General features: G+C 60.2%; 39 protein-coding genes. 25 read left to right on the top strand and 14 right to left on the bottom strand.

The window, feature by feature from the left end:
- Positions 1–250: 250 nt before the first annotated feature.
- Both AC07OV_RS24210 and AC07OV_RS24205 read right to left on the bottom strand, forming a co-directional pair.
- Positions 251–1474, bottom strand: a complete 1224-nt coding sequence (locus AC07OV_RS24210) for a CaiB/BaiF CoA transferase family protein (RefSeq protein WP_495093125.1) — start codon at positions 1472–1474, stop codon at positions 251–253.
- A gap of 10 nt (positions 1475–1484) precedes the next feature.
- Positions 1485–2666 carry an acyl-CoA dehydrogenase gene (locus AC07OV_RS24205; RefSeq protein ID WP_003187423.1) on the bottom strand — a complete coding sequence of 394 codons (1182 nt, stop codon included), beginning with the start codon at positions 2664–2666 and terminating at the stop codon, positions 1485–1487.
- A gap of 157 nt (positions 2667–2823) precedes the next feature.
- Between AC07OV_RS24205 and AC07OV_RS24200 the strand changes: the two genes are divergently transcribed.
- The 20 genes from AC07OV_RS24200 to AC07OV_RS24105 all read left to right on the top strand — a co-directional run bounded on the left by AC07OV_RS24200 (position 2824) and on the right by AC07OV_RS24105 (position 23422).
- Positions 2824–3723 carry a LysR family transcriptional regulator gene (locus tag AC07OV_RS24200; protein ID WP_495093124.1) on the top strand — a complete coding sequence of 300 codons (900 nt, stop codon included), beginning with the start codon at positions 2824–2826 and terminating at the stop codon, positions 3721–3723.
- A 452-nt stretch (positions 3724–4175) separates the two neighbouring features.
- Positions 4176–5297, top strand: a complete 1122-nt coding sequence (locus AC07OV_RS24195; protein WP_495093123.1) for a Re/Si-specific NAD(P)(+) transhydrogenase subunit alpha — start codon at positions 4176–4178, stop codon at positions 5295–5297.
- A 15-nt stretch (positions 5298–5312) separates the two neighbouring features.
- Positions 5313–5633 carry an NAD(P) transhydrogenase subunit alpha part 2 gene (locus AC07OV_RS24190; RefSeq protein ID WP_003187417.1) on the top strand — a complete coding sequence of 107 codons (321 nt, stop codon included), beginning with the start codon at positions 5313–5315 and terminating at the stop codon, positions 5631–5633.
- A complete protein-coding gene (locus AC07OV_RS24185; protein ID WP_123716752.1) occupies positions 5633–7069 on the top strand; it encodes an NAD(P)(+) transhydrogenase (Re/Si-specific) subunit beta in 1437 nt (478 codons plus the stop codon). Before AC07OV_RS24190 ends, AC07OV_RS24185 begins: the two co-directional genes overlap by 1 nt.
- A 179-nt stretch (positions 7070–7248) precedes the next feature.
- Positions 7249–8742 (top strand): succinyl-CoA:acetate CoA-transferase ScpC, encoded by a 1494-nt coding sequence (gene scpC, locus AC07OV_RS24180; RefSeq protein WP_178923875.1) that lies wholly within the window; start codon positions 7249–7251, stop codon positions 8740–8742.
- 318 nt (positions 8743–9060) lie between these two features.
- Complete coding sequence (locus AC07OV_RS24175; RefSeq protein WP_010168694.1) at positions 9061–9276, top strand: DUF1127 domain-containing protein; 216 nt, start codon at positions 9061–9063, stop codon at positions 9274–9276.
- Positions 9277–9541: 265 nt separating this feature from the next.
- Positions 9542–9727 carry a DUF1127 domain-containing protein gene (locus AC07OV_RS24170; protein ID WP_495093122.1) on the top strand — a complete coding sequence of 62 codons (186 nt, stop codon included), beginning with the start codon at positions 9542–9544 and terminating at the stop codon, positions 9725–9727.
- Between the two features lie 159 nt (positions 9728–9886).
- Positions 9887–10207 carry a DUF2388 domain-containing protein gene (locus AC07OV_RS24165; RefSeq protein WP_176994663.1) on the top strand — a complete coding sequence of 107 codons (321 nt, stop codon included), beginning with the start codon at positions 9887–9889 and terminating at the stop codon, positions 10205–10207.
- Positions 10208–10313: 106 nt separating this feature from the next.
- Positions 10314–10622: a DUF2388 domain-containing protein gene (locus tag AC07OV_RS24160; protein WP_495093121.1), complete on the top strand. Its 309-nt coding sequence runs from the start codon at positions 10314–10316 to the stop codon at positions 10620–10622.
- Between the two features lie 39 nt (positions 10623–10661).
- The gene (locus AC07OV_RS24155) at positions 10662–10982 is read left to right on the top strand and encodes a DUF2388 domain-containing protein (RefSeq protein WP_495093120.1); all 321 of its coding nucleotides are present in this window, start codon (positions 10662–10664) and stop codon (positions 10980–10982) included.
- Entirely contained in the window at positions 10979–12940 is a 1962-nt protein-coding gene (locus AC07OV_RS24150) for a DUF7844 domain-containing protein (RefSeq protein ID WP_495093119.1), read from the top strand. The genes AC07OV_RS24155 and AC07OV_RS24150 overlap by 4 nt, the downstream gene beginning before the upstream one ends.
- A gap of 378 nt (positions 12941–13318) precedes the next feature.
- Complete coding sequence (locus tag AC07OV_RS24145) at positions 13319–14626, top strand: CitMHS family transporter (RefSeq protein WP_176994659.1); 1308 nt, start codon at positions 13319–13321, stop codon at positions 14624–14626.
- A gap of 65 nt (positions 14627–14691) precedes the next feature.
- Entirely contained in the window at positions 14692–15459 is a 768-nt protein-coding gene (locus tag AC07OV_RS24140; protein WP_176994658.1) for a TerC family protein, read from the top strand.
- A gap of 211 nt (positions 15460–15670) precedes the next feature.
- On the top strand, positions 15671–17329 hold the full coding sequence (locus AC07OV_RS24135) for a Na/Pi cotransporter family protein (RefSeq protein ID WP_495093118.1): 1659 nt from the start codon (positions 15671–15673) through the stop codon (positions 17327–17329).
- 58 nt (positions 17330–17387) lie between these two features.
- Positions 17388–18770, top strand: coding sequence for a M16 family metallopeptidase (locus tag AC07OV_RS24130; protein ID WP_494998505.1), 1383 nt, complete (start codon positions 17388–17390; stop codon positions 18768–18770).
- Positions 18771–18839: 69 nt separating this feature from the next.
- Positions 18840–19871: a DUF5924 family protein gene (locus AC07OV_RS24125; protein WP_176994678.1), complete on the top strand. Its 1032-nt coding sequence runs from the start codon at positions 18840–18842 to the stop codon at positions 19869–19871.
- Positions 19872–19925: 54 nt separating this feature from the next.
- Positions 19926–21074 (top strand): ABC transporter permease, encoded by a 1149-nt coding sequence (locus AC07OV_RS24120; RefSeq protein WP_494998504.1) that lies wholly within the window; start codon positions 19926–19928, stop codon positions 21072–21074.
- The gene (locus AC07OV_RS24115) at positions 21071–21874 is read left to right on the top strand and encodes an ABC transporter ATP-binding protein (protein WP_176994654.1); all 804 of its coding nucleotides are present in this window, start codon (positions 21071–21073) and stop codon (positions 21872–21874) included. The genes AC07OV_RS24120 and AC07OV_RS24115 overlap by 4 nt, the downstream gene beginning before the upstream one ends.
- A 1-nt stretch (position 21875) precedes the next feature.
- Positions 21876–22814: an MlaD family protein gene (locus AC07OV_RS24110; protein WP_176994653.1), complete on the top strand. Its 939-nt coding sequence runs from the start codon at positions 21876–21878 to the stop codon at positions 22812–22814.
- Positions 22811–23422, top strand: a complete 612-nt coding sequence (locus tag AC07OV_RS24105) for an ABC-type transport auxiliary lipoprotein family protein (RefSeq protein WP_495093117.1) — start codon at positions 22811–22813, stop codon at positions 23420–23422. The genes AC07OV_RS24110 and AC07OV_RS24105 overlap by 4 nt, the downstream gene beginning before the upstream one ends.
- Before the next feature lie 103 nt (positions 23423–23525).
- Here the strand turns inward: AC07OV_RS24105 and AC07OV_RS24100 are convergent, their stop codons facing one another.
- From AC07OV_RS24100 to AC07OV_RS24080, 5 genes are all read right to left on the bottom strand, one after another.
- A complete protein-coding gene (locus tag AC07OV_RS24100; protein WP_176994651.1) occupies positions 23526–24755 on the bottom strand; it encodes a nucleoside recognition domain-containing protein in 1230 nt (409 codons plus the stop codon).
- A gap of 98 nt (positions 24756–24853) precedes the next feature.
- Positions 24854–26185 carry a glutamate/aspartate:proton symporter GltP gene (gene gltP / locus AC07OV_RS24095; RefSeq protein ID WP_176994650.1) on the bottom strand — a complete coding sequence of 444 codons (1332 nt, stop codon included), beginning with the start codon at positions 26183–26185 and terminating at the stop codon, positions 24854–24856.
- A 717-nt stretch (positions 26186–26902) separates the two neighbouring features.
- Positions 26903–27370 carry an inhibitor of vertebrate lysozyme family protein gene (locus AC07OV_RS24090; protein ID WP_176994649.1) on the bottom strand — a complete coding sequence of 156 codons (468 nt, stop codon included), beginning with the start codon at positions 27368–27370 and terminating at the stop codon, positions 26903–26905.
- A gap of 2 nt (positions 27371–27372) precedes the next feature.
- Positions 27373–27537 carry a DUF1328 domain-containing protein gene (locus tag AC07OV_RS24085; protein ID WP_003170804.1) on the bottom strand — a complete coding sequence of 55 codons (165 nt, stop codon included), beginning with the start codon at positions 27535–27537 and terminating at the stop codon, positions 27373–27375.
- Positions 27538–27612: 75 nt separating this feature from the next.
- Entirely contained in the window at positions 27613–27897 is a 285-nt protein-coding gene (locus AC07OV_RS24080; protein ID WP_495093116.1) for a hypothetical protein, read from the bottom strand.
- A 391-nt stretch (positions 27898–28288) separates the two neighbouring features.
- Here AC07OV_RS24080 and algB point away from each other — a divergent pair, with 391 nt between their 5' ends.
- Complete coding sequence (gene algB / locus AC07OV_RS24075) at positions 28289–29635, top strand: sigma-54-dependent response regulator transcription factor AlgB (RefSeq protein ID WP_078740007.1); 1347 nt, start codon at positions 28289–28291, stop codon at positions 29633–29635.
- A gap of 10 nt (positions 29636–29645) precedes the next feature.
- Positions 29646–31433 (top strand): KinB sensor domain-containing domain, encoded by a 1788-nt coding sequence (locus AC07OV_RS24070; RefSeq protein WP_494998501.1) that lies wholly within the window; start codon positions 29646–29648, stop codon positions 31431–31433.
- A 63-nt stretch (positions 31434–31496) separates the two neighbouring features.
- Here AC07OV_RS24070 and AC07OV_RS24065 read toward each other — a convergent pair whose 3' ends face one another.
- From AC07OV_RS24065 to AC07OV_RS24040, 6 genes are all read right to left on the bottom strand, one after another.
- Positions 31497–32273, bottom strand: coding sequence for an N-acetylmuramoyl-L-alanine amidase (locus AC07OV_RS24065; RefSeq protein WP_495093115.1), 777 nt, complete (start codon positions 32271–32273; stop codon positions 31497–31499).
- 88 nt (positions 32274–32361) lie between these two features.
- A complete protein-coding gene (locus AC07OV_RS24060; RefSeq protein WP_495093114.1) occupies positions 32362–34440 on the bottom strand; it encodes a GGDEF domain-containing protein in 2079 nt (692 codons plus the stop codon).
- Positions 34437–35318: an endonuclease/exonuclease/phosphatase family protein gene (locus tag AC07OV_RS24055; protein WP_176994677.1), complete on the bottom strand. Its 882-nt coding sequence runs from the start codon at positions 35316–35318 to the stop codon at positions 34437–34439. The genes AC07OV_RS24060 and AC07OV_RS24055 overlap by 4 nt, the downstream gene beginning before the upstream one ends.
- 7 nt (positions 35319–35325) lie before the next feature.
- Positions 35326–35961 carry a thiol:disulfide interchange protein DsbA gene (gene dsbA, locus AC07OV_RS24050; RefSeq protein ID WP_176994644.1) on the bottom strand — a complete coding sequence of 212 codons (636 nt, stop codon included), beginning with the start codon at positions 35959–35961 and terminating at the stop codon, positions 35326–35328.
- A gap of 168 nt (positions 35962–36129) precedes the next feature.
- Positions 36130–36735 (bottom strand): c-type cytochrome, encoded by a 606-nt coding sequence (locus tag AC07OV_RS24045; protein WP_176994643.1) that lies wholly within the window; start codon positions 36733–36735, stop codon positions 36130–36132.
- Between the two features lie 35 nt (positions 36736–36770).
- Positions 36771–37073 carry a c-type cytochrome gene (locus AC07OV_RS24040; RefSeq protein WP_176994642.1) on the bottom strand — a complete coding sequence of 101 codons (303 nt, stop codon included), beginning with the start codon at positions 37071–37073 and terminating at the stop codon, positions 36771–36773.
- Positions 37074–37265: 192 nt separating this feature from the next.
- On the opposite strand from AC07OV_RS24040, the gene yihA reads away from it, so the two are divergent.
- Complete coding sequence (gene yihA / locus AC07OV_RS24035; RefSeq protein WP_495093113.1) at positions 37266–37907, top strand: ribosome biogenesis GTP-binding protein YihA/YsxC; 642 nt, start codon at positions 37266–37268, stop codon at positions 37905–37907.
- Positions 37908–38176: 269 nt separating this feature from the next.
- Here yihA and polA read toward each other — a convergent pair whose 3' ends face one another.
- Positions 38177–40960: a DNA polymerase I gene (polA, locus tag AC07OV_RS24030; RefSeq protein ID WP_494998498.1), complete on the bottom strand. Its 2784-nt coding sequence runs from the start codon at positions 40958–40960 to the stop codon at positions 38177–38179.
- Between the two features lie 74 nt (positions 40961–41034).
- On the opposite strand from polA, the gene AC07OV_RS24025 reads away from it, so the two are divergent.
- On the top strand, positions 41035–41325 hold the full coding sequence (locus AC07OV_RS24025) for a DUF2782 domain-containing protein (protein WP_016969541.1): 291 nt from the start codon (positions 41035–41037) through the stop codon (positions 41323–41325).
- A gap of 56 nt (positions 41326–41381) precedes the next feature.
- Positions 41382–42335, top strand: coding sequence for a homoserine kinase (locus AC07OV_RS24020; protein ID WP_494998497.1), 954 nt, complete (start codon positions 41382–41384; stop codon positions 42333–42335).
- The last annotated feature ends 112 nt before the right edge of the window (positions 42336–42447 follow it).

Here is a 42447-nt window from a genome sequence, read left to right as displayed (position 1 = left end):
CTGCTGTCAACACCTCTTTTTCAACTTCCTTTTGGCTTCGATGAACTGAAGCAACTTACCGTCAAAACCTACATAACCCATTGTTTATCAAGGAGTTTTCCGTTTCGACTGCGCCGGAAGTGGAGCGAATTATAGACTTCCAGAATCTGCCGTCAACTCTTAATTTGCCTTCTCTATCAATTAGTTAGGATTGATTAAAAAACAACCAAGAAACAACCCAGAAACCTCTCTACCTATATAGAAAGAAAACTCAGATCACACCCAGCGCTCTCAAATCGGCCACGTTGGCAGCCCCCAACCCCAACACGTCCTGCAGCACCTGAGCCGTATGCTCACCCAATAGAGGAGGAGCGCTGCGATACTCAACAGGCGTCTTGGACAAACGAATTGGGCTCGCAACCTGCGGCACCATTCCAGCCAACGCATGTGGCAGTTCCAACGCCAGCCCGCGCGCCTTTACCTGCGGATCAGCAAACACCTGCGCCAGATCATTGATAGGCCCACAAGGCACACCCACTCGCTCAAGCTGCGCCACCCACTCCGCCGTCGTCTTGAACACGGTAGCCTGGCGAATCAGCGGAATCAGTTCCGCCCGATTAGCCACCCGCAGCTTATTAGTAGAGAAGCGCGGATCATCCGCCCACTGCGGCTGCCCGGCCACCTCAGCGAATTTGCGGAACTGACCGTCGTTACCAACCGTAAGAATGAAATCACCATCAGCCGTAGGAAAATCCTGATAAGGCACGATATTCGGGTGAGCATTGCCCAGGCGCTTCGGGGACACGCCAGTTGTCAGGTAATTCATCGCTTGATTAGCCAGACACGCGACCTGCACATCCAGCAATGCCATATCGATGTGCTGCCCGCCACCATCATGATCCCGATGAGCCAATGCCGCCAAAATCGCCACTGTCGAGTAGAGCCCCGTGAGGATGTCGGTCAACGCCACGCCGACCTTCACCGGCCCAGCCCCCTCATCACCCTCCGGACGACCGGTCAGACTCATAAGACCGCCCAAGCCCTGAATCATAAAGTCATAACCCGCACGCGCCGCATAAGGCCCGGTTTGACCAAACCCCGTGATCGAGCAATAAATCAGCTCCGGGTTGATCTCCTTCAGCGACTCATAGTCCAGCCCGTACGCCGCAAGACCACCCACCTTGAAGTTCTCGATCAGGATGTCGGACTTGGCAGCCAGGTCTCGTACCAGCTTCTGCCCCTCCGGACGCATGAAGTCGATGGTGACCGACTCCTTATTGCGGTTCGCCGACAGGTAATACGCCGCCTCGCTGGTGTTCTCACCATAGGCATCCTTGAGGAAAGGCGGCCCCCACGCCCGCGTATCATCCCCATTACCCGGTCGCTCGACCTTGATCACCTCAGCCCCAAGGTCCGCGAGGATCTGCCCGGCCCAGGGGCCCGCCAGCACTCGCGACAAATCCAGCACCCGCAGGTGCGAAAGCGCGCCCATGATTGTGCTCCTATTAATAGAACGCCTGAAGACCGGTTTGCGCGCGCCCAAGGATCAAGGCGTGCACGTCATGGGTACCTTCGTAGGTGTTGACCACTTCAAGGTTGACCAGGTGACGCGCCACACCGAATTCGTCCGAAATACCGTTGCCGCCCAACATGTCCCGCGCCATGCGCGCAATGTCCAGGGACTTGCCGCACGAGTTGCGCTTCATGATCGACGTGATCTCGACTGCCGCCGTCCCTTCATCCTTCATCCGGCCCAGACGCAGGCAACCTTGCAGCGCCAGGGTGATCTCGGTCTGCATATCAGCCAGCTTCTTCTGAATCAGCTGTGTCGCTGCCAACGGGCGACCGAACTGCTGACGATCAAGGGTGTACTGACGGGCGGTATGCCAGCAGAACTCAGCGGCCCCCAATGCGCCCCAGGAAATGCCATAACGCGCGGAGTTAAGGCAGGTAAACGGACCTTTCAAACCACGCACATCCGGGAAGATGTTCTCTTCAGGCACAAAAACGTTGTCCATCACGATCTCGCCGGTAATCGAGGCACGCAGACCGACCTTACCGTGGATCGCCGGGGCGCTCAGCCCCTTCCAACCTTTCTCCAGGACAAACCCACGGATATCACCCGCATCATCCTTGCCCCACACCACAAACACATCGGCAATCGGGCTATTGGTGATCCACATCTTGGCGCCCGTCAGGCTGTAGCCGCCATCCACCTTGCGCGCCCGGGTAATCATCGCGCCCGGATCGGAGCCGTGATTAGGCTCGGTCAGGCCGAAACAACCGATCCACTCGCCGGAAGCCAGCTTCGGCAGGTACTTCTGCTTCTGCGCCTCGGTGCCAAATTCGTTGATCGGCACCATCACCAGTGACGACTGCACACTCATCATCGAACGATAACCAGAGTCGACACGCTCGACCTCACGGGCAATCAACCCATAGCTGACGTAGTTCAAACCACTGCCGCCGTATTGCTCGGGAATCATCGCCCCCAGCAAGCCGGTCTCGCCCATCTCGCGGAAGATCGCGGGATCTGTCTTTTCATGGCGGAAGGCTTCGAGCACACGGGGCGCCAGCTTGTCCTGAGCGAACTGCTCAGCACTGTCGCGCACCATGCGCTCTTCTTCGGTGAGCTGTTGATCCAGCAACAGTGGATCGATCCAGTTGAAGCTTGCCTTGCCAGCCATGAATAAGTCCTCGCGGAAAAAATCAAAAGTCGTGGATGCAGACTAGGCCGGGCAAACGCAGAGGGCAAACGAGGTTTCCGCATAGGGTTGTGCTAATTTCTCACTTCGAAACCGCCATAAACGACGTATATGCGTTTTATAAGTGAGGACAAGTTACATGCGCAGAAAGATCCCCAGCACCACCGCCCTGGTCAGTTTTGAAGCGGCAGCCCGCCACGAGAGCTTTACCAAGGCCGCGCATGAGCTCTCCATCACTCAAGGCGCTATCTGCCGACAAATCGCCAGTCTTGAAGAGTTTTTGAGTGTCGAGCTGTTTCGGCGATCGCGACGCGGGGTAAAACTGACGGAGGCGGGGCTGTCTTATAGTCGCCGGGTGGCCATGCAGCTGGACGCGGTAGAACGCGACACCCTGTCGGTCATGGGGCAGCAGGGCGCCAATGTCATCGAGCTCGCGGTGGTGCCAACCTTCGGCACTCAATGGCTGATCCCGCGCCTGAAGGACTTTCAGCACAAACACCCGGAAGTCACGGTCAACCTCACCAACCGTACCCGCCCATTCCTGTTTGCAGACACCGAGTTCGACGCTGCGATCTACTTCGGTGATGCCGATTGGTCAGGTACCGAATCCCACCGACTGATGGGCGAGAACCCCGTTCCCGTCTGCAGCCCGCGCTTATTGGGCACACGTACCCACTTCAGCGCCCAGGAAATTGCCGAACTGCCGCTGCTGCAGCAGACCACGCGGCCTTACGCCTGGCGCCAATGGTTCAACGCACAACATCTGAACATCCCTCGCGACATGACAGGCCCTCGTTACGAGCTATTCTCGATGTTGTCCCAGGCAGCCATGCATGACATGGGCATTGCGCTGATTCCACCGTTCCTGATTCAGCGCGAGCTGGACGAGCACCAATTAGTGATCGCCAACCCCGAAACGCTGAGCAGCGCGAAGGCGTACTACCTGATGATTCCCGAGAGAAAAGTCGAATCGGCGTCATTACACGCCTTCAGGGACTGGCTGCTCGATCAGTCGCAACGCTACAGCCCCAGTATTTAAAGGACAAACCACGATTATTGACCCTGTAGTCAAATAAAATAAAGACCTACAGATATACGTATATGTCGCCTTTCAGCAGACTGTACTTATCCCCCTGAATTAAGGCTAAGAGCCATGATTTTCAAGGCGTACAGCGACTACGACAAGCCAATACACGACCATTCACACCAACGATGAAGAAACACCCAATATTCGGCTACAACCCTTTAAACACCTGTATTTAAAGAGGTTATTTCATCGCATTGCGACAATCAGTCACAGGGTGACTTGTAGTTAATTTTTCGTCACCCGTCATAATCCCTTGAAGGCCGTAAAGTTCGCCTGCAAAATGCCGCGCCCCGCTGTCATTTCAGCGGGATCGTGCTGATCGGCCGCCCCAGATGCGCCACTCACGGTGCACTGGCCTTTTTACAAAAAGATCAAAAGCAAAAAGATCATGCAGGAGATTTGACGTGCACATTGGTGTTCCTCTCGAAACCCAGACCGGTGAAACGCGGGTGGCTGCCACCCCGGAAACCATCAAGAAGCTGATCGGCCAGGGCCATAAGATCACTGTTCAAAGCGGAGCCGGCGTCAAAGCCAGCGTCGTCGACAGTGCCTATGAAACGGCAGGCGCAACCATTGGCAGTGCCAGCGATGCGTTTGGCGCCGAGCTGATTCTCAAGGTGGTAGCCCCCAGCGACAGCGAACTGGCGCTGATCAAAAGCGGCACCGTATTGGTGGGCATGCTCAACCCGTTCAGCAACGAAACCATCGCCAAGCTGGCCGAACGCGGCATTACCGCTTTTGCCCTCGAAGCCGCGCCACGCACCTCGCGCGCCCAGAGCCTCGACGTGCTGTCCTCCCAGGCCAACATCGCTGGCTACAAGGCCGTACTACTCGCCGCTCATCACTATCCGCGCTTCATGCCCATGCTGATGACAGCTGCCGGCACGGTTAAGGCCGCACGCGTGCTGATCCTCGGCGCCGGCGTCGCGGGCCTGCAGGCGATTGCGACGGCGAAGCGCCTGGGTGCTGTGATCGAAGCGTCTGACGTCCGCCCGGCCGTGAAGGAGCAGATCGAATCCCTCGGTGCCAAGTTTGTCGACGTGCCCTACGAGACCGATGAAGAGCGTGAATGCGCCGTCGGCGTTGGCGGTTATGCCCGTCCGATGCCCACCAGCTGGATGCAGCGCCAGGCCCTGGCCGTGCACGAGCGCGCCAAGCAGGCCGATATCGTCATCACCACTGCACTGATCCCGGGCCGCAAGGCACCGACCCTGCTGAGTGCCGAAACGGTCGCGCAGATGAAACCCGGCTCCGTGGTCATCGACCTCGCCGCCGCCCAAGGTGGCAACTGCCCACTGACCGTCGCCGACCAAGTCGTTGTCGAAAACGGCGTGATCATCTGCGGCCCGACCAACCTGGCCGGCGCTGTTGCCGCCGACGCCTCAGCCTTGTACGCGCGCAATCTGCTGGACTTCCTGAAGCTGGTCTTCACCAAGGAAGGGCAGTTTGAAATCAACCTCGAAGACGACATCGTCGCCGCGTGCCTGATGTGCCGCGACGGCCAAGTCATCCGCAAAAACGCCTAAGCAGGGATTCAGACGATGGAAGAGCTTATCTCCCCCGGTATCTACAACCTGATCATCTTTGTGCTGGCGATTTATGTCGGTTACCACGTGGTCTGGAACGTAACGCCCGCGCTGCACACGCCCTTGATGGCCGTGACCAACGCCATTTCCGCAATCGTGATCGTCGGCGCCATGCTGGCTGCCGCTCTCACCGTGACCCCACTGGGCAAGACCATGGGCACCCTGGCCGTGGCCCTGGCGGCGGTCAACGTGTTCGGCGGCTTCCTGGTCACCCGCAGGATGCTTGAGATGTTCAAGAAGAAAGCCCCGAAAGTAAAAGAAGAGGCGCCTAAGTAATGAGCATGAATCTGGTCACGACGCTCTACTTGATCGCGTCGATCTGCTTTATCCAGGCCCTCAAAGGCCTGTCGCACCCAACAACTTCGCGGCGCGGCAACCTGTTCGGCATGCTCGGCATGGCGCTGGCGGTGCTCACCACCGTAGGCCTCATCTATAAGCTGGGCGCTGAGCTGGCAACTGCCGGCATCGGCTATGTGATTGTCGGCCTGCTGATCGGCGGCACCGCCGGTTCGATCATGGCCAAGCGCGTAGAAATGACCAAGATGCCGGAGCTGGTGGCGTTCATGCACAGCATGATCGGCCTGGCTGCGGTATTCATCGCGATTGCCGCAGTGGTCGAGCCGCAATCCCTGGGCATCGTCAAACACTTGGGTGACTCGATTCCTGCCGGTAATCGCCTGGAACTGTTCCTCGGTGCAGCCATCGGCGCCATCACCTTCTCCGGTTCGGTGATCGCCTTCGGCAAGCTGTCGGGCAAGTACAAGTTCCGCCTGTTCCAGGGCGCACCGGTACAGTTCGGCGGCCAGCACAAGCTGAACCTGGTGCTCGGCCTGGCTACCCTGGGCCTGGGCTTGGCGTTCATGTTCACCGGCAACCTCACCGCCTTCGCCCTGATGCTGGCCCTGGCCTTCGTGCTGGGTGTGCTGATCATCATCCCGATCGGCGGCGCCGACATGCCCGTGGTGGTGTCGATGCTCAACAGCTACTCGGGCTGGGCAGCGGCAGGTATCGGTTTTTCGCTGAACAACTCGATGCTGATCATTGCCGGCTCCCTGGTGGGCTCCAGCGGCGCGATCCTCTCGTACATCATGTGCAAGGCGATGAACCGTTCCTTCTTTAATGTACTGCTCGGCGGTTTCGGCAATACCTCGGATGCCGCTGCGGCAACCGGCTCTAAAGAAGCGCGACCAGTGAAGTCCGGCTCGGCTGACGACGCCACGTTCCTGCTGACCAACGCCGACACCGTGATCATCGTTCCAGGCTACGGCCTCGCGGTCGCCCGGGCGCAGCATGCGCTCAAGGAGTTGACCGAGAAGCTGACCCATCACGGCGTCACCGTGAAGTACGCGATCCACCCAGTGGCCGGCCGTATGCCCGGGCACATGAACGTACTGCTCGCCGAGGCCGAAGTGCCTTACGACCAGGTGTTCGAGATGGAAGACATCAACTCCGAGTTCGGCCAGGCCGACGTGGTACTGGTGCTCGGCGCGAACGACGTGGTCAACCCGGCCGCCAAGAACGATCCAAATTCACCGATCGCCGGCATGCCGATTCTCGAAGCCTTCAAGGCCAAGACCATCATCGTCAACAAGCGCTCGATGGCCAGCGGCTATGCCGGTTTGGATAACGAACTGTTCTACCTGGACAAGACCATGATGGTCTTCGGCGACGCCAAGAAAGTCATCGAAGACATGGTCAAGGCCGTCGAGTAACACTGCTTCAGCGCAATACTCGAAACCCCGGCCTCTTGTAGGCTGGGGTTTTTTATTGCCGCATGAAACCCGACCAAAGGCTCTAAATCGCTGCCCGGCATTCGACCATGGTAGCGGGCCGAATTTTTTTGAAATCACTAAACTGCGCACCTTGCTTCCGTAGCCTGAGATAACAATCCATGTACCGTGATCGTATCCGCTTGCCTTCGTTGTTGAACAAGGTCATGAGCGCGGCAGACGCCGCCGCACTGATCGAGGACGGCATGACCGTCGGCATGAGCGGCTTCACCCGCGCCGGTGAAGCCAAGGCCGTCCCCCACGCCCTGGCCGAACGCGCCAAGACTTCCCCGCTGAAAATCACCTTGATGACCGGCGCCAGCCTGGGCAATGACCTGGACAAGCAACTGACCGAGGCCGGCGTGCTGTCCCGGCGCATGCCGTTCCAGGTCGACAGCACCCTGCGCCGCGCCATCAATGCCGGCGAGGTGATGTTTATTGACCAGCACTTGTCGGAAACCGTCGAGCAACTGCGCAACAACCAGCTCAAGCTGCCGGACATTGCCGTCATCGAAGCGGTGGCGATCACCGAACAGGGGCACATCGTGCCGACGACATCGGTGGGTAACTCGGCCAGCTTCGCAATTTTCGCCAAGCAGGTGATCGTCGAGATCAACCTCGCGCACAACCCGAACCTGGAAGGGCTGCACGACATCTATATCCCCACCTACCGGCCAACCCGCACACCGATTCCGTTGGTGAAGGTCGATGACCGCATCGGCAGCACGGCCATTCCCATTCCACCGGAAAAGATCGTCGCCATCGTGGTCACTAACCAGGCGGACTCCGCCTCCACCGTGACACCGCCCGACAGCGACACCCAAGGCATCGCCAACCACCTGATCAACTTCCTCAAGCAGGAAGTGGACGCCGGGCGCATGACCAACAAGCTCGGCCCGCTGCAGGCCGGCATCGGCAATATCGCCAACGCCGTGATGTGCGGCCTGATCGAGTCGCCGTTCGAAGACCTGACGATGTATTCGGAAGTGTTGCAGGATTCCACGTTCGACCTGATCGATGCCGGCAAACTGAGCTTCGCCTCGGGCAGTTCGATCACCCTGTCAGAACGACGCAATGCCGACGTGTTCGGCAACCTGGAGCGCTACAAAGACAAACTGGTGCTGCGCCCGCAGGAAATCTCCAACCACCCGGAAGTGGTGCGTCGCCTAGGCATCATCGGGATCAATACCGCGCTGGAGTTCGATATCTACGGCAACGTCAACTCCACCCATGTCTGCGGCACGCGGATGATGAACGGCATTGGCGGCTCCGGGGACTTCGCGCGCAACGCGCACCTGGCAATCTTCGTCACCAAGTCGATCGCCAAGGGTGGCGCGATTTCCAGCGTGGTGCCGATGGTCAGCCATGTGGACCACACCGAGCATGATGTGGACATCCTCGTGACCGAAGTCGGCCTGGCCGACCTGCGTGGCCTGGCGCCCCGCGAACGCGCCCGGGTGATCATCGACAACTGTGTGCATCCGGCTTATCGCGATGCGCTGAACACTTACTTCGACGCAGCCTGTGCCATCGGCGGGCATACGCCACACATCCTGCGCGAAGCACTGAGTTGGCACATCAACCTGGAAGAAACCGGGCATATGCTCAAGGCTTGATTGATACAGATCCGGGCTGATGCAACGACAGTTTCATCAGCTCGGCTGTACTTCTTAACAAACTGAAAAAAACTGTACTGCTGTACCGGTCATTTCCTACCGAAATATCCCACATACTCCGTCGAAAACTCCTATTTCGCACTGTTTCAGTGCGGACAGGTACAGTTGCCCCATTTACGAACAGTACAGCCCCTATAAACAGTTAACTGGCCCCTCACAATACAGGCGAACTGTATCTAGAGAGTCTTGCGCCGGAAGAGGATCATTGGCATCAGTTAAACCACTACCTAATCCCGCCACAAGCGGAAGGATGTCATCATGGAACGTACACTCAGTTCCGATCTGTTCTTCGAAGAAAAAGCTGTAAACACCCAGGCCTCCCTGCCTTTGCGCGTTATCGCCAACCTGATGTTGTGGCAGCGCCGCATCTCCAGCCGCCACCAACTGGCTCGTCTGGATTCGCGTCTGCTGGCTGACGCCGGTATCAGCGAAGCTCAACGCTACGAAGAGCTGAGCAAGCCGTTCTGGCGCTAATGTAGCGCCCGCTGGCCCTGACCCACCGGGTCCACCGCCAGCACCCTGATTTGTCAAAGCAAAGCCCGCCCCGGGAAACCGGAGGCGGGCTTTGTTGTTTCCGGGGTTCGGGTTTTGAGGGTAAAAAAACAGAAGGCCAACTTCACGATAGGTACAGTTTAAAAAACATAACAATTAAGCAGTACAATTTAGATCGAGTGTATCTGTACCGGTAAACCCGCGCCGCCCAACATGGTGTTCCAAGACCTCATGGAAGGCCCCACTCATGACCACCCAAACCCCACGCTATAAACAGTTCATCGCAGGTATAGCCCGAGCACTGGCCAGATGGGCGCGCCAGGCCCACGAACGCCGCCAGCTTGCGCAACTTGATCCACGCGAACTGTCTGACGCCGGTATCAGCGCCGGCGACCGAATGGCCGAACTGTCCAAACCCTTTTGGCGTGACTAACGGGTCGAGAGGCTTTTCGAACAGATAAACGGCGGCTTAAGATCCCGTTACCACGTGGCGAACCTTGTAGAACGGACGTCTGATGCTCAATAGCAACAACACCCGTTTCACAGTGGCTGCTTTGCGCCGCCTTATTTGTTCATCTACAGGAGTTTTTCCATGTCCCGTCTTCGCCTGCTGAGTGCTGCTGCCTTGTTGGCCGTGGCTGCCAATGCCAACGCCACCAGCCTCATCGTGACCACCGACGCAATCGTCGGCGCACTCAAAGCCACGTCCGACGCCAGTTCCGATGCCACGTCTTCCTTGCGTGACAACAAGGTTGTGCGAGCTGCCCGTGACGACGCAGCCAGCTTTGTCGCCAGCGACGGTGCCATTCGTGGCGTCAAGTTGGAAAGCGCCCTGGCGCAGATCCGCCAACAAGCCCCGCAACTGAATGCAGCAACAGACGCTCAACTGGCCCAGGCCATCCTGGCGATCTGACTTCAGCTCGGCGTAAGGGAGCGCCAGCCGCTCCCGGATGCCTCAACGCTGGCTCTCGCCCGGGCATTGCGCTAGCCTTGGCGCTCGCTTCCAGTTGTCGAGTCCCATGGCTTTTTCATACCGCCTGTTGATCGTTCCTGTTCTGTTTTCAGTCGTCTGGTCGCCCTTGGCTTCGGCCTTCGACGTGACCACCCAGAGCACCGTCATAAGTGTGTACGCCACCAGCAAGGTGACTTCCGCACCCTTTGACAAGAAATTGATATCGGCCGCCCAGGATGACGCTGCCGCGTTTATCGCCACTGACGGCCAATGGCGGGGCGCTCGCCTGGAATCCGCACTGGATTACCTGCGCCGCACCCAGCCAAAACTTAACGCCAGCGACCTTGAACTGGCGCAAGCAATTCTCGTCCAATAATCATCTTTGTATTTCCATCTTTGTAATTGGAGTTATTCCATGCGTAGCCCGCTGATCGCCGCCACTCTCGGCCTGCTGTTGTTGGCCGATGTTGCCCAGGCACATACTCTGGTGGCCACCAGTAACATCATTGTTCGCGCCTCTGGCCGCACCATTGATTTCACCTCGGACACCACCACTTCCATCCGCGATTCCAAAGTCGTGCGCGAAGCCCACGATGATGCCGCCAGTTTCGTCGCCACCAATGGCGAGATCCGTGGCGCACAATTGGAAGCGGCCTTCGATACCATCCGTACGCGCATGCCGGAAACGCGCGACGTCAGCGACCAGAGCCTCGCCGAAGCTATCCTCGCACTGTGAGGTGCCTCAACGCCTGGCTACTGGCCACGGCTGTGCTGCTCAGTGCAAGCGCAGCCCAGGCCAGCCTGCAACTGCGGCTCAAGTCAGACGGCTTGAGCCCGGCCGAACAGCAGGCCAGCCAGGCGTTGCTCGATGAAGCGATGCGCTCCCTGCCGCCGCGCTTCATCGAACAGCTGGACCGCACCATCGATGTCGGCTGGACCGACAAGATGCCCGAGAACGCCTACGGCCAGGCCTCCCTGATCTCCGAACTGGATCTGAACCAGAACCTGCTCGCCAGCCTGACCGACGGCAGTGCCGCAACCCAGAAGACCAATCGCCCCCACGGCACCGTGCGCCGCGAAATGCTCGCCACTGTGTTGCATGAGCTGACCCACATTTATGACCGTGCGCGCCTGTGGTCCAAGGAAGACCGCGCGCTGATCAATCGTTGCAGTCGCCAAAACAACATCACCGGCCTGATCGGCTTGCCCGACCAATGCCGTGGCCAGAATGACCGCCGCTTTACCCTCAGCGATGACCCACGACTGCTGGACCTCGCCGGCTGGCCGCAATACGTCGGCCGTCGCGGCGAGCGCGAACAGCACAACCACCAAGTGGCGCGCAGCCCGGACATCTACGAAACCACCAGCCCGCTGGAGTTCGTCGCGGTCAACATGGAGTACTTCCTCCTCGACCCGAGCTACGCCTGTCGCCGCCCGGCGCTGTTCCGCTATTACAAGGAACATTTCGGCTGGGCGCCGCCCGAGCAAGACACCTGCGCCAAGACCTATGCCTTTCTGAACGCAGGCAATGATTTTGCCAAGACGCCGCTGGGCCAGATCGACCCGGAGCGCGTCTACGAGATTGACTACCTGCTGGCCGAAGCCAACCAGAACCTGGTCAGCCGCTGGGGCCACAGCATGTTGCGCCTGGTGATCTGCGCACCCGGCCGGCCACGTGGCCCGGACTGCCGGCTGGACCTTGACCAGCATCTGGTCCTGTCCTACCGCGCCTTCGTCGGCGACGTACAGCTGTCGAGCTGGGACGGCCTGGTGGGCAAGTACCCGTCACGGTTGTTCGTGCTGCCCCTGGCCCAGGTGATCGATGAATACACCAAGACCGAACTGCGCGGCCTGGCCTCGGTGCCGCTCAAACTCACGCGCCAGGAAATCAACGACACCGTCGAGCACGCCGCCGAGATGCACTGGAGCTACGACGGCAACTACTTCTTCATTTCCAATAACTGTGCGGTAGAGAGCCTGAAGCTGTTGCGCAGCGGCAGCGCCAACCCACAGCTCACCGGGCTGGACAACATCACCCCCAACGGTTTGCTGGAAGTCCTCAGCGCCCGCGGCCTGGCCGATACCAGCGTCCTCAAGGACAAGCGCGAAGCGCTGCGCCTGGGTTATCACTTCGATTCATTCCGCGAACGCTACCAGGCGATGTTCGACGTCCTGCGCAAACACCTGCCCATAAAGCAGACTCAGGTCGAAGATTGGCTGTCACTCAGCGCAGCGGAACGCCGCGAGTGGTTCGGCCAAGCCGATCTGCGCACCAGCGCCGCGCTGTTGCTGCTGGAACAGGCCAGCTACCGCAAACAACTGATGCTGGCCCAGGATGAAGTCAAGCAACGCTACCTCGGCGCCCGTGAGCTGAAAAACGGCGGCATGGAAAAAGCCAACAACACCCTGCAACAAATCCTCGCCAACAGCGGCTTCCTCAGTCGCCCGGCCGAGCTGCTGGGCAGCGGCGGCTATGGCCTGCCGCAACCCTCTGAAGCCAAGCGCCTCGAATCGGAAAGCGCACAACGCCAGAAACAGCTGCAAACGCTGACCGGCGACCTGGATAAAGAGGTGAGGGTGCTGCTGGAACCTGCCCGCGCCGCCGAGATTGCCGCCTGCGAAGCCAACCTCAAGCAGGTGGGCGAGCACTTGCGCGCCTTGCACAAGGCAGCTGGCGGCCTCGAACTGCCCTGATAATTCCCTGCAAACACAATCCGAATGTGGGAGCTGGCTTGCCTGCGATAGCGGTGTACCAGGCAACAAAGATGTTGAATGTGCCGGCGCCATCGCAGGCAAGCCGGCTCCCACATTGAATCTCCACATACCTGAAGAATGTGCCTTTCCCCTTCGTCACCTGTTTTTCCAGCGAAAGCTGGCTGAAAGCTTACCCGTCTAGGATCGCCCCCACTGTCGGCAACAGACCGGCTGTTAACAACAACAATGGTGATTCCCGATGTCCGCTCGTACCCGCCTGTTCGCCCCCACTCCACCCGTACGCCTCGTGCCTTTCGATCTGCGCTGACCCCCACTCGGTTCGCCATTCCCTAGCCGCGCTACGCCTGGAGTATTCCTATGCTGACTTTCCTTGGCTTTGCCATGGTCATCACGTTCATGTTCCTGATCATGACCAAGCGCCTGTCCGCGCTGATCGCCTTGATCATCGTGCCGATCCTGTTCGCGCTGTTCGGCGGCTTCGCGCCGGAGATCGGCCCGATGATGCTGGCCGGTATCACCAAGCTCGCGCCAACCGGCGTGATGCTGATGTTCGCCATTCTCTACTTTGCCCTGATGATCGACTCCGGCCTGTTCGACCCGGCCGTGCGCAAGATCCTCAAGATGGTCAAGGGCGACCCGCTGAAAGTCTCGGTCGGCACCGCCGTGCTGGCCCTGGTCGTGTCCCTGGACGGTGACGGCGCCACCACCTACATGATCTGCGTGGCCGCCATGTTGCCGCTGTACCAGCGCATCGGCATGAGCCCGCGGATCATGGCCGGCCTGATCATCCTCGCCGGTGGCGTAATGAACATGACGCCCTGGGGTGGCCCGACCGCCCGTGCCGCCAGTGCGCTGCATGTGGACCCGTCGGACATCTTCGTGCCGATGATCCCGGCGATGGCCGTCGGTGTGGTCGCGATCCTGGTGATCGCCTATATGTATGGCCTGCGCGAGCGTGCACGCCTGGGTGAATTGCACCTGGCGGGCGATGAAATCGACCACAGTGAAATCAGCGTCTCGCAATACCCCGATGCCCGTCGCCCCAAGCTGATCTGGTTCAACGGCGCGCTGACCTTCGCCCTGATGTGCACGCTGATCGCCGGCCTTCTGCCGCTGCCGGTGCTATTCATGGTGGCGTTCAGTATCGCGATGATCGTCAACTACCCGTGCCTGCAAATGCAGAAAGACCGCATTGCCGCCCACTCCGGCAGCGTGTTGGCGGTGACTGGCCTGATCTTCGCGGCCGGTATCTTCACCGGCATCCTGTCGGGCACCGGCATGGTTGATGCCATGTCCAAGAGCCTGCTGGCGGTCATCCCTGATGCACTGGGCCCGTACCTGGCGGTGATCACAGCCCTGGTGAGCATGCCGTTCACCTTCTTCATGTCCAACGACGCGTTCTACTATGGCGTACTGCCGGTACTCGCCGAAGCCGCCAGCCACTACGGCATCACCGCCGTCGAAATGGCGCGGGCGTCCATCGTGGGTCAACCGGTGCACTTGCTCAGCCCACTGGTACCATCGACTTACCTGTTGGTGGCCCTGGCCGGTATCGAATTTGGCGATCACCAACGCTTCACCCTGAAGTGGGCAGTGCTGGTATGCCTGTGCATAATGTTCGCCGCTTTGCTGATGGGGATTTTCCCGCTGTTCAGCACTCTATAATCGTATCAACCCAACCGCGCGGCGCTGCAGCTTGCGCGGTTTAACACTTGCTCAAAGGAATACACATGGAATGGCTGACCAATCCGGAAATCTGGATTGCCTTCTTCACCCTGACGGCCCTCGAGATCGTCCTGGGTATCGATAACATCATCATGATTTCGATCCTGGTCAGCCGCATGCCCAAGCATATGCAGGCGCGCACCCGGATCTTCGGCCTGGCCCTGGCCATGGTCACGCGCATCCTGTTGCTGCTGTCGATCACCTGGGTGATGCAACTGACCGCCGACCTGTTCGTGGTGTTCGGTCAGGGCATTTCCGGTCGCGACCTGATCCTGTTCTTCGGTGGCTTGTTCCTGCTGTGGAAAAGCTCCCAGGAGATGTACCACGCCCTGGAAGGTGAAGACGAAACCCACGACGAGCCCAAGGGCGCCGGTGGCAAGTTCATCTACACCATCATCCAGATTGCCATCATCGACATCGTGTTCTCTCTGGACTCGGTCATCACCGCCGTCGGCATGGTCTCCCATGTGCCGGTCATGGTCGCGGCGATTGTCGTGGCGGTATTGGTGATGATGCTGGCGGCCGGCACAATCAGCGCATTCATCGACAAGCACCCGTCGCTGAAGATGCTCGCGCTGTCGTTCCTGCTGGTGGTGGGTACGGTGCTGATCGCCGAATCCTTCGACGTGCATGTGCCAAAAGGCTACGTCTACTTCGCCATGGCGTTCTCGCTGGCGGTAGAAGCGGTGAACATCAAGATGCGCACCGCCATCGCGAAAAAGAAGAAACAGCAGGATCCTGTGAAACTGCGCAAGGACATTCCGGGTCAATAAACCCAAGCCAGACAAAAAAGGGGCCTATTCAGGCCCCTTTTTCATTTCGCACAAAGTTGATTTCATGACAGTTTTGTTTCAATCCCCACTTTAGCTATGCGATGCTGGCGCAGAGCCCATTCGCCAACTACAGCTTAACTACAAGACGTAGAACGGCACGCGGCAAACTTCCTTCGCTCTTTTTGGAGCGTACCCACACGGGGGGCCGAGCATGCTGACCTTGCTCAATCTGCTTTCCGCCGTGACCCTGCTGATCTGGGGCACGCACATCGTCCGTACCGGCATCTTGCGGGTCTACGGTTCCAACTTGCGCCAAGTCATCGGGCAGAACATGTCCAAGCGCTGGCTGGCGTTTGTCGCCGGTATCCTGGTAACGGCCATGGTGCAGAGCAGCAACGCCACGGCCATGCTGGTGACTTCATTTGTCGGCCAGGGCTTGATGAGCCTCACGCCTGCGCTGGCAACCATGCTCGGCGCCGACGTCGGTACGGCCTTGATGGCACGGGTACTGACCTTCGACTTGTCGTGGCTGTCACCGCTGCTGATTTTCCTCGGGGTGATTTTCTTCCTGTCCCGCAAGCAGACGCGGGCCGGGCAGATGGGCCGGGTCGGGATCGGCCTGGGCCTGATCATTCTGGCGCTGCAACTGATCGTCGAGGCGGCCGGGCCGATTACCCACGCCCAAGGGGTCAAAGTCATCTTTGCCTCGCTGACCGGCGATATCTTGCTCGATGCTCTGGTCGGCGCGCTGTTCGCGATGATTTCCTACTCCAGCCTGGCCGCCGTCCTGCTCACCGCCACCTTGGCCGGCGCCGGCGTGATCGGCTTGCATGTGGCCATCGGTCTGGTGATCGGCGCCAATATCGGCAGCGGTGTGCTGGCGTTCCTCAGCACTAATATGCAAAACGCCGCCGGTCGCCAGGTCGCCCTCGGCAGCCTGTTGTACAAACTGATTGGCCTGCTGCTGATCATCCCGGTACTCGACCCTCTCGTACGCTGGATGGACGGTTTGGACTACAGTGCCCAAGGCATGGTCATTACCTTCCACCTGCTCTACAACGTCAGCCGCTGCCTGATCCTGTTGCCCAGTATCGGCCCGATGTCACGCCTGTGTGCCTGGCTGCTGCCGGAACAACAGGAGGCCAACGGCAAGGCCAAGCCGCGCCACCTGGACTCAACCGCACTCGACACGCCCAGCCTGGCCCTGGCCAACGCCGCCCGCGAAACTCTGCGCCTGGGCGACTTGATCGACAACATGCTCACCGCGATGCAGGAAGTGTTGCGCGGCAAACAAACCGCCATCACTCAGGAAATACGCAGCCTCAGCGATGACGTCGAAGCCCTGTACAGTGCGATCAAGCTATACCTCGCGCAAATGCCCCGCGAAGACCTCAGCGAACAGGACAGCCGCCGCTGGGCTGAGATCATCGAGCTGTCGATCAACCTGAAACTGGCCGGCGACCTGATCGAACGCATGCTGCGCAAAGTGCAACAGCAGAAGACCTCCCAGCGCCGCCAGTTCTCCGAAGTCGGCCTGGAAGAGCTCACTGGCCTGCACAGTCAGTTGATCGCCAACCTGCGCCTGGGGTTGTCGGTATTTCTCAGCGCCGACCCCGAAAGCGCCCGCCAACTGCTGCGCGAGAAGCGCCGCTTCCGCGCCCAGGAGCGGCGCCTGGCCCATGCCCACGTCAGCCGCCTGCAACGCAAGATCGTGCAGAGCCTGGAAACCAGCTCGCTGCACCTGGAGCTGATTGCCGACATGAAGCGCCTCAATTCACTGTTTTGCAGCAGCGCTTATGTAGTCTTGGAAACGTCCGACACCGGCGCACTCTCCGCCGAAGATATTGCCGACATCACCCATTCACCCTGAACGTAAGACGGCGAGTGAAGTCAGTTAACAATGGACCTCACTCGCCAGGAAGCTTGTTATGCGTCGCCTGCTATTCGCCTGCCTGCTCATGGGCTCTGCACATGTCTTTGCCTTTGACCGCCTGCAAGTCGAAGGCTACACCTTGCCCAACGGCCTGCAATTGCTGCTCAAACCCGGCACCGAGCGGGGCCATGTGGCCATCCGCATGGTGGTAGGGGTCGGCCTGGATGATTTCAGCTGCGACGAAAAAGAGTTGCCGCACCTGCTCGAACACTTGCTGTTCAGCGGCATCGACGGCGGCGGCGAAGGCGACCTTGAGGACCGCATGCAAGCCTTGGGCGGCGAATGGAACGCCTACACCAGCAATGCCGACACCACCTTCGTCATCGAAGCACCCGCGCACAACCAGCGCAAGGTGCTCGACCTGTTGCTGGCCATCCTCACCCGCACCCAACTGTCCGATGCCAATATCAATGCCGCCAAGCAGGTGGTCGAACGCGAAGACGGTGGCCATTACTCACATCTGCAGCGCCTGCTCGACCGCCAGGACCTGGGCCACACCGCCAGCAACCAATTGGCCGTCGAACTGGGGCTCAAATGTGCCGAACGCGCCGAGGTCGATCACCTCACCCGTGATCAGCTAGAGAAGCTGCGCAAAAATTGGTACGCGCCGAACAACATGACACTGATCATCGTCGGCGACCTCGACAAACTATTGCCGGCTTATCTGGAACGCACCTATGGCCAGCTCGAACCGGTCGAGCCGAGCGAACATCGGCCCCTGCCAGAGATCCAGCACGCCGCTGCCAGTTACCGGGACCTGGTGCACGGCTGGATCGGTGACAGCGCCAAGCTGCACTGGCTGTTCCCCGAACCGGTGCTGGATGACCAGCATGATGAAACCTACGACCTGCTCAAGGACTACCTCGACTGGGCGCTCTACCGTCAACTGCGCCTCAAGCACGGTTTGTCCTACGGCCCATGGAGCGAGCGCGAAGTGCTCGGCGGTGTCGGCTTCCTGAGCCTGAACGCCGACCTCGAACGCGACAACCTGCCCGAAGCCGAACAGGTATTGCAGGACCTCAAGGCCCAACTGCTCAAGGACGGTCTCGACCCGGCAACCTTCACCCGTCTGCAGCAAGCCGCCATTGCACGCCAGTCGTGGGCGGTACAGGGCAACAGCGCGTTGGCCGACTATTACTGGAGTGCTTCCGGTGACTACGCCAACGGCCATTTCAGCGACCCGGTAAAGCGCATCAAGGCCGTGAGCCTGAAGCAAACCAACGACGCCATGCGCCAGGTGTTCAACCAGCCGGGCTATTGGCGCATCGAGAAACCCCTGTTCAGCTACGACGTGCTCAGTTGGATCGGTGCCGGCGTGCTGGGGCTGATTGCCCTTGCGTTGATCGGTGTGCGGGTTTATCGCAAACGGATTGCTTAATGAGGCACCGTACTCCGGGCTAAGACGTTATTCTGTCTGGGTTTTTTCCTACACGAACTGTGAATGCCCATGCCAAGCCTGCCGCCCCTCATCCAGCGCGTCCTCGAACTGATCAAGCGCTACCCAGGGGTAATCGCACTCGGCGGCTTTATCTCGGGGGTGTGCAGCTTCATCCTGGTGGACCGCCAGCAAGGCATGGCCAGCTGGATCGCGGTCATCATGCTGGTGAGCTGGTTGTGGCTGATGCTGGAGAACAGCTTTACCCAACTGTTCACCCGGGTCTTCAAGCGGGAAATCCCCGAACCCCTGCTGCGCTACGCCACCCAGATGATCCACCAGGAAAGTCTGTTTTTTGTGTTGCCGTTCTTTTTCGTCACCACCACCTGGAACAGCGGCCAATCGATTTTCACCGGCCTGCTGGGCGCCGCGGCACTGGTCTCGATCACCGACCCGCTGTACTACAAATGGCTGGCGCCCAAGCGTTCGCTGTTCCTGGCGCTGCACACCCTGACTCTGTTCGCCGCGCTGCTCACCGCGCTGCCGATCATCCTGCACCTGACCACCGCCGAGAGTTACAAGCTCGCCCTCGGCGTTGCCATGCTGCTGTCGATCCCCAGCCTGGCCGTGAGCCTGCCGCTGCGCAGCGTCAAAGGTTGGGCAATGTTGCTGGGCGTCACCGCCGCGATTGGCTGCGCCGGCTGGTTCCTGCGCAGTTGGGTGCCACCGGCCACGCTGTGGATGACCGAAGTGGCCATCAGCACCCAGCTGCAAGACCGCACCCCGGGCGATGACCTCAAGGAAGTCACTGCCGCCCAGCTACGCAGCGGCGGGCTGTACGCCTATACCGCGATCAACGCCCCGCGCGGGCTGGAAGAGCGGATCTACCATGTGTGGAAATTCAACGGCAAAGAAGTCGACCGCATCGCGCTGGATATCCATGGCGGGCGCAAGGAAGGCTATCGCGCCTGGACCCACAAGCAGAACTTCCCGGCCGACTCGGCAGGCCGCTGGCAAGTACGGGTGTTGACCGAGGACGGCCAGGTGATTGGTGTGCTGCGTTTCAAAGTCACTGACGCAGCACAAACGGACAACCCAAAGTAGGCCGTATCGTGCTATTACGTAGGAATTGTGGATAGCCAAACAAGCTCGGAGCTTATGACCACTCGTACGACGGCCGGTGCCGCCCACCTCGATACGTCCACGACTCCCCCGTTACTCAGGATTACGGGGGACTGGACGCTTGCCCACTACTCAAACCTGAAAAAGCTGTCGGACAAGCTCGACGGCCAATACGACGCCGGGGCCCGCATCGACCTCAATGGCCTGGGCGCCCTGGACACCGCCGGCGCATCACTGCTGGTGGAATTGCTTGGCCCCGCCCGCATCGAGCACTCGGCCGAGCAGACCGACTGCAGCCTCTCTGCCGCCGACCGTGCACTGCTCAAGACCGTCTACCGCTCGCTGAATGATTTCTGTGTCCCGGAAAAAGCCCCGGAAGAGGCGGCCGGCATCCAGGTGTTAGCGCGGATCGGCCGGGCGGTCGACACCGTGTGGCAAGACAGCATGAAGCTGCTCGGTTTTATTGGCCTGATCCTCGAAACCTTCGCGCGCGGTATCTTTCGTCCCAAGCGCTGGCGCATCACGCCGATGGTCGCCCATATCGAACAGACCGGGCTCGACGCCGCGCCCATCGTCGCGCTGCTGACCTTTTTGGTCGGCGCCGTGGTGGCCTTCCTGGGTGCCACGGTGCTCAAAAGCTTTGGCGCGACGGTGTTCACCGTGGACTTGGTGGCGTTCTCTTTCCTACGGGAATTTGGCGTATTGCTGACGGCCATTTTGATTGCCGGGCGCACGGCCAGTGCGTTCACAGCACAAATCGGCTCGATGAAGGCCAACGAAGAAATCGATGCGATTCGCACCCTGGGCCTCGACCCCATGGAGCTGCTGGTATTGCCTCGCGTGCTGGCGCTGCTGGTGTCGCTGCCGATGCTGACGTTCCTGGCGATGCTCTCGGGGATTGTCGGAGGCGGGGTGGTGTGCGCCGTGGCGTTGGACATCTCGCCCGCAATGTTTCTGTCGCTGCTGCAATCGGACATTGGCGTACAGCATTTCCTGGTGGGCATGGTGAAGGCGCCGATCTTCGCTTTTCTCATTGCCGCCATTGGTTGTCTGGAAGGTTTCAAGGTCAGCGGCAGCGCCGAGTCGGTTGGCGCTCACACCACCTCCAGCGTGGTGCAATCGATCTTTGTGGTGATCGTGCTGGATGCGGTGGCCGCGATGTTCTTCATGGAGATGGGCTGGTGAGTCGGCTACACCGTGCGCCCACTGAGGCGGTGATTGAAGTGCGCGGCCTGTGCAACCGCTTTGGCCGGCAAAGCGTGCACGAAAACCTCGACCTGGATTTGTACAAAGGCGAGATCCTGGCGGTGGTCGGCGGCTCGGGCAGCGGCAAGTCGGTGCTGTTGCGCAGCATCGTCGGCCTGCGCCGCCCCAGCGAAGGCGAGGTGCGGGTGTTCGGTAAGAACCTGCCGAGCCTGTCGGAACATGAACGCTCACTGGTGGAACGGCGCTTCGGCGTGCTGTTTCAGAAGGGGGCGCTGTTTTCCTCACTGACCGTCACCGAAAACGTCGCCCTTCCGTTGATCGAACATGCCGGCCTCAGCCGCCGTGACGCCGAGCACCTGGCCGCGGTGAAACTGGCCTTGGCCGGGCTGCCGCTCTCGGCCGCCGACAAATACCCGTCTTCGTTGTCCGGTGGCATGATCAAGCGCGCAGCCCTGGCACGCGCCTTGGCCCTGGACCCGGACATCCTGTTTCTCGACGAGCCCACCGCCGGCCTTGACCCGATTGGCGCGGCGCAATTCGATCAGTTGATCCTGACACTGCGCGACGCGCTGGGCCTGAGTGTGTTCCTGGTGACCCACGACCTCGACACGCTGTACACCATCACCGACCGCGTGGCGGTGCTGGCGCAGAAGAAAGTGCTGGTGGCCGATGCCATCGATGTCGTCTCGGAAACGGACGACGCGTGGATTCACGAATATTTCCACGGCCCCCGCGGCCGCGCGGCATTGGATGCCGCTCAATCGCTAGACGAGGTATGACATGGAAACCCGAGCCCATCATGTGATGATCGGTCTGTTCAGCGTGATTGTGGTGGTCGGCGCCCTGCTGTTCGGCCTGTGGCTGGCAAAATCCAGCGTCGACAGTGCCTTCCAGGATTATGAAGTGGTGTTCAACGAGGCGGTCAGCGGCCTGTCCCAGGGCAGCCCGGTGCAATACAGCGGGATTAAGGTGGGCGATGTCACCAGCCTGCGCCTGGACCCCAACGACCCGCGGCGCGTGCTGGCACGCATCCGCCTGGCCGGGCAGACGCCAATCAAGGAAGACACCCAGGCCAAGCTGGCCCTGACCGGCATCACCGGCACCTCGATCATCCAGCTCAGCGGCGGCACACCACAAAGCCCGGAGCTCAAGGGTAAGGACGGCAACCTGCCGGAAATCATCGCCTCGCCATCGCCCATTGCGCGCCTACTCAATAACAGCAACGACCTGATGACCAGCATCAACCTGCTGCTGCACAACGCCAACCACATGTTCTCCCGTGAGAACGTCGAGCGCTTGAGCAACACCCTGGACAACCTGCAACAAACCACCGGCGCCATCGCCGACCAGCGCGGCGATATCAAGGTGGTGATGCAGCAACTGATGCAAGTGAGCAAGCAGGCCAGCGCCGCCCTGGAGCAGACCACCACCCTGATGCGCAACGCCAATGGCTTGCTCAACGATCAAGGCAAGCAGGCCTTCGGCAGTGCCGAGCAGGCCATGAAATCCCTGGAGCAAAGCACCGCCACCATCAACACCTTGCTGACCAATAACAAGGACTCGGTGAACAGCGGCATGCAGGGCCTCAATGAACTGGCGCCGGCGGTGCGCGAACTGCGTGAAACCCTCGGGTCACTGCGCGCCATCTCCCGCCGCCTGGAAGCCAACCCCAGTGGCTATCTGCTGGGCAGCGACAAGAACAAGGAGTTCACGCCATGAAGCGTGCTTACCAGATGATCGCCCCCGTGGCATTGGCGCTCGTGAGCGCGTGCTCGATCCTGCCCAAGGCCGACCCTTCGGACGTGTACCGCCTGGTGTCAGCCCAAACCGCAAGCCAGGGTGCGCCGGTGAGCTGGTCGCTGCGCGTGTCCAAGCCGCAGACTAGCGAGTTTCTCGACAGCCCGCGCATTGCCGTGGTGCCGGACGGCAACCTGATCAGCAGCTATGCGAACTCGCGCTGGAGCGACCCGTCGCCGGTGCTGCTGCGCAACCGCTTTATGGACGGCTTCCAGCGTGATGGCCGCGTAACGTTGTTGAGCACCGATGAGACCAACCTGCAGGCCGATTACGAGCTGGGTGGGCAGTTGCAGGCGTTCCAGAGTGAATACCGAGGAGGCGCGGTGGAAGTGGTGATCCGCCTCGACACGCGATTGGTGCGTGGGAGCGATCAGCGGATTATTGCCAGCCGGCGGTTTGAAATTCACCAGCCGGTGACGGATACCAAGGTGCCGGCGGTGGTGGCCGGGTTTGGGCTGGCGGGGGATCAGTTGAACAGGCAGGTGGTGGATTGGGTGGTGCAGCAAGGCAATAGTGCTGCGAAACGCTGAGGGCCCTATCGCCGGCAAGCCGGCTCCTACAGTTGATCGCATTTCGGCAGGATAAACGCGGTCACCTGTAGGAGCTGGCTTGCCGGCGATAGCCATTTAAGCCTTAACCAAAGAACCAGTAGCACACCGCAATAGCCGCAACGACACCCGCCAACTCCGCCAGCAGCGCACACCCCACCGCATGCCGGGCCCGCTGGATGCCCACCGACCCGAAGTACACCGCCAACACATAGAAGGTGGTCTCAGTACTGCCCTGGATCGTCGCCGCCACCAGCGCCGGGAAGCTGTCCACACCCTGGGTCTGCATGGTTTCGATCAACAGCGCCCGGGCCGCACTGCCGGAGAACGGCTTGACCATGGCCGTGGGCAACGCATCGACAAAGCGCGTGTCCATGCCGGTCCAGGCGACCACATGGCGAATCCCTTCAAGACCAAAATCCAATGCACCCGAAGCACGCAATACACCCACTGCGCACAACATCGCCACCAGGTACGGCAGCAGGTTCTTGGCAACGTCAAAACCTTCTTTGGCGCCTTCGACAAACGCCTCGTAGACCTTCACCTTGCGCAGCGCACCAATCACCAAAAACAGCATGATCAAGCCGAACAGCGTCAGGTTGCCGAGTATCGAGGACAAACCCGCCAGCGCCGTGGCCGACAGTGTCGCCAGGAAGGCCATGAACCCACCGAGCACCAGCGCGCCGGGAATCAGGTAAGCCAGCACCACCGGGTCCCACAGGCGCAGGCGCTGCATGATCGCCACCGACAACAGGCCCACCAGGGTGGACGCGCTGGTCGCCAACAGGATCGGCAGGAACACCAGGGTAGGGTCCGCAGCGCCTTGCTGGGCGCGATACATGAAGATCGTCACCGGCAACAGCGTCAGCGAGGACGCGTTGAGCACCAGGAACAGGATCTGCGCGTTGCTCGCGGTGTTGGGGATAGGGTTGAGTTCCTGCAGCGCCTTCATGGCCTTCAGGCCTATGGGCGTGGCCGCGTTGTCCAGCCCCAGGCCATTGGCGGCGAAGTTGAGGGTGATCAGGCCGATCGCCGGGTGCCCGGCAGGCACTTCCGGCATAAGGCGGCGGAACAGCGGGCCGAGGGCCTTGGCCAGCCAGTCGACGATGCCGGCTTTTTCAGCGATGCGCAGGAAACCCAGCCACAAGGTGAGGGTGCCGAACAGCAGCACCATCACTTCCACCGACAGTTTGGCCATGGCGAAAATGCTTTCGACCATCGCCGCGAAAATACCGGCGTTGCCACCCACCAGCCATTGCACCAGTGCTGACACCATTGCCACGACAAAGAAGCCAAGCCACAGGCCATTGAGCATCAGTTGAATCCCCCGAAAGATGGGGCGAATGATAGCGGGGCTGGCAGAAACGACAAACCCCGGAATTGTCCGGGGTTTGTCTTCAAGCCGTCAGCCTATCAGCTGCGGGTCGCTTGAGCGGTCGGCGCGGCGGCCTTGCTGCGCCAGTGCGGCAGGGAGTTCCAGTAGCGCTCGCCCTTGGCGTCGTCGTACATGCCTTCCCAACGTGCGATGACCAATACGGCCAGGGCGTTGCCAATCACGTTCAGGGCGGTACGCGCCATGTCCATGATGCGGTCGACACCGGCAATGAAGGCCAGGCCTTCCAGCGGGATGCCCACGCTGCCCAGGGTGGCCAGCAGTACCACGAAGGACACACCCGGCACGCCGGCGATGCCTTTGGAGGTGACCATCAGGGTCAATACCAGCATCAGTTGTTGGCCGATCGACAGGTCGATGCCGTACAGCTGGGCGATAAAGATCGCCGCGATGCTCTGGTACAGGGTCGAACCGTCGAGGTTGAAGGAGTAGCCGGTGGGTACCACGAAGCTGCAGATCGCCTTGGGTGCGCCATAGGCTTCCATCTTCTCGATCACACGCGGCAACACAGTTTCGGAGCTGGCGGTGGAGTAGGCCAGGACCAGCTCATCCTTGAAGATGCGCATCAGCTTGATCACCGAGAAGCCGAACAGGCGGGCAATCAGGCCCAGTACCACAAAGGCGAAGAACAGGATGGCCACGTAAACCAGGATCACCAGCTTGGCCAGCGGCAGCAAGGAGGCGAAGCCGAAGTTGGCGACCGTCACGGCGATCAGGGCAAATACGCCGATCGGGGCGTACTTCATGATCATGTGGGTGACTTTGAACATGCTCTCGGACACGCCCTGGAACATGGTCACCAGCGGCTCGCGCAGTTCCGGCTTGAGGCTCGACAAGCCCAGGCCGAACAGCACCGAGAAGAAGATGATCGGCAGCATTTCGCCACGGGCCACGGCGGCGAAGATGTTCGACGGGATCAGGTTGAGGATGGTCTCGATGAACGCATGCTCGTGCTGCACTTCAGCGGCGGTGGCGGTGTATTTGGAAATATCGACAGTACCCAGGGTACTCATGTCGATGCCAGCGCCCGGGTGGAACAGGTTGGCCAACAGCAGGCCGACCACGATGGCGATGGTGGTGACCACTTCAAAGTAAACGATGGTTTTGACGCCGATGCGACCGAGCTTTTTCGCGTCACCGACACCGGCAATGCCGACGATCAGCGAGGAAATCACAATCGGGATCACGATCATCTTGATCAGGCGGATAAAGATATCGCCCGCTGGCTGCAACACATTGCTGATCCACCAGGCCTTTTCAGCACTGAAATGGTTGAGCACTGCACCGATTGCGATCCCCAACACCAAACCGATGAGGATCTGCCAGGCGAGGCTTAGCTTTGCCTTCTTCATGTCATTACCCTTACTTCAAGTGGACTTAAGGCAAATGCGCCAGCTGGAACGCTCGAGAGCGAAAAAGTGTGAGCATCTGCCTCCATGGAAGGTCACCGCCGCATGGCCGAAATGGCTTACTGGCAGGCGAAAAAAGGCGCAACTATTCCCATGCAAGGGAGCGACGTCTAATGCCGTAAACGCCTACCCTATGCCGAATCGGCATGGCTTTTTTTAATAATAACTGTCCGAACGGTCAGTTCAAATGTGACATTTTGTCCGACAAACATGCCGTGAACCGGCCAAACCCGGCTCGCTCAGAGATTCAGGACGTCTATGGAGCACTGGCAGAAATGCCTGAGAATTCCGCCGTTTAGTGTCGGAAATGTCCTATGAGCGCAGCCAAATTTTATCGATAGATGGTCAGCCCGACACACCAAGTAATGGTTAGGAACGAGCAAAAACAGAATTAGCGACTATGGCTGACATAAGAGAGAGGTATAAGCCCGCCGCAAGTTCAGCAAGCCGTCGGCTTGTGAACCTGCGTCGCAGCTTTTCACCTGACCCGGCCCTTTCGCAGGCACTCCCTGTACCCGTAGGTCACGCCGATCCCGATTGATCAGAGCAACCCGGCCCCCTGGTCATGCACCGCCCGTGGCGGGCGATGCAAACAGAAAGAAGCAGCTGAGCTTCTTTCTATGGACGCGGGTTCCACAAGCGCGTTGCGCCAAGGGGAACCTAGTACCAATTGGGGTCTTTCTTGAGCTGCTCCATCAGCAGCTTCTGCATGCCTTCGTCCGGCTTACCGAGGAACCGATAATCGGCGTGACGCGTCGGGGATTTGTCCGCCGGCAGGCCGGCCGGGACTTCCACCAACATGGCATAGGCATCTTTCTTGTCGTAGCTGAAGGCAACGATCAGGCGCTTGTTCAGGCACGTGTCTGCAGTTTCGCAAAGCGGCCCCACCAAGTACTTGTCACCGTCTTCTTCCACGGCATTCATTTGTTCGGCCGTACCGGACAGGTTCATCACCCATTCCGGCAGGCGCTCTTCTTTCTTCACCACGCCTTGCCAGGTCTCACGGAACTGTGGGTCCGAGGTCAGCAATTCGTTAGCTCGGCTTTGGCCGTCGTTGGCGGCCATCACCAGGCCGCTGCCGCCCAGGAGCAGGGCGGCAGCCATGGCTTTAAAGGGCAGAGTGGTCATATTCAGCCTCGGCCGCGACGACCAAAGAAGAACGAAGCGATGAACATCACCAGGAAGACGACAAACAGGATCTTGGCGATACCCGTGGCGGTGCCCGCGATACCACCGAAGCCCAGGACGGCGGCCACAATGGCAATGATCAGAAATGTGATAGCCCAGCTCAACATGGTGATTCTCCTTACGCTTTTATAGGGGTAACAGCGGTGTTGCCGTGCAGCCGCTCAACAGCGACTTTGTCTTGCCTAGAACACCCAGCGCTCTTGGGTTGGCAGATCGCCAGGGGTGGAATCCTGGTCTGCCACTCTCAGCTGCGGGGCAGTTACATCGGCAGTAACGCTGCCAACGGAACGGAAATGGGTTTGTGTCATCACCGGGCGTTCAAATTGCGGGGCGTGTGGCTGACTCTGCTGCCCGTGCTGCATCTGTTGCCCAATGACCAGGGTGACCATCAGGGCCAGGCTGGCGAACAGGCCTTGCTGCAAGCGCAGCGGCGATACAGACAATTGGCTGAGGCTTTGGCGAGTCATGCTGTGTTTCTCCCGCATTCTGATTATTCGTTCATGACACTGTTGGGAGAGGTATTGCAGAGCGCATGCCAGGTTTTTTACAAAATAAAACTCAATAAAATCAATGCCTTATAAATACAGGCAAAAGATGAAGGCCAGCATCCTGCACGATGGCCCTGTGCGGGCCGTGCGAAATGCACGATGGTCAGTGGTCGGGTCGAGGGATCGAAAGCGCTCGGCGAGTTGCCGAAGTGGCAAGAAGGCATGAAAACGCCATCAATCGGCGTGTTTGTAGGAGACGGAGCAGATAGCTGCGCGAAGATGCCGTTTATCAATCAGAATAAACCATGCAACTTGCCCGATTATTCCGGGACTAAACACCATCATTCATAGTTTAAGGAGCGCGGGACAGATGGAATCAGCCAAGGAACTTCAAGGCCGCATTCTTTTAGTGGATGACGAATCCGCGATCCTTCGCACCTTCCGTTACTGCCTGGAAGATGAAGGCTACACCGTAGCCACTGCCAACAGTGCCGCCCAGGCGGACGCACTGATGCAACGCCAAGTGTTCGACCTGTGCTTCCTCGACCTGCGCCTGGGCGAAGACAATGGCCTGGATGTATTGGCCCAGATGCGCATCCAGGCACCGTGGATGCGCGTGGTGATCGTCACCGCTCACTCGGCGGTCGATACGGCAGTGGACGCCATCCAGGCGGGCGCCGCCGACTACCTGGTAAAACCCTGCAGCCCTGACCAACTGCGCCTGGCCACCGCCAAGCAGCTGGAAGTGCGCCAACTGTCTGCACGCCTTGAAGCGCTTGAAGGCGAAGTGCGCCAGCCCAAGGACGGCCTCGACTCCCACAGCCCGGCCATGATGGTGGTGCTGGAGACCGCACGCCAAGTGGCGGGCACTGACGCCAACATCTTGATCCTCGGCGAGTCCGGCACAGGTAAAGGTGAGCTGGCCCGAGCGATTCACGGCTGGAGCAAGCGCTCGAAAAAGTCCTGCGTGACCATCAACTGCCCGTCGCTGACGGCGGAATTGATGGAAAGCGAGCTATTCGGCCATAGCCGCGGCGCCTTTACCGGGGCCAGCGAGAGCACCTTGGGCCGGGTCAACCAGGCGGACGGCGGCACGCTGTTTCTCGACGAAATCGGCGACTTTCCGCTCACTTTGCAGCCAAAACTGCTGCGTTTCATTCAGGACAAGGAATATGAGCGTGTGGGCGACCCGGTCACCCGTCGCGCCGACGTGCGCATTCTCGCCGCCACCAACCTGAACCTGGAAGACATGGTCCGCGATGGCCGCTTCCGTGAGGATTTGCTCTACCGCCTCAACGTCATCACCTTGCACCTGCCCCCGCTGCGCGAACGCAGTGAAGACATCCTGACCCTCGCCGACCGCTTCCTGGCACGCTTCGTCAAGGAATATGCACGGCCGGCGCGTGGCTTCAGCGATGAAGCACGCGAGGCGCTGCTCAACTATCGCTGGCCGGGCAATATCCGCGAACTGCGTAACGTGGTGGAGCGCGCCAGCATCATCTGCCCACAGGAAAAGGTGGAAATCAGCCACCTCGGCATGGCCGAGCAACCTACCAACAATGCGCCCAGGATTGGCGCCGCGTTGAGCCTGGATGAGTTGGAGAAGGCCCATATCGGTGCCGTGCTCGCCACCAGCGACACCCTGGACCAGGCAGCTCGCACCCTGGGCATCGACGCGTCGACCCTGTACCGCAAACGCAAACAGTACAACCTGTGAGCAACACCCTATGAAGCTTGCGATGAAACTGCGCACTCGGCTGTTCCTGAGTATCTCCGCGCTGATCACCGTCGCCCTGCTGGGATTGATTCTGGGCCTGGTCAGCGTGATGCAGATGGCCAAGACCCAGGAATCGTTGATACGCAGCAACTTCGTGACCCTGGACCTGGGGCTAAAACTGCGCCAAAGCCTGGGCGACCAGCTGATCATGATGCTGGAAAAGCGCCCCGACCCCGAGGCGCTGCAAGGCTCCAAGCAACGTTACTTCGAGCTGCTGGACCAAGGCATCGCCCACGAGCAGCGAGATGCCAGTGGCAGCGGCTTCAGCCAGGCCCGCACCGACTACCAGAATTTGCTGGAGGCGTTTGACGAGTCCCAGCAAGCCTCACCGCCCCCCGGCAGCAAGGAAAAACTGACCGAGACCTTCAATGTGCTGCGTAACGGCCTGATCGCCGAACACAAGCGCGCACTGGAAAACATCAGTACCAGCGAGCACAAGTCTCGCGAACGCGCCTTGCTGATCGCCGGATTGCTGGGGCTGGTCGGGCTTGCGGTGCTGATCATCGGGTTTGTGACCGCACACGGCATCGCCCGGCGTTTTGGCGGGCCGATCGAAGCCCTGGCCAAGGCGGCCGACAAAATCGGGCAGGGGGATTTTGAAGTCACGCTGCCTATCTCTTCGGCAGCCGAGATGAACCAGCTGACCCGACGCTTCGGCATCATGGCCGAAGCGCTGCGCCAACATCAGGCAACTAATGTCGATGAACTGCTGGCCGGCCAGCAACGCTTGCAGGCGGTGCTCGACAGCATCGACGATGGCCTGCTGATGATCGACCGCCAAGGCCGCCTGGAGCACCTCAACCCGGTCGCGCAGCGCCAATTAGGCTGGGACGAGGACCGTCTTGGCCAAGGGCTGGGCGAAGCCCTGGTGCGACCGGAACTGGACGAACAACTTCAACTGGTGCTGCGCGGCGGCAACCTGGAACGGGCACCGGAGGATCTGGAAGTGGAGGTCGAGGGCGAACTGCGCCTGCTGACCTACAGCCTCACCCCCGTCAGCCACACCCAAGGGCACATTCTCGGGGCCGTGATGGTGCTGCATGACGTTACCGAACAGCGTGCCTTTGAACGGGTACGCAGCGAGTTCGTGCTACGCGCCTCCCATGAACTGCGCACGCCCGTGACCGGCATGCACATGGCGTTCGGGTTGTTTCGTGAGCGGGCGAAGTTTCCTGCGGAGTCGCGCGAAGCGGACTTGCTGGATACGGTCAATGAAGAAATGCAGCGCCTGATGCAGCTGATCAACGACCTGCTCAACTTCTCGCGCTACCAGAACGGCCTGCAAAAACTCACCCTGGGGCCGTGCGACGTGACCGACCTGCTGGATCACGCTCGCGCTCGCTTTACCGAACCGGCCAATGCCCAGCGCATCGAGCTACTGGTGGAAGCCCAGTCCGACTTACCCCGCCTATATGCCGACCGCGCCCAATTGGAACGAGTACTGGACAATCTGCTGGGCAACGCCCTGCGCCACACCGCCGAAGGCGGCCAGATTCGCCTGCAGGCGCGCCGCCATGGCGAACGGGTAATCATCAGTGTCGAGGACAACGGCGAGGGCATCGCCTACGGCCAGCAAGGGCGGATCTTCGAACCCTTCGTGCAGGTGGGCCGCAAGAAAGGCGGCGCAGGCCTGGGGTTGGCGCTGTGCAAGGAAATCGTGCAGTTGCACGGTGGCCGCATGGGTGTGTATTCACGGCCAGGGCAGGGTACGCAGTTTTATATGGCATTGCCGTTGTAGGGGCCAGGCTAGCGGGTGATGGGACCTCAAGATCGCTATCGCCGGCAAGCCGGGCTCCTACACTTAGCTGCGGTTGAGCGCTCGCAGGATCGCGGCGCTTTCCGCATCGGGGGTGCCGTCAAACAACGAAGGGCGGAAGTGCATCTGAAAGGCCGCGATCACATGACGCGTGGCCACATCCAGTTCCCCCGTCTGCGGCGTCTGGTAGCCCAATCGCGCCAGCTCTTCCTGGAACCACGTGATGCTCGGCAGGTCAGCGGCGTATTGCACCTGGAAACGGGCGACTGCCTGAGCGTCGGGCCAAACCCCCAGGCCTTCAGCCGCCAGGCGCTTCCAGGGAAACAGCGGGCCGGGGTCAAGCTTGCGAAGTGGCGCGATGTCGCTATGGCCGATGATGTTCTTGGGGTCGATGCCGTTGCGCTTGCTGATGTCCTTGAGCAACACCACCAGGGACTTGTACTGCGCCTCGGAGTAGGGGAACCACACGCGGCCGCTCGGGGTATCCTGATACCCGGGATTGACGATCTCGATGCCGATGGAGCTGGAGTTGAGCCAGGTGCGGCCCATCCACTCGCTTTCTCCCGCGTGCCAGGCGCGCTGGCTCTCATCCACCAGCTTGTAGATGGTGCCCGACGCATCGTCGCCGATCAGGTAATGGCTGCTGACCTGGCCGTGCGTCAGCAGGGCCAGGGAACGCTCAAGATTGGTCGAGGTGTAGTGAACAACGACGAACTGCACACGATTGTCGTGGTTCATTGAGGGGTGACTGGTATCCAGGCGCGGGCCGCTGGCGCAGCCGGCGAGCAGTAGGAACACAAAGGCAAAGCAAAAGGATTTCATGGCAGAAGACATTACACTGAAGGCGATAATGCAACAGTGTAACGTACCGTTTGTGGCCGGGCGGTCAAATTACAAAATGGAACATCTTTTAGGCCGCCTGCACCTGATTACGCCCCGCCGCCTTCGCCCGATACAACGCCTCATCGGCGCGCTTGAGCGCCAGGTCGCTGCGCTCACCCGGCTGGAACTGCGCCACGCCCATGGATACCGTGATCGTCACCGGCTCACCCTTGAAGTGGAAAGGGCACGCTTCGATGGCCTGGCGCAACATCTCGCCGGCCGCCAGCGCATCGGCCAGGGATGAGTTGGGCATCAGCAACACGAACTCTTCACCGCCGAAGCGCGCAATAAAATCGGTGGGGCGCAGGCGTTTGCGCAGCACACTGGCAATGATCTTGAGCACTTTGTCGCCCGCCAGGTGGCCGTAGCCATCGTTGATACGCTTGAAGTGGTCCAGGTCAAGCATGGCCAGCGACAGGCTGTTGCCACGCTGGTGCCAGGCATTGACCTCGTGATCGAGGCGCTCGCTCCAGGCCGCACGGTTGGGCAGGCCAGTCAGCGGGTCGATCAAGGCCTTCTGGCGCTGCACCTCCAGGTGCTCGCGATAGCCCTGGGCCTCCTGCTCCATATTCGCCACCCGCTCAGCCAGGCCTTTCAAGCGCGCCGCCACTTCCTGCTCACGCTGGTCACGCTGCTGCTGGTGTTGGTCCATGGTGCCGAGCAAGCCTTCAAGGTGGCTCTCCAGCACCTGCTTGAGGCTGTCCAGGTCGGCCGCGTCCTGCACGCTGCTTTGCAAACCGTCGACCTGTTCACGAATCTGCGTGTCCAGCTCGCGCGCAGCCGAGCGGCTGTCGGCGTGACCGTCGCTGGCGACCTGCAGATGGCCCTGGAAGGCTTCCAGTCGTTCGTTGAGCTGCTTGAGATAGGCTTCGAACTCATGCTGGCCACTGTCGGTGATTGCCAGCATCAACACTGCCAGGTCATCGAGGATCGGCAGCAGTTCATACCAGTTCAAACCATGGGCCAGGCGCTCGCGCATGGCTTCGGCCTGGGGCCGGTGGCGCTCGGGCAGTGAAAGATCTTCCAGCAGGCCGAGCAAGGTGTCTTCGATATGCTTGGCCACAGAGCTGTAGGACGGCTCGGGAGAGTCGGGCAACGCGTACACACCGTCCGACTGCAACGCGTCAGGGTCAGGCTCGGCGCTTTCCAGCACGGGCGGGAGCGACAGGCTGCCGATTGAGGTTTCATCCGGCGCATCGTCCAGAACCGGCGGTGGCTCGATAAACGCCGCGAGCGCACTTTCAGAGGCAGGCTCTTCTACCGCAGGTTCAACCACCTCGGGCTCAGGTGCTTCGATAGGCGCAGCCTTGGGGGCCGTTTGCACGGAGGCCTCGAAGACCAATGCTTCAGTGTCAGCCTCTACCACCTTGGCGGGTGCAGCCACACTGACAGGCGCAGACGGCTCAGGCGGCACGACGACGGCTGCCTGCGGCAAGGGCGCAAAGGCGCGCAACGCTTGGGTCAACTCTTCGGATTGCTCAGGTGCTTGAGGTTCAGGCTCCGAGGACTGCCTGGAAGACGCGGGTTTCGGCGCAGAAGCTGGTGCTGGCTCGACCGCAGGGGGTTCGTTCGCAACTTCTTTTGCACCAAACAACCGCTGCAACAAACCAGGCCCCGGGCGTGGGGTTTCGCCGTCTGGCTCCAGGTTATCCAGTGCTTGCCCTTGCAGGCTGCTCAGCTCACTGAGCAGCAGCGGGATCTCCCGCGCCTGGCCAACGCGGCCGTCCAACTGTTTGGCGAAGGTTTTCAGCGGCCGGGCCACTTCACGCGGCAGTGGCAGCTTCTGCAACTGTGCAACCAGTGAAGTGAGTGCGGTGCTGATCTGGTCAACCCGGGTTTCGCGGCGTTGCTCAGAGTCGAGCACGGCTTTTTCCAAGCGTGGCAGCAGGGCGGCGAGGGCGGCGTCCATGTCGTCCGTGCGGACAACATCACGCATCTCCTTCATGCACTGATCAACGGCGCGGTCGGTGCCTTCAGCGGCGAGGGTGCTGCGTACCAGCCCTCGGCGCAGCAGGTCGAGGCGGGCAGCCCAGCGACGTTCGAGCTTGTCTTGCTGCTCGATGCTCTTGAGGTATTTTTCTTTCCAGCGCTGGGCGTCGTCGCTCATGCAAGAGGTCCGCGAGGGCCTGGGCTCAACGCGGGCAATGCATCAGCCGTGAGCGAACCCGGCAGACGAATCTCTACCGCGACCGGCAGGTGATCGGAGATGGGCTGCGCCAGGACCTGTACGCTCTCAAGCGTGAGGGTCGGACTGAGCAGGATATGGTCAAGGCAGCGCTGCGGGCGCCAGCTGGGGAAGGTGGCTTCGACTTGCGGCGCCAGCAACCCGAGGTCTCGCAGCGGGGAATTCTGTAGCAGGTCGCTGGCATGGGTGTTCATGTCCCCCATCAGCACCTGGTGTTTGTAATTGCCGATCAGCTCTCGGATGTAGGCCAGTTGCATCGTGCGGGTGCGCGCCCCGAGCGCCAGATGCATCATCACCACGACCAAGGCTTCCGGGCCCTCGCCAAAGCGCACGAGGATCGCGCCCCGGCCCTTGGGGCCCGGCAGCGGGTGGTCTTCGATAGCCCACGGCTTCAAGCGGCTGAGCACGCCATTGCTGTGCTGTGCCAGGCGCCCGAGGTTGCGATTGAGTTGCTGGTACCAGTAAGGGAATGCGCCGAGCTGGGCCAGGTGTTCCACCTGGTTGATGTAGCCCGAGCGGATGCTGCCGCCATCGGCTTCCTGCAAGGCGACCAGGTCGAAGTCGTTGAGCAGGTTGCCGATCTTTTGCAGGTTGCCGGCCCGGCCGTTGTGGGGCAGCAGGTGCTGCCAGCCACGGGTGAGGTAGTGCCGGTACTTCTCGGTACTGATACCCACCTGGATGTTGAAACTGAGCAGGCGCAAGCGGCTGTCTGCCGGCAGGCCCGTGGATTCCAGGTGGTGCTCGTTGACCTGCGGGTCATGCAGGCCGACGACGCGTTCAGTCCCCCAGCGGCGCATGATGGCCCCCTTACTTGGCTGCGCGCTCTTTGGCGATCAGCTGGTCGGCAACGTTCAGGGTCGCTTCAGGACCACCGGTGGTGCCCAGGTCGAAACGGTATTTGCCGTTGACGATCATGGTCGGTACGCCTTGCACGCCGTACTTCTGCGCCAGTTCCTTGGCCTGCTTGATCTGGCCCTGGATAGCGAAGGAGTTGAAGGTGGCGAGGAACTTGTCCTTGTCGACACCTTGGGTAGCGACGAAGTCAGCCATTTCTTCCGGCTTGGTCAAGCGCTTGCCTTGTTTCTGGATGGCGTCGAATACGGCGTTGTGGACCTTGTGTTCAACACCCATGGCTTCCAGGGTAAGGAACAGTTGGCCGTGGGCATCCCATGGGCCGCCGAACATGGCCGGGATGCGCTTGAAGTTGACGTCGGACGGGAGTTTTTCGACCCAAGGGTTGATGGTCGGCTCAAAGGCGTAGCAATGCGGGCAGCCGTACCAGAACAGCTCCACCACTTCGATCTTGCCAGGCACCGAGACCGGCACCGGGTTGGCCAATTCAACGTAGGTTTTACCGGCTTCAAGCGGCACGTCGGCAGCTTGTGCGGTCATGCCGAAGAGGCTGGCAGTGACGAGAGCGGCGCTGAGGATCAGATTACGCATGCTTTACTCCTGGACAAATAAAGTCGCCTCACGCGACCTTTGTTGTGACAGGTCTACGCGGGCATGAGTTCGTTAGTGTAACGGCACCGGCCACAAAAAAGGGCGGCCTAAGCCACCCTTTTTATGCTTGCATCGACGGATTAATCGAGCGTTAACGTCGTATTTGTATCAGTGCAGGCCCTGGATGTACTGGGAAACCGCCTCAATGTCCTTGTTGCTCATTTTATTGGAGATGGTTTGCATGATTTTGGCATCGCCGTCGTTGGTGCGATTGCCCTCACGGAAGTCCGTCAGTTGCTTGGCGATGTACTGCGCATGCTGGCCGCTCAAGTGCGGGAAGCCAGCAGCGGCAAGGCCTGCGCCGTTAGGCGAGTGGCAGCCGATGCACGAAGGCATGCCTTTTTCCAGGTTGCCGCCACGGAACAGTTCTTCACCGTGGGCCACGACTTTTGGATCGGCAGCTCCCACACTGCCTTTCTGGCTGGCAAAATACGCTGCGATATCTGCCAGGTCCTGATCGCTGAGGTTGGTCAGCAAGCCGGTCATTTCCAGTACCGTGCGCTTGCCGTCCTTGATGTCGTGCATCTGCTTGGTCAGGTATCGCTCGCCCTGGCCGGCCAGTTTGGGAAAGTTCGGTGCCGGGCTGTTGCCATCCGGTCCATGGCAAGCACCACATACGGCGGCTTTCGCCTGGCCCGCTGTAGCGTCGCCTGCAGCATGGGCAACACCGGTGATGCCCAGGGTCAACAGCAGACTCACGATCAGTTTGTTCATCAGCTAATCCAACTACGGCTAAGGGGTTTATAGAGTTATCTACCGGGTTTACTCACCATCATTTCAATGATGGCCTGGTAATCCTCAGTACTGCAGTCCATGCACAAACCACGCGGCGGCATTGCCTTGAAACCCTGGGTCACGTGTTGCACCAGCGTGTCCATGCCCTGCGCCAATCGTGGCGCCCACGCTGCCTGGTCACCCCGTTTGGGGGCATTGGGCAACTGGCCGGCATGGCAAGCCACGCAAACTCGGTTGTACACCGCTTCGGGATCCTGTGTAGCCTGAGCGCCGTAAAGCGGAATCAGGACACCGATAGCCAGCAACCACTTGGTCATACGTCGACCAGTTCAGGGTTTGAGAGCGTTTTGCGTTCTAATGCGCAATAAAGGTCTATCGCTCCCGTGAACTTCATCCTTCGCTGGGACAAAGCACACACAAAATCTGCGGCATTATATACTGGCGCTACTGAAACGGAAACGACACCGCTTGCCGCACCCTTTCTCGGCACCGCCCACATCGGAAATCTCATGCAACTCAAGAATCCCATCCTCGGCCTGTGCCAACAGTCCACGTTCATGCTCAGCGCCGCCAAAGTTGACCAATGCCCCGATGACGAAGGCTTTGAAGTCGCCTTTGCCGGTCGTTCCAACGCTGGCAAATCCAGCGCGCTGAACACCCTGACCCACGCCAGCCTGGCCCGTACCTCGAAAACCCCGGGCCGCACGCAACTCCTCAATTTCTTCAAGCTAGACGATGATCGGCGTCTGGTCGACCTGCCGGGCTACGGATACGCAAAAGTACCTATCCCGTTGAAGCTGCATTGGCAGCGTCACCTGGAGGCGTATCTGGGTGGCCGCGAGAGTTTGAAGGGCTTGATTCTGATGATGGACATCCGCCATCCGATGACCGACTTCGACCTGCTGATGCTCGACTGGTCCGTCGCCAGCGGCATGCCGATGCACATCCTGCTGACCAAGGCCGACAAGCTCACTTACGGCGCCGCCAAAAACACCTTGCTCAAAGTGCAGTCCGACATTCGTAAAGGTTGGGGTGACGCGATCACCATCCAGCTGTTCTCGGCCCCCAAACGCATGGGCCTGGAAGAGGCTTACACCGTGCTGGCCGGCTGGATGGAATTGGCAGACAAAGGCGCTGAACTCGCGGAATAACTTTTCTGCGGGCAAAAAAAACCCCGGACTTCGTATGGGGAGGGGAAGTTCGGGGTTCAAGTTCCGGACCGCTAGGGCGGGGTCCAGATATCTGCCAACACTTAACACAACATAGGAGCATTGAAGGGCTTCACCACCCATTCAGTAACTCTGAGTAGCAGTTCACGGGTTAAGTTCCGGCAGGTTCAAAAAACTATTGGAAATAACTGACGGCAATATCTGATCTAAAGCACTCTGCCACCACGCTGGGTGGTGGCAAATCCCCGGAATCAGTGCGCTTCGTCCCAGTTATCACCGACGCCCACGTCCACCACCAAGGGCACGTCCAGCGCTGCTGCTGCACTCATGTGCTCGCGAATTTTCTTGCTCACCTCTTCGACCAGATCCTCACGCACCTCAAGCACCAGTTCATCGTGCACCTGCAGGATCACCTTGGCATCCAGGCCAGACTCGGTCAGCCAGTTATCCACCTGCACCATCGCCTTCTTGATGATGTCGGCCGCCGTACCCTGCATTGGCGCGTTGATCGCCGTGCGTTCCGCAGCAGCACGCTCCTGAGGTTTGTTGGAGTTGATATCCGGCAGATACAGCCGACGCCCGAAGAAGGTCTCGACATAACCCTGATCAGCCGCCTGCGCACGGGTGCGCTCCATGTACTCACGCACACCCGGGTAGCGGGCGAAGTAGACATCGATGTAGGCCTTGGCCGTCTTGGTGTCGACGCCAATATCCTTGCCCAGTTTCTGCGCACCCATGCCATAGATCAGGCCAAAGTTGATCGCCTTGGCGCTGCGACGCTGATTGGAGGTGACCTCGGCCAGCTCAACCTTGAACACTTCCGCCGCCGTCGCCGTGTGCACATCCAGGTCGTTGCGGAAGGCATTCATCAGCCCTTCGTCCTTGGACAAGTGCGCCATGATGCGCAGCTCGATCTGCGAATAGTCCGCCGCCAGCAACTTGTAACCCTTGGGCGCAACGAACGCCTGGCGAATCCGCCGGCCCTCGGCGGTACGCACCGGAATGTTCTGCAGGTTCGGATCACTGGAAGACAAACGCCCGGTCGCCGCCACTGCCTGGTGATAAGACGTATGAATACGCCCGGTACGCGGGTTGATCTGCTCCGGCAGACGGTCGGTATAGGTGCTCTTCAATTTGCTCATGCTGCGGTACTGCATCAGCACCTTGGGCAGCAGGAAGTCGTCCTCGGCCAGCTTGGCCAACACCTCTTCGGCCGTGGAGGCCTGGCCCTTGCCGGTCTTCTTCAAGACGGGCAAACCCAGCTTCTCGTAGAGAATCGCGCCGAGCTGCTTGGGCGAGCCCAGGTTGAACGCCTCACCGGCAATCTCGAACGCCTCGCGCTCCAGCTCGACCATCTTGTTACCCAGCTCGATACTCTGGATGCCCAGCAGCTCCTTGTCGACCAGCGCCCCCTGGCGCTCGATACGCGCCAGCACCGGCACCAACGGGATTTCGATATCCGTGAGCACACTCGCCAGGCTCGGGATGGCTGACAGTTGCGCAAACAGCTCTTGGTGCAGGCGCAAGGTGACATCGGCGTCTTCCGCCGCATACGGACCAGCCTGTTCCAGCGCGATCTGGTCGAACGTCAGCTGCTTGGCGCCTTTGCCCGCGATGTCCTGGAAGGCAACAGTGTCGTAGTCCAGGTACTTCTTGGCCAGGCTGTCCATGTCATGCCGGGTCGCCGTGGAGTTCAGCACGTAGGATTCGAGCATGGTGTCGAACGCAACGCCGCGCACGGTTATGCCTTGCGCTGGATCGCCGCCGATGGCGCAGTTGGCCAAAATGTTCATGTCAAACTTGGCGTGCTGGCCGACCTTGAGCTTGGCCGGGTCTTCCAGCAGCGGTTTGAGCGCCAGTAATACCGTGTCGCGATCCAACTGCGGCGGCGCATCGATGTAGGAATGGGTCAGCGGAATGTAGGCCGCTTCATGGGGCCGTACGGCGAAGGAAACCCCGACCAACTGCGCCTGTTGCGCGTCGATCCCGGTGGTTTCGGTATCAAAGGCAAACAATTTGGCGTCGTTGAGCTTCTTCAGCCAACGATCGAATGTCGCCTGATCGAGGATCGTGGTGTAGCTCGCCTCGACAGGCGTCGCCGCAACCGCTTCAACAACCGCCTCGGCTGCTGGTGCCGCGCTGAGCTCCACACGCTTGGCATCGCGCTGAACCTCATCGATCCAGCTCTTGAACTCAAGCAGCGAATAGAGCTCCAGCAGTTTTTCGCGATCCGGCTCAATCAGGTGCAAGTCATCCAGGCCCACGTCCAGCGCCACGTCACACTTGATCGTCGCCAACTGGTAGGAAAGAAACGCCATTTCCTTGTGCTCTTCCAGCTTGGCCGGCAACGTCTTGGCGCCCCGGATCGGCAGGGTCGGCACAATATCCAGCTGCTCATACAGCTCTTTGATCCCGCCGTTAACGCCCACCAGCAAGCCGGACGCCGTCTTGGGACCAATGCCCGGAACACCCGGGATGTTGTCGGAGGAGTCGCCCATCAGCGCCAGATAGTCGATGATCTGCTCCGGAGCGACGCCAAATTTCTCCTTTACGCCCTCGATGTCCATCGAGCTACCAGTCATGGTGTTGACCAAGGTAATGTGCCCGTCGACCAGCTGCGCCATGTCCTTGTCGCCGGTGGAAATCACCACCGGTCGGTTGGCCGCCGCACTGCTGCGGGCCAGGGTGCCGATCACATCATCGGCCTCGACGCCTTCGACGCACAGCAACGGGAAGCCCAGTGCGATCACGCTCTGGTGCAGGGGCTCGATCTGCACCCGCATGTCATCGGGCATGCTCGGGCGGTTGGCCTTGTACTCGGCGTACATGTCGTCGCGAAAGGTCCCACCCTTGGCGTCGAACACCACCGCGAACGGGCTGTCCGGGTACTGCTTGCGCAGGCTTTTGAGCATGTTCAACACGCCCTTGACCGCACCGGTCGGCAGGCCTTTGGAGGTGGTCAGCGGTGGCAGCGCGTGGAAGGCGCGGTACAGATATGAAGAACCGTCCACCAGGACGAGGGGGGCTTGGCTCATGAGCAGGATCAACCTTTTCGGCGGGTCAGGCGCTAGAATAGCCGGACCAATGACGACAAAGGGACAAGGTTATCATGCGTACAGCGAATCGCTTGTTGTTGACCGGCTTGATTGCATTCTTGCCGCTGGCCGCCACGGCAGCCGACAGCGCGCCCTCGGGAGACCCGGATGTCACGATCCGCACCGAAGGCGACAAAGAAATCCGGGAATACCGCCAAAACGGCTTCCTGTATGCGATCAAGGTAACCCCGAAAGGTGCGCCTCCGTATTTCCTGGTACGCGCGGACGGAACGGATGCGAACTTCATCCGCTCTGACCAGCCGGATATGCTGATCCCGTCATGGAAGATCTTCGAATGGAAATGATTTCTTAACTTCAATTGGCGCCGCGCACCGCGGCGCCCGTACTGGCAGTTTTAACCATGTCTGTGTTCACCCCCCTGGCTCGGCCCGAGCTGGAAACCTTTCTCGCCCCTTACGGGCTCGGCCGCCTGCTTGATTTCCAGGGAATTGCCGCCGGTAGCGAAAACACCAACTTCTTCATCAGCCTGGAACAGGGCGAGTTCGTCCTGACCCTGGTTGAGCGCGGCCCGGTCGCGGAAATGCCGTTCTTCATCGAACTGCTCGACGTGCTCCACGACGCCGACCTGCCCGTGCCTTACGCACTGCGTACCACCGACGGCGTGGCCCTGCGCGAACTCAAAGGCAAACCGGCGCTGCTGCAACCGCGCCTGGCCGGCAAGCACATCAAGGACGCCAACGCTCAGCACTGCGCCCAGGTCGGCGACCTGCTCGGCCACCTGCACCTGGCCACGCAAGGCGAGAAAGTGCTGGAGCGCAAGACGGATCGCGGTCTGGACTGGATGCTCAGCGAAGGTGCACAGCTGATTTCGCACCTCAACGACGCCCAGCAGCGCCTGCTGCAAGACGCGTTGACCGAAATCGACACTCACAAAGCCGAAATCCTCGCCCTGCCACGCGCCAACGTTCACGCGGACCTGTTCCGCGACAACGCGATGTTCGAAGGCACGCACCTCACAGGCCTGATCGACTTCTACAACGCCTGCTCAGGCCCGATGCTGTACGACGTGGCAATCGCCTTGAATGACTGGTGTTCGGACGCGGACGGCGTGCTCGATGGACCGCGCGCCCGCGCATTGCTGGGCGCCTACGCGAGCCTGCGACCGTTTACGGCGAAAGAAGCCGAGTTTTGGCCGACCATGTTGCGCGTGGCGTGCGTGCGGTTCTGGCTGTCACGCCTGATCGCTGCCGAGTCGTTTGCCGGGCAGGATGTGCTGATCCATGATCCGGCCGAGTTCGAGCACCGTTTGGCGCAGCGCCAGCAGGTCACTCTGCAACTCCCCTTCGCCCTCTAAAAAGGGTCACTCGGTCAAAAATGTGGGAGCGGGGGGGGGGGTGGGGGGGGGGGGGGGGGGGGGGGGGGGGGGGGGGGGGGGGGGGGGGGGGGGGGGAGGGGGAGGGGGAAAA

It is taken from the genome of Pseudomonas sp. GW821-FHT09A09, from assembly GCF_059418405.1.
Note: the sequence above shows the minus strand (reverse complement) of the source record. Positions and strands in the feature narration are given on the sequence as shown.

What these genes read in the sequence shown, in the direction of transcription:
- AC07OV_RS24205 (WP_003187423.1), bottom strand. Translation starts at nt 2,666, where the DNA reads ATGGCTGGCAAGGCAAGCTTCAACTGGATCGATCCACTGTTGCTGGAT.
- AC07OV_RS24200 (WP_495093124.1), top strand. Translation starts at nt 2,824, where the DNA reads ATGCGCAGAAAGATCCCCAGCACCACCGCCCTGGTCAGTTTTGAAGCG.
- AC07OV_RS24190 (WP_003187417.1), top strand. Translation starts at nt 5,313, where the DNA reads ATGGAAGAGCTTATCTCCCCCGGTATCTACAACCTGATCATCTTTGTG.
- AC07OV_RS24185 (WP_123716752.1), top strand. Translation starts at nt 5,633, where the DNA reads ATGAGCATGAATCTGGTCACGACGCTCTACTTGATCGCGTCGATCTGC.
- scpC (WP_178923875.1), top strand. Translation starts at nt 7,249, where the DNA reads ATGTACCGTGATCGTATCCGCTTGCCTTCGTTGTTGAACAAGGTCATG.
- AC07OV_RS24175 (WP_010168694.1), top strand. Translation starts at nt 9,061, where the DNA reads ATGGAACGTACACTCAGTTCCGATCTGTTCTTCGAAGAAAAAGCTGTA.
- AC07OV_RS24170 (WP_495093122.1), top strand. Translation starts at nt 9,542, where the DNA reads ATGACCACCCAAACCCCACGCTATAAACAGTTCATCGCAGGTATAGCC.
- AC07OV_RS24165 (WP_176994663.1), top strand. Translation starts at nt 9,887, where the DNA reads ATGTCCCGTCTTCGCCTGCTGAGTGCTGCTGCCTTGTTGGCCGTGGCT.
- AC07OV_RS24160 (WP_495093121.1), top strand. Translation starts at nt 10,314, where the DNA reads ATGGCTTTTTCATACCGCCTGTTGATCGTTCCTGTTCTGTTTTCAGTC.
- AC07OV_RS24155 (WP_495093120.1), top strand. Translation starts at nt 10,662, where the DNA reads ATGCGTAGCCCGCTGATCGCCGCCACTCTCGGCCTGCTGTTGTTGGCC.
- AC07OV_RS24145 (WP_176994659.1), top strand. Translation starts at nt 13,319, where the DNA reads ATGCTGACTTTCCTTGGCTTTGCCATGGTCATCACGTTCATGTTCCTG.
- AC07OV_RS24140 (WP_176994658.1), top strand. Translation starts at nt 14,692, where the DNA reads ATGGAATGGCTGACCAATCCGGAAATCTGGATTGCCTTCTTCACCCTG.
- AC07OV_RS24135 (WP_495093118.1), top strand. Translation starts at nt 15,671, where the DNA reads ATGCTGACCTTGCTCAATCTGCTTTCCGCCGTGACCCTGCTGATCTGG.
- AC07OV_RS24130 (WP_494998505.1), top strand. Translation starts at nt 17,388, where the DNA reads ATGCGTCGCCTGCTATTCGCCTGCCTGCTCATGGGCTCTGCACATGTC.
- AC07OV_RS24125 (WP_176994678.1), top strand. Translation starts at nt 18,840, where the DNA reads ATGCCAAGCCTGCCGCCCCTCATCCAGCGCGTCCTCGAACTGATCAAG.
- AC07OV_RS24120 (WP_494998504.1), top strand. Translation starts at nt 19,926, where the DNA reads ATGACCACTCGTACGACGGCCGGTGCCGCCCACCTCGATACGTCCACG.
- AC07OV_RS24110 (WP_176994653.1), top strand. Translation starts at nt 21,876, where the DNA reads ATGGAAACCCGAGCCCATCATGTGATGATCGGTCTGTTCAGCGTGATT.
- AC07OV_RS24105 (WP_495093117.1), top strand. Translation starts at nt 22,811, where the DNA reads ATGAAGCGTGCTTACCAGATGATCGCCCCCGTGGCATTGGCGCTCGTG.
- AC07OV_RS24100 (WP_176994651.1), bottom strand. Translation starts at nt 24,755, where the DNA reads ATGCTCAATGGCCTGTGGCTTGGCTTCTTTGTCGTGGCAATGGTGTCA.
- gltP (WP_176994650.1), bottom strand. Translation starts at nt 26,185, where the DNA reads ATGAAGAAGGCAAAGCTAAGCCTCGCCTGGCAGATCCTCATCGGTTTG.
- AC07OV_RS24090 (WP_176994649.1), bottom strand. Translation starts at nt 27,370, where the DNA reads ATGACCACTCTGCCCTTTAAAGCCATGGCTGCCGCCCTGCTCCTGGGC.
- AC07OV_RS24085 (WP_003170804.1), bottom strand. Translation starts at nt 27,537, where the DNA reads ATGTTGAGCTGGGCTATCACATTTCTGATCATTGCCATTGTGGCCGCC.
- AC07OV_RS24080 (WP_495093116.1), bottom strand. Translation starts at nt 27,897, where the DNA reads ATGACTCGCCAAAGCCTCAGCCAATTGTCTGTATCGCCGCTGCGCTTG.
- algB (WP_078740007.1), top strand. Translation starts at nt 28,289, where the DNA reads ATGGAATCAGCCAAGGAACTTCAAGGCCGCATTCTTTTAGTGGATGAC.
- AC07OV_RS24070 (WP_494998501.1), top strand. Translation starts at nt 29,646, where the DNA reads ATGAAGCTTGCGATGAAACTGCGCACTCGGCTGTTCCTGAGTATCTCC.
- AC07OV_RS24065 (WP_495093115.1), bottom strand. Translation starts at nt 32,273, where the DNA reads ATGAAATCCTTTTGCTTTGCCTTTGTGTTCCTACTGCTCGCCGGCTGC.
- AC07OV_RS24060 (WP_495093114.1), bottom strand. Translation starts at nt 34,440, where the DNA reads ATGAGCGACGACGCCCAGCGCTGGAAAGAAAAATACCTCAAGAGCATC.
- dsbA (WP_176994644.1), bottom strand. Translation starts at nt 35,961, where the DNA reads ATGCGTAATCTGATCCTCAGCGCCGCTCTCGTCACTGCCAGCCTCTTC.
- AC07OV_RS24045 (WP_176994643.1), bottom strand. Translation starts at nt 36,735, where the DNA reads ATGAACAAACTGATCGTGAGTCTGCTGTTGACCCTGGGCATCACCGGT.
- AC07OV_RS24040 (WP_176994642.1), bottom strand. Translation starts at nt 37,073, where the DNA reads ATGACCAAGTGGTTGCTGGCTATCGGTGTCCTGATTCCGCTTTACGGC.
- yihA (WP_495093113.1), top strand. Translation starts at nt 37,266, where the DNA reads ATGCAACTCAAGAATCCCATCCTCGGCCTGTGCCAACAGTCCACGTTC.
- polA (WP_494998498.1), bottom strand. Translation starts at nt 40,960, where the DNA reads ATGAGCCAAGCCCCCCTCGTCCTGGTGGACGGTTCTTCATATCTGTAC.
- AC07OV_RS24025 (WP_016969541.1), top strand. Translation starts at nt 41,035, where the DNA reads ATGCGTACAGCGAATCGCTTGTTGTTGACCGGCTTGATTGCATTCTTG.
- AC07OV_RS24020 (WP_494998497.1), top strand. Translation starts at nt 41,382, where the DNA reads ATGTCTGTGTTCACCCCCCTGGCTCGGCCCGAGCTGGAAACCTTTCTC.